The organism is Draconibacterium sp. IB214405 (genome assembly GCF_033963885.1).
Lineage (GTDB): Bacteria > Bacteroidota > Bacteroidia > Bacteroidales > Prolixibacteraceae > Draconibacterium.
Genome location: NZ_JAXBMA010000005.1, coordinates 288,358 through 346,028, shown reverse-complemented (window position 1 = coordinate 346,028; position 57,671 = coordinate 288,358). Strand labels below are relative to the sequence as shown.

47 protein-coding genes (2 of these 47 only partly in view) are annotated in these 57,671 nt (G+C 41.6%); 24 read left to right on the top strand and 23 right to left on the bottom strand.

Annotation, left to right across the window (positions count from 1 at the left end; translation table 11 throughout):
- From kduI to SLH46_RS18880, 3 genes are all read left to right on the top strand, one after another.
- Positions 1-190: the 3' portion of a 5-dehydro-4-deoxy-D-glucuronate isomerase gene (gene kduI / locus SLH46_RS18890; protein WP_320282782.1), read on the top strand. The gene continues 653 nt to the left of window position 1, outside the view; only the last 190 of its 843 coding nucleotides appear in the window; the start codon falls outside the window, past its left edge; it ends in the stop codon at positions 188-190.
- A 36-nt stretch (positions 191-226) separates the two neighbouring features.
- Positions 227-1,024, top strand: coding sequence for a gluconate 5-dehydrogenase (locus SLH46_RS18885; protein ID WP_320282781.1), 798 nt, complete (start codon positions 227-229; stop codon positions 1,022-1,024).
- A gap of 94 nt (positions 1,025-1,118) precedes the next feature.
- Entirely contained in the window at positions 1,119-2,384 is a 1,266-nt protein-coding gene (locus tag SLH46_RS18880) for a DUF4861 domain-containing protein (protein WP_320282780.1), read from the top strand.
- 191 nt (positions 2,385-2,575) lie between these two features.
- Here SLH46_RS18880 and SLH46_RS18875 read toward each other — a convergent pair whose 3' ends face one another.
- Together SLH46_RS18875 and SLH46_RS18870 are read right to left on the bottom strand one after the other, a co-directional pair.
- Positions 2,576-4,807, bottom strand: a complete 2,232-nt coding sequence (locus tag SLH46_RS18875) for a GH92 family glycosyl hydrolase (protein WP_320282779.1) — start codon at positions 4,805-4,807, stop codon at positions 2,576-2,578.
- A gap of 115 nt (positions 4,808-4,922) precedes the next feature.
- The gene (locus tag SLH46_RS18870) at positions 4,923-5,801 is read right to left on the bottom strand and encodes a hypothetical protein (RefSeq protein WP_320282778.1); all 879 of its coding nucleotides are present in this window, start codon (positions 5,799-5,801) and stop codon (positions 4,923-4,925) included.
- A gap of 509 nt (positions 5,802-6,310) precedes the next feature.
- Here SLH46_RS18870 and SLH46_RS18865 point away from each other — a divergent pair.
- From SLH46_RS18865 to SLH46_RS18850, 4 genes are all read left to right on the top strand, one after another.
- Positions 6,311-9,484, top strand: a complete 3,174-nt coding sequence (locus SLH46_RS18865) for a SusC/RagA family TonB-linked outer membrane protein (protein ID WP_320282777.1) — start codon at positions 6,311-6,313, stop codon at positions 9,482-9,484.
- A 38-nt stretch (positions 9,485-9,522) separates the two neighbouring features.
- A complete protein-coding gene (locus SLH46_RS18860; protein ID WP_320282776.1) occupies positions 9,523-11,361 on the top strand; it encodes a RagB/SusD family nutrient uptake outer membrane protein in 1,839 nt (612 codons plus the stop codon).
- Between the two features lie 96 nt (positions 11,362-11,457).
- Positions 11,458-13,278: a RagB/SusD family nutrient uptake outer membrane protein gene (locus SLH46_RS18855; protein ID WP_320282775.1), complete on the top strand. Its 1,821-nt coding sequence runs from the start codon at positions 11,458-11,460 to the stop codon at positions 13,276-13,278.
- A gap of 157 nt (positions 13,279-13,435) precedes the next feature.
- The gene (locus SLH46_RS18850; RefSeq protein WP_320282774.1) at positions 13,436-14,668 is read left to right on the top strand and encodes a nucleoside recognition domain-containing protein; all 1,233 of its coding nucleotides are present in this window, start codon (positions 13,436-13,438) and stop codon (positions 14,666-14,668) included.
- A gap of 9 nt (positions 14,669-14,677) precedes the next feature.
- Here SLH46_RS18850 and SLH46_RS18845 read toward each other — a convergent pair whose 3' ends face one another.
- The 10 genes from SLH46_RS18845 to SLH46_RS18800 all read right to left on the bottom strand — a co-directional run bounded on the left by SLH46_RS18845 (position 14,678) and on the right by SLH46_RS18800 (position 25,648).
- The gene (locus SLH46_RS18845; RefSeq protein ID WP_320282773.1) at positions 14,678-15,091 is read right to left on the bottom strand and encodes a Dabb family protein; all 414 of its coding nucleotides are present in this window, start codon (positions 15,089-15,091) and stop codon (positions 14,678-14,680) included.
- 1 nt (position 15,092) lies between these two features.
- The gene (locus SLH46_RS18840; protein WP_320282772.1) at positions 15,093-15,569 is read right to left on the bottom strand and encodes a hypothetical protein; all 477 of its coding nucleotides are present in this window, start codon (positions 15,567-15,569) and stop codon (positions 15,093-15,095) included.
- Positions 15,570-16,391, bottom strand: coding sequence for a 3-deoxy-8-phosphooctulonate synthase (kdsA, locus tag SLH46_RS18835; RefSeq protein ID WP_320282771.1), 822 nt, complete (start codon positions 16,389-16,391; stop codon positions 15,570-15,572).
- 176 nt (positions 16,392-16,567) lie between these two features.
- Positions 16,568-17,950, bottom strand: coding sequence for an efflux transporter outer membrane subunit (locus SLH46_RS18830; protein WP_320282770.1), 1,383 nt, complete (start codon positions 17,948-17,950; stop codon positions 16,568-16,570).
- A gap of 49 nt (positions 17,951-17,999) precedes the next feature.
- Positions 18,000-19,043: a hypothetical protein gene (locus SLH46_RS18825; RefSeq protein ID WP_320282769.1), complete on the bottom strand. Its 1,044-nt coding sequence runs from the start codon at positions 19,041-19,043 to the stop codon at positions 18,000-18,002.
- Positions 19,033-20,169, bottom strand: coding sequence for an HlyD family secretion protein (locus SLH46_RS18820; protein WP_320282768.1), 1,137 nt, complete (start codon positions 20,167-20,169; stop codon positions 19,033-19,035). The genes SLH46_RS18825 and SLH46_RS18820 overlap by 11 nt, the downstream gene beginning before the upstream one ends.
- On the bottom strand, positions 20,153-20,608 hold the full coding sequence (locus SLH46_RS18815) for a potassium channel family protein (protein WP_320282767.1): 456 nt from the start codon (positions 20,606-20,608) through the stop codon (positions 20,153-20,155). The genes SLH46_RS18820 and SLH46_RS18815 overlap by 17 nt, the downstream gene beginning before the upstream one ends.
- 815 nt (positions 20,609-21,423) lie before the next feature.
- Entirely contained in the window at positions 21,424-23,214 is a 1,791-nt protein-coding gene (locus SLH46_RS18810; RefSeq protein WP_320282766.1) for an alpha-L-fucosidase, read from the bottom strand.
- Positions 23,215-23,248: 34 nt separating this feature from the next.
- The gene (gene nspC, locus SLH46_RS18805; RefSeq protein ID WP_320282765.1) at positions 23,249-24,385 is read right to left on the bottom strand and encodes a carboxynorspermidine decarboxylase; all 1,137 of its coding nucleotides are present in this window, start codon (positions 24,383-24,385) and stop codon (positions 23,249-23,251) included.
- Between the two features lie 69 nt (positions 24,386-24,454).
- Complete coding sequence (locus tag SLH46_RS18800) at positions 24,455-25,648, bottom strand: saccharopine dehydrogenase family protein (RefSeq protein ID WP_320282764.1); 1,194 nt, start codon at positions 25,646-25,648, stop codon at positions 24,455-24,457.
- A gap of 359 nt (positions 25,649-26,007) precedes the next feature.
- Between SLH46_RS18800 and SLH46_RS18795 the strand changes: the two genes are divergently transcribed.
- The 3 genes from SLH46_RS18795 to SLH46_RS18785 all read left to right on the top strand — a co-directional run bounded on the left by SLH46_RS18795 (position 26,008) and on the right by SLH46_RS18785 (position 28,616).
- Positions 26,008-27,423, top strand: a complete 1,416-nt coding sequence (locus SLH46_RS18795) for an arginine decarboxylase (RefSeq protein ID WP_320282763.1) — start codon at positions 26,008-26,010, stop codon at positions 27,421-27,423.
- Between the two features lie 114 nt (positions 27,424-27,537).
- Positions 27,538-28,104, top strand: a complete 567-nt coding sequence (locus SLH46_RS18790) for a nitroreductase family protein (RefSeq protein ID WP_320282762.1) — start codon at positions 27,538-27,540, stop codon at positions 28,102-28,104.
- Positions 28,105-28,139: 35 nt separating this feature from the next.
- Positions 28,140-28,616 (top strand): hypothetical protein, encoded by a 477-nt coding sequence (locus SLH46_RS18785; protein WP_320282761.1) that lies wholly within the window; start codon positions 28,140-28,142, stop codon positions 28,614-28,616.
- 38 nt (positions 28,617-28,654) lie between these two features.
- Here the strand turns inward: SLH46_RS18785 and SLH46_RS18780 are convergent, their stop codons facing one another.
- The 5 genes from SLH46_RS18780 to SLH46_RS18760 form a co-directional block, all read right to left on the bottom strand.
- Positions 28,655-30,109 (bottom strand): aminoacyl-histidine dipeptidase, encoded by a 1,455-nt coding sequence (locus SLH46_RS18780; RefSeq protein WP_320282760.1) that lies wholly within the window; start codon positions 30,107-30,109, stop codon positions 28,655-28,657.
- Between the two features lie 77 nt (positions 30,110-30,186).
- The gene (locus tag SLH46_RS18775; protein WP_320282759.1) at positions 30,187-30,786 is read right to left on the bottom strand and encodes a carboxymuconolactone decarboxylase family protein; all 600 of its coding nucleotides are present in this window, start codon (positions 30,784-30,786) and stop codon (positions 30,187-30,189) included.
- A gap of 49 nt (positions 30,787-30,835) precedes the next feature.
- A complete protein-coding gene (locus SLH46_RS18770; protein WP_320282758.1) occupies positions 30,836-31,363 on the bottom strand; it encodes a hypothetical protein in 528 nt (175 codons plus the stop codon).
- Positions 31,363-32,964, bottom strand: coding sequence for a hypothetical protein (locus SLH46_RS18765; protein ID WP_320282757.1), 1,602 nt, complete (start codon positions 32,962-32,964; stop codon positions 31,363-31,365). Before SLH46_RS18765 ends, SLH46_RS18770 begins: the two co-directional genes overlap by 1 nt.
- A 93-nt stretch (positions 32,965-33,057) precedes the next feature.
- On the bottom strand, positions 33,058-34,098 hold the full coding sequence (locus tag SLH46_RS18760; RefSeq protein WP_320282756.1) for an AI-2E family transporter: 1,041 nt from the start codon (positions 34,096-34,098) through the stop codon (positions 33,058-33,060).
- Between the two features lie 98 nt (positions 34,099-34,196).
- On the opposite strand from SLH46_RS18760, the gene SLH46_RS18755 reads away from it, so the two are divergent.
- Entirely contained in the window at positions 34,197-36,146 is a 1,950-nt protein-coding gene (locus SLH46_RS18755; RefSeq protein ID WP_320282755.1) for a sialate O-acetylesterase, read from the top strand.
- 82 nt (positions 36,147-36,228) lie between these two features.
- A complete protein-coding gene (locus SLH46_RS18750; RefSeq protein ID WP_320282754.1) occupies positions 36,229-36,651 on the top strand; it encodes a cupin domain-containing protein in 423 nt (140 codons plus the stop codon).
- Positions 36,652-36,667: 16 nt separating this feature from the next.
- Here the strand turns inward: SLH46_RS18750 and amrB are convergent, their stop codons facing one another.
- Positions 36,668-37,765: an AmmeMemoRadiSam system protein B gene (gene amrB / locus SLH46_RS18745; RefSeq protein WP_320282753.1), complete on the bottom strand. Its 1,098-nt coding sequence runs from the start codon at positions 37,763-37,765 to the stop codon at positions 36,668-36,670.
- Positions 37,766-37,806: 41 nt separating this feature from the next.
- Complete coding sequence (locus tag SLH46_RS18740; RefSeq protein ID WP_320282752.1) at positions 37,807-39,180, bottom strand: saccharopine dehydrogenase C-terminal domain-containing protein; 1,374 nt, start codon at positions 39,178-39,180, stop codon at positions 37,807-37,809.
- A 589-nt stretch (positions 39,181-39,769) separates the two neighbouring features.
- Between SLH46_RS18740 and SLH46_RS18735 the strand changes: the two genes are divergently transcribed.
- The 7 genes from SLH46_RS18735 to SLH46_RS18705 all read left to right on the top strand — a co-directional run bounded on the left by SLH46_RS18735 (position 39,770) and on the right by SLH46_RS18705 (position 48,339).
- Positions 39,770-41,338 (top strand): hypothetical protein, encoded by a 1,569-nt coding sequence (locus tag SLH46_RS18735; protein ID WP_320282751.1) that lies wholly within the window; start codon positions 39,770-39,772, stop codon positions 41,336-41,338.
- Complete coding sequence (locus tag SLH46_RS18730) at positions 41,331-42,050, top strand: 3-oxoacid CoA-transferase subunit A (RefSeq protein ID WP_320282750.1); 720 nt, start codon at positions 41,331-41,333, stop codon at positions 42,048-42,050. The genes SLH46_RS18735 and SLH46_RS18730 overlap by 8 nt, the downstream gene beginning before the upstream one ends.
- The gene (locus SLH46_RS18725) at positions 42,037-42,693 is read left to right on the top strand and encodes a 3-oxoacid CoA-transferase subunit B (RefSeq protein ID WP_320282749.1); all 657 of its coding nucleotides are present in this window, start codon (positions 42,037-42,039) and stop codon (positions 42,691-42,693) included. The genes SLH46_RS18730 and SLH46_RS18725 overlap by 14 nt, the downstream gene beginning before the upstream one ends.
- Before the next feature lie 18 nt (positions 42,694-42,711).
- Positions 42,712-44,055: an aspartate aminotransferase family protein gene (locus tag SLH46_RS18720; protein ID WP_320282748.1), complete on the top strand. Its 1,344-nt coding sequence runs from the start codon at positions 42,712-42,714 to the stop codon at positions 44,053-44,055.
- A complete protein-coding gene (gene pcaF, locus SLH46_RS18715; protein WP_320282747.1) occupies positions 44,048-45,250 on the top strand; it encodes a 3-oxoadipyl-CoA thiolase in 1,203 nt (400 codons plus the stop codon). The genes SLH46_RS18720 and pcaF overlap by 8 nt, the downstream gene beginning before the upstream one ends.
- A gap of 159 nt (positions 45,251-45,409) precedes the next feature.
- A complete protein-coding gene (gene amaB / locus SLH46_RS18710) occupies positions 45,410-46,951 on the top strand; it encodes an L-piperidine-6-carboxylate dehydrogenase (RefSeq protein ID WP_320282746.1) in 1,542 nt (513 codons plus the stop codon).
- Positions 46,952-46,989: 38 nt separating this feature from the next.
- Positions 46,990-48,339, top strand: a complete 1,350-nt coding sequence (locus SLH46_RS18705) for a saccharopine dehydrogenase C-terminal domain-containing protein (RefSeq protein WP_320282745.1) — start codon at positions 46,990-46,992, stop codon at positions 48,337-48,339.
- Positions 48,340-48,355: 16 nt separating this feature from the next.
- Here the strand turns inward: SLH46_RS18705 and SLH46_RS18700 are convergent, their stop codons facing one another.
- Positions 48,356-49,150: an endonuclease/exonuclease/phosphatase family protein gene (locus SLH46_RS18700; RefSeq protein WP_320282744.1), complete on the bottom strand. Its 795-nt coding sequence runs from the start codon at positions 49,148-49,150 to the stop codon at positions 48,356-48,358.
- A 90-nt stretch (positions 49,151-49,240) separates the two neighbouring features.
- Between SLH46_RS18700 and SLH46_RS18695 the strand changes: the two genes are divergently transcribed.
- Entirely contained in the window at positions 49,241-50,515 is a 1,275-nt protein-coding gene (locus SLH46_RS18695) for an outer membrane protein assembly factor BamB family protein (protein ID WP_320282743.1), read from the top strand.
- Between the two features lie 80 nt (positions 50,516-50,595).
- Here the strand turns inward: SLH46_RS18695 and SLH46_RS18690 are convergent, their stop codons facing one another.
- From SLH46_RS18690 to SLH46_RS18680, 3 genes are read right to left on the bottom strand one after another with little or no spacing between them, the layout of a single operon-like run.
- Positions 50,596-51,087 (bottom strand): DUF4252 domain-containing protein, encoded by a 492-nt coding sequence (locus SLH46_RS18690; protein ID WP_320282742.1) that lies wholly within the window; start codon positions 51,085-51,087, stop codon positions 50,596-50,598.
- A gap of 2 nt (positions 51,088-51,089) precedes the next feature.
- Positions 51,090-51,578, bottom strand: coding sequence for a hypothetical protein (locus SLH46_RS18685; protein WP_320282741.1), 489 nt, complete (start codon positions 51,576-51,578; stop codon positions 51,090-51,092).
- On the bottom strand, positions 51,571-52,065 hold the full coding sequence (locus SLH46_RS18680) for an RNA polymerase sigma factor (RefSeq protein WP_320282740.1): 495 nt from the start codon (positions 52,063-52,065) through the stop codon (positions 51,571-51,573). Before SLH46_RS18680 ends, SLH46_RS18685 begins: the two co-directional genes overlap by 8 nt.
- A 302-nt stretch (positions 52,066-52,367) precedes the next feature.
- Between SLH46_RS18680 and typA the strand changes: the two genes are divergently transcribed.
- From typA to SLH46_RS18660, 4 genes are all read left to right on the top strand, one after another.
- The gene (gene typA / locus SLH46_RS18675) at positions 52,368-54,179 is read left to right on the top strand and encodes a translational GTPase TypA (RefSeq protein WP_320282739.1); all 1,812 of its coding nucleotides are present in this window, start codon (positions 52,368-52,370) and stop codon (positions 54,177-54,179) included.
- Positions 54,180-54,918: 739 nt separating this feature from the next.
- Positions 54,919-56,130 carry an outer membrane protein assembly factor BamB family protein gene (locus SLH46_RS18670; protein WP_320282738.1) on the top strand — a complete coding sequence of 404 codons (1,212 nt, stop codon included), beginning with the start codon at positions 54,919-54,921 and terminating at the stop codon, positions 56,128-56,130.
- A gap of 110 nt (positions 56,131-56,240) precedes the next feature.
- Positions 56,241-57,296: a sensor histidine kinase gene (locus SLH46_RS18665; RefSeq protein WP_320282737.1), complete on the top strand. Its 1,056-nt coding sequence runs from the start codon at positions 56,241-56,243 to the stop codon at positions 57,294-57,296.
- A protein-coding gene (locus SLH46_RS18660) for a LytR/AlgR family response regulator transcription factor (protein WP_320282736.1) crosses the window boundary here: on the top strand, positions 57,289-57,671 show its 5' portion. Its footprint extends 343 nt past the window's final position; the window shows 383 of its 726 coding nt (coding positions 1-383); the start codon lies at positions 57,289-57,291; its stop codon lies beyond the right edge, outside the window. Before SLH46_RS18665 ends, SLH46_RS18660 begins: the two co-directional genes overlap by 8 nt.

Sequence of the window (57,671 nt, the reverse complement as noted above, 5' to 3'; positions counted from 1 at the left end):
ATGTCATTTTATGGGCGAGCCACAGGAAACACGTCACCTTTGGATGAAGAACGAACAAGCTGTTATTTCACCTGAGTGGTCGATTCACTCTGCTGCAGGAACTTCAAACTATATTTTCATTTGGGGAATGGCAGGAGAAAACCTTGACTATACCGATATGGATGTGATTCAGCCTCGCGAATTGAGATAAAAAACGCTAAAAAATCAATTAACAATTCATAAAAAAATGATACAAGAATTATTTAACCTAAGCGGAAAAGTTGCACTGATTACTGGCGGAACCCATGGTATTGGAATGGCCATTGGAAAAACACTGGGTCAGGCCGGTGCAAAAATATGCGTTAACGATATTTCTGACGAAAAACTTGAAGAGTGTAAAGCCGAATATGCCGAGGCAGGTGTTGACGTTTACACGCTTAACTTCGACGTTACCAATGAAGAAGCTGTTGATAAAGGAATTTCACAGATTGAAGAAGAACTGGGCAATGTGGATATTCTGGTAAACAATGCCGGAATCATCAAACGTATCCCTATTCTGGAAATGCCGGTTGCCGATTACAAACAGGTAATTGATATCGATCTGGTTGCACCGCTAATTGTTGCAAAACGTGTTGCTCCGAAAATGATTGAAAACCGTTCGGGTAAAATCATAAATATGTGCTCGATGATGAGTGTTTACGGGCGTAATTCTGTTTCGGCTTATGCATCGGCAAAAGGTGGTTTAAAACTGTTAACAGCAAATATGTGTTGCGAGTGGGCGAAATACAATGTACAAATCAATGGTATTGGTCCGGGCTATATTGCAACTGCACAAACAGCGCCAATTCGCGAAGGCGGTCACCCGTTTAACGATTTGGTGATGATGCGTACTCCTGCCAATCGTTGGGGAGAACCTGAAGATATTGGTAATGCAGCCTTGTTCCTTGCATCGAAAGCTGCCGATTTTGTAAATGGTCAGGTGCTTTATGTTGATGGCGGTATTTTAGCCAACTTCGGTTACGTAAAAGGCGAAAACGATATTTAATAATTATCCGTGATAAAAAGTGTGTTGGGACAAGTGATCTGAAAACTCTCAGATTATTTCCTGACACACTTTTTTCGTATCAATTTTAAACATTATGAAAACTTCTATTTTACTTACATTTTTGATTTTGCTGGTTGTATCTTCCTGCACGCAGCAAGCTACAGTTTTGTTAAAAAATCCGCTGGCAGAAGAACGCACCGACGAGGTGGTTGTATTCACGCGAGAGGAAATTTTAAATAAAATTGCTCTTGAAGAAGGCAAACTGCCCGTTTTCAAATACAATGAAAAACTTCTTCCAAGCCAGGTTGATGATCTGGATGGCGATGGAAACTGGGATGAAGTTGCGTTGCTGGTCGATTTAAACGCGAATGAAAATATTGAAGCTAACATTGAGCTGGTTCCTGAAAATGATTATCCGAGTTTTGAGAAACGCACCAACCTACGTTTGGGAATTCATCAGGAAGATGGAAGTTACAAAGAGGTGGATAACTACAAAGCCATTCCTTATTCCGAGCCGTTTAAAATTATCGCACAGGGTGAAAGTGTGAGTTGGGAGAATGATAAAATCGCGTTTCGAGTGTATTTTGATTGCCGGAATGTAAAAGACCTTTTTGGCAAGCTAAAATCCCGAATGATTATCGATGATATCCATACGCCGGCCATTCGAGATTACCATTCATTAAACGATTGGGGAATGGACGTTTTACATTGTGGCAGTTCGCTGGGTTCAGGAGGAATTGCGTTGATGAAAAATGATTCGCTGTATCGACTGGGATCGACTGAAGTTTATGAGTACCAGAAAATCGTAGAAGGACCGATTCGTTCAGTATTCGATCTGAAATATTCGGGTTGGAATGTTGATGGCGAAGAAATGGAAGCTGTTGAGCGTATTACCATTTATCCGGGTAAATACTGGTTCGAGTCGGATGTAACAGTTTATGGTTGCGCTGAAGACGACCAAATTGTAACAGGAATTGTTACATCGCAGCTGAAAAATGAACCATTCAAGTTTGAGGTAGCTGATTTTACTTGTATCGGCACGCACGATGTACAATCGCTAAATAACGATGAGTTGGGAATGGCTGTGATCGTACCGAAATCGGAAACCGGAAAAATAGGTCGCACAAGCGATATTAACTGGTTTGAGAAAGGATTTGTGGCTGTGCAGGAAAAAGGTTTCAGTAACATTATTTCGGAGACGTATTACATCGGGCAGAAATGCGAAAATGCCGAACCTGCAAAACATTATTTCTTTTCGGTTTGGGGATTGGAGAAAGACCAGTGGAAAACAGAAGGTGGTTTCCGGAAATACATTTCTGAAGAAGCGGAAAAGCTCTCATCTCCAATTCAAAAACAGTAGGTATTTCAATTGGAATAATATTCTTTGCACCGTCTTTTAAGGCGGTGGTTTTAATATTGTCGAACCAAGCCGATTTAATAGGATTTTTGTAAAATTAAGTTTACAAAAATCCTATTAAATCAATAACCATTGAACCTTTTTTTATCACCGCTCTAAAGAACGGTGTAAAAGATAGTCACCTGCTGAATTTTTTATTTCACGAATTTCAGCGTTCCCCCTTTTTGTAAATCCTCGTGCTTTATTTTCGTAGCACTTTCCTTCCCGTTTAACTTAACGGATGTAAAAACGGATGAAGAAGTGGCTCCGTCGGCTTTTAAGACAAACTTACCGCCCGGATAATAATTTTCATCCAGATTGAGTGTAACTTGTTCAAATATTGGAGAAGATAACTGGTACTCATTGCTTCCCGGGCACACCGGGTAAAATCCCATGGCACCAAATACATACCAGGCTGAAAGCTGTCCTGCATCGTCGTTTCCTGATAAACCACCGGGGCCTAAATCATATTCAGTGCGCAGAATATATTTTACTGTTTTTTGTGTTTTATCCCATTCATCCACATAATTAAACAGAAATGGAATATGATGACTGGGTTCGTTTCCATGCCAGTACAATTGGTCGGCAATTAAATCGTTTAATTTTTTGCCAAAGATATCTTTTCCACCCATCAGGTCGATCAATCCATCAACATCCTGCGGAACAAACCAGGTATAATGTTTTGGAGTACCTTCGGTTATAAAATACATATTTGCTTCAGCGTCAAAATCAGTGTAAAAACTTCCGTCAGCGTATTTACCGTTTACCCAACCCTGATCTTCGTCGAATACATTGGAGTAATTATATGATCGGCTGATTAAGTCATTGTAATCGTCGGTTTTATCAAGTTTATTGGCAACTTGTGCTACACACCAGTCGTCGTAGGCATATTCCAGTGTTCGCGAAACCTGTTCGTTGGTGTGAAATGCATTGGCAACTTCATCTTCCAACGGAATGTAGCCAAGTTGTAAGTAGGTTGAAAGTGCCCGACGTCCTTTGCCATCAATATATTCGTTTTCCTCCGGCGAATCGTAGGCATTTTTTCGCATGTATTTGTAGGCCTTTTCCAGGTCAAAATCAAAACCTTTCATGGCAGCATCGCAAAGTATCGATGTGCTGTGGTCGCCAATCATTGCGGACGTATAATTGTTCCACATCGGAAAAATGGGGAGCCAGTTACCCTCTTCCGCTTTTGCCACCAGCGATTTTACCATGTCGTTATATTCCTGCGGTGCAATCAGGCTTAATAATGGCATTTGAGCACGGAAAATATCCCAATTCGAAAAATCCCCGTAATAGTCAAAATCATTGGTGTTTTTTATTTCATATTGTTTCGAGAATGCGGGATAGTCACCATTTACATCGCTCATTAAACGCGGTTGTTGCAAGGCGTGATACATCGCAGTATAAAACTTGGTCAGTTCAGCCTCGTTTTCCGATTCCACATCAATGCGTCCGAGATACTCATTCCAGGTGGCCTCCATTTTTGCTTTGGTTCCTTCAAAATCCCAGTCGGCAATTTCTTCTTCCAGGTTTTTACGTGCATTATCGATGCTGGTAAACGAAGTGCCAACTTTAAGTTTTACCGGACTGTCGCCAGCGGTTGCAAAGGTTACATAAGCACCTATTTTTTTCTGGTCTTTACGTTCGGTTGTTCCGTGCTCATATTCAAAATCGCCCCACGTTCCGTATTTTACAATCTCATGATCGAATTTGGCTACAAAATAGCCCGAAATACCTGCCGGTTCATCTTGACCGTTATAGATTCGGTAAGCCGGATTATAACCATAAACTTCCTGTTTCTCCAGGTCGATTTTTATGTATCCTTTTCCTTCGTCGCTGTTTACGTCGAACATGATGGTTGGTTCTTTTTCGTCCAGCCACGAGAAACGGAAAAAGCCACATCTTTTAGTAGATGTAATTTCTGTCATTATCGTTTTGGCCGGAAACAGGAAAGCCGAATAAGCAGGAGATGCATTTTCTGTTTTGATTAAACACATCGTTTGTCGTTGGATGGGCTGGAAACTAAAGTTGCTCTCCAATTGCGTGGGGAATATGGTAAATGAACCATAGTCCTGGGTACACGAACCACTCAGCCAGTGGCTGCCACGAAATCCTTCGAGCATGGTGCTTCCGGCATAAAACGGAGCTATACATTTTTCCTCGTGATCGTAAACCTGCGGAGTCCATTGTGTCATTCCAAAAGGAGCTGTTACTGCCGGAATTGTTTGTCCGTTGCTAACATGATCGCCGGGGTGTAACTGGGCAGCTTCGGTTGTTGCGGGCCCGGTTCCGATATGAGGATTTACATACGAAATATAATTCTTTTCGGTGTGTTGAGCGCAGGAAAACAGGAATACCAAAAGTAGCAGATATAAGATTTTCATCGTAGTTAGTTATGTTATAGCGAATCCAAAAATATAAATTTCAGGATTTTATAAAACTTATTTTTAAAATAAAAAAGGGATGTTGTTGCATCCCTTTTATTTTTTATTGATTGTGTTAAAATATAAACGATTGTATCCAGGCCTGTATAATTTCACCAGTTTCAGGGTCGAGTTGCGAACCATACATACTATGCGGAATAGAATATACAATTAGCATAACAATGGAAGCGATGATGGTAAAAATGGGACGTTCTTTTTTCCGGTTCATCACAAACGCTAATATCCAGAAAATAAAAGCCACCAATGTTTTGTTATCGGTTAAATCCCACGCAAAAGGTACACCGGCCCAGGCTTCGCCAAAAGCGTGCAGCTGAACAGCAGGACCCAAAATCATACCTCCAACCAACAGTGTAAATAAAGTTACTGTGGTGTAAAATTTATAGCGTTGATGTTTGAAAACGGCCATAATTCCGGCGAGGTTGCCCAGTAGCATGGCAAAAAACATAAAAAAGATATGCGGTGCCAAAATGGATGAAGGAACAGCACCTTTAAAACGGATAACCACCGGATTGGTTTTCATATACGTATTTGTTCCTTCGGAATTAGTGATCTCGAAATAATATTGAATTTTACCTGCCGCCGGCTGCTCGGGAACAGAAGCAAACCATCCTTTCTCTTCCGTAATATGGAATACATTGTTCATGATGTACGAGTCTACAGGTTTTACTTTGTACGAAAAATCAATCGATTGGTACTGATCATTCGTTTGAAACCTTTTGTAAAAAAGTTTCGCTCCGATATCCTGGTCGTCTATTGCAAGTTTAACCTCGGTGTTGCTGCCAATTTCAATACTACGTACCAACTTCACTTCGTAATCGGTGTTGTTAACTTTTACCAACATCTTTTTATCGTATGTTGGTCCGGTTTTTCGCTGATAAATAACGGCAGCGAGCGTAATAACAATTGCGAGTAGCCAGTAAAATACTTTTTTCATGCGGTTTATTGTGTTAATTTAATTAGCAATGTGCTGTTGTTCAGTAAACAAGCTCTGAAAACGAAATGCTAAATAATATCTTATTTATGTAACAGTTGCCCAAAGTCAGTCTGTTTTATCGCTGAATATAGGTAAAAAATGGAATTATTGTTAAAATATCAACAATGTTAAAAGTAGTGTTCGATTATGTACACGGTTAGTAATTAGAGCATTTGCAAATGCGCACAAAACGAAACATATTGTGTTTTATACAGATATATGTTTTCTAACACATGGGGACCTTTATCGATGTTTAAATGAAAAACATATTTTAGCAATCGAATCAAAAAAAATTAAAAAGTATTTTTGATTCAACGACTAAAACTAACGAGATTAATACGAACTAACTAACTAATAAAACTTATGGATGGACCACGTTGATCATTCTAAAGAATTGTAAGTTCATTACAATTTTATCCAGAATATTTTTTATTCAAATTTCTATTTATTAATACCAAAACTTAAAATCTATGGAAAAAAATCCTTTAAAAGGTTTTTTAACCTTGCTTATGATGTCTGTATTCATGGCATTTTCTCTAGGTTCTTTTGCGCAAACAGCTGTTACCGGTACTGTTACCGGTGAGGATGGCGTTGGGATACCCGGAGTGTCGATTGTGATTGTAGGAACTACTCAGGGAACAATCACCGACATTGATGGTAATTACACGTTAACAGTTCCGGCAGGTGCTGAGAAATTGACTTTCTCTTACATCGGTATGTTAACACAAGAGGTTGAGATTGCCGGGCAATCAACAATTAGTATCGTAATGAAAGCCGATGTTATCGGTGTTGACGAGGTAGTAGTTGTGGGTTACGGTACTCAGATGAAAGAGGAGTTAACAGGTGCTGTATCAACCGTTTCGGCTGAGAAACTGGAGTCTACATCAGAAACCAGTGTTGCAAGTCGTTTACAAGGACAGGTTGCCGGTGTTACTGTTACTTCAGCTAACCGTCCTGGTGCTGATGCTACTATCCGTATTCGTGGGGTAGGAACCATCAATGATCCTGATCCTTTGTACATTATCGACGGTGTACCTTCAGGACCAGGTAACAACATCCCTCCAGGGGATATCGAAAGTATTTCAGTATTGAAAGATGCTTCTTCTGCCGCTATTTATGGTACACGTGGTGCAAACGGTGTTGTAATTATTACTACCAAACGCGGACGTGCCAACCAGCAGCCTAACATTAGCTTCTCTGTACGTACAGGTGTTACAAAAGCAACAAACCAATACGATTTGTTGAATACCACTGAGTATGCCAATGCAGTTTGGTTAACAGCAGCTAACCAGGGTGTTGCTCCAAATCACGCACAGTATGGTTCTGGATCATCTCCTGTAATTCCTGACTATATTCTTCCTGCAGGTGCAATGGCCGGTGAGGTTGATGAGTCAACTTACAGCTATCCTGACAATGTTATCTTTAAAGCTAACAAACAAGGAACTGACTGGTACGATGAAATTTATCAAACCGGTATTATTCAAGAGTATGACCTTTCTGTAAGCGGTGGTGGTAAAAATTCTACCTATGCTTTTTCTGCTAATTATTTAGATGAAGAAGGTATTTTGAAATGGACAGAATTCAAACGTTATACTATGCGTATGAATTCGGATGCCAAATTTAACGACTGGTTAAAAGTTGGTGAATCTGTTCAGGTTGTATTCATCGACGAAAGTGGTAACTTCAGCGATAACGGTGAAGGTACAGCAGTTTCTCATGCTTACCGTTCGCAACCGATTATTCCGGTTTACGATATTAGTGGTGAAGAATTTGCAGGTTCGAAAGCTTCCGAAATGGGTAACGCCGCCAACCCTGTACAAATTCTTTGGGATGCACGTAATAACAAAGGTAAATGGATGCGTATATTAGGTAATGCGTTTGCCGAGGTTACTTTAGCCGAAGGTCTTACTGCTAAAACATTATTTGGAACAAACATGGGACAGTGGAACTACAAAGGTTATGTTCTTCCAACTTACGAACGTTCGGAGCCAAATACTGTAAATGGTGTTGATGTTAGTTCTAACTACACTATTCAGTGGAACTGGTCGAATACATTAAACTATAACAAAACTTTCAACGATGTTCATAAAATGAATTTATTGGTTGGAACAGAAGCTGTTGAAAATACTTATCAGTGGTTAACTGCCAGCCGCCGTGTTTATTTCTCAGAAGATCCTAATTATATGCAATTGGGCTCAGGAGAAAGTAACAAAGAAAACGATGGTAATGCATCATCATGGTCATTGTTCTCAGTATTTGGTCGTGCAAACTACAACTACATGGGTAAATATTATTTGGAAGGTACAGTACGTCGTGACGGTTCTTCTCGTTTCAGTGACGAAAACAAATACGCAGTTTTCCCAGCTGCTTCTGCTGCATGGGCAATTTCTGAGGAAAGTTTTATGCAAAGTACCCGCAGTTGGTTAGATATGTTAAAATTACGTTTAGGTTGGGGTATGTCGGGTAACGACCGTATTGGTAACTACAACTCGTATTCAACTTATGCAACAGATTCATATAAAGCATCGTATGCAATTGACGGATCGAACACAAGTGCTACTTCTGGTTTCAAACCTGCTACTTTAGGTAGTGAGGATGTAACCTGGGAAACAACTAAAACAATCAACATCGGTATTGATGCCAACATGCTAGACAATCACCTGGCTCTTGCTATCGATCTTTGGAAACGTAACACAGAAGATATGTTGTTCCGCGAGCCTATTCCACAGGTTATGGGTATTGCAACAGCTCCTTATGTAAACGTTGGTGAAATGGAAAACAAAGGTATCGACTTCGAAGTATCTTATAACAATACAGCTGTAGGTGGCGATCTTACTTATAATGTAAGTTTGAACCTGTCGCATTACAAAAATGAGATTCTGAGACTTTCAGGAGATCCTGATCGTTATATCGATGCAGCTTCTGAGCGTCAGAAAGTTTATACCCGTTACACTTCAGGAACTGCATTCCCTGAATTCTACGGATACATCGTTGATGGTATTTTCCAAACTCAGGCTGAAGCCGATGCTCATCCTCAGTATGGCGATACTGACTACAACCAACCAGGTCACTTCAAATACAGAGACGTGAACGGTGATGGTTCAATCACTGCTGACGACAGAACTTTTATCGGAAGTCCACACCCTGATTTAGTTGGTGGTTTGAACGTTAATTTAGGTTACAAAAACTTTGATTTAACAATGTTCTTCTACGGTAGTTTAGGTAACGAAATGGTTAACTATGTAACTCGCTGGATCGACTACGGTCAGTTCAATGGTGGTTTAAGTAAAGATGCATTATACAACTCTTGGGGAAGTCCATACCTGGATGATAACTCAAAAGCAAAATTACCTATGTTGGATTTGAGCGATATTTCGCAAGAACCATCTACTGCTTTCATCGAAGACGCATCGTACTTACGTTTGAAAAACTTACGTCTGGGTTACACCGTTCCTAAAACGTTGCTCGACAGAGCTGGAGTTAAGAGTTTAAGACTTTACGCACAGGTATCTAACGTATTTACACTTACCGGTTATAGCGGTCTGGATCCTGAAGTAAATGCTTCTGGTACTTATATGGGTATGGATATGGGTGCATGGCCTACACCTCGTCAGGTTATGTTCGGTGTTCAACTCGGTTTATAAAAGTTAACTTTATTTGAATATTAAAACAGATAAGTATTATGAAAAAACTATCAATATTAATGGTTGTAGTGTTCTTACTAACCATGTCATATTCATGTTCCGAAGACTTCCTGACCAAGGAGCCTCCTGGTTCCACTTCAGAGAACGTTTTCTACGATGCTACCGGTATTGATGCCTTGCTGATTGGAACCTACGCAATGGTAGGTGGTAGTTCTCTATGGGATATTAGCTGGGGAGCATCTATTCAAAACTGGACTTACGGATCAGTAGCGTCAGACGATGCCTATAAAGGATCGGAAATTACTGACCAGACACCTGTAAACGATATCGAACACTGGGTAGTACAATCTACCAACGGATATCCATCAAATAAATGGAAATGGGCTTTTGGTATGGGAGTTGACCGTGCCAACAAAACCATCAACGTAATCAACAAAACGGAAGAAGCCGGAACGATTACTGCTGACGAAGCAACACAATTCAGAGCTCAGGCTAAATTCTTACGCGCCTTGTTCTATTTTGAAGCACGTTTGGTATTTGGCGACTATATTCCAATTTTGGATGAGAATACTGAAGATCCAAGTCAGGTAACTAACGTTAATGCAGATGGTGCTGTTCTTAGTTTTATTACTGATGATTTAGCTTATGCTGCAAGCAACTTGCCAGCCACTCAGGCTCAGGTTGGTCGTGCAACTAAATATGCTGCAATGGCATTGGCTGCAAGAGCGTATTTGCAAGATCTGAAATATTCGGAAGCTGAAGCGTTATTGGATAAAATTATTGCCAGCGGACAATTTACATTGGCAGGCGATTTTATGGATAACTTCAATATTGAAACCAACAATAACGAAGAGTCAATTTTTGAAATTCAGGCAAACGTTAACGATATCAACGAATCGTTGAATGCTGAAATGGGTATTGGTTTGAACTGGCCTCACGGTGGTGACATCGGTATGTGCTGTGGATTCCATCAGCCTTCGCAAAACCTTTTCAATGCATACAAAGTAGACGGCGATGGTTTACCAATGTTCGATACTTTTAACGATACTGACTTGGCAAACGACCAGGGAATTGCATCTGCTGATGACTTTGTTCCTACCGACCATGCTTTGGATCCACGTGTTGATCATACATTGAGCCGTCGTGGTATACCTTACAAAGACTGGGGTATTAACCGCGGTTCTAACTGGAATCGTAAACAAGCTGACGGTGGTCCTTACCTGCCTGTATCAAAACCATTCTTTAAAAAGTCGGAGCGTTTTAGCTTGTCTACTACAACAGGATGGCAAACTGGTATCAATGCAAATAACTATCGTTACCTGCGTTACACTCACGTAATTCTTTGGAAAGCTGAGTGTGCTGCTTACCGTGGCGATCTGGCAACTGCACTTACATATGTAAATATGATTCGTCAGCGTGCTATGGATAGCGAGCCGGTTATGGGTAAAGTGTTGATTACAAAATTACCTACCTCGGTTTATCCTTGGGGTGAAGGTTCTTCTGATGCAGATTACCTAACTGGTGGATCTGTTGACTGGACACAACCAGCTGCTAACTATCAGATTGGATTGTACCCATCATTTGCCAGTGCAAACGATGCAATGGAAGCTGTACAATGGGAGCAACGTTTAGAGTTTGCAACTGAAGGTTTGCGTTTCTTCGACCTTCGTCGCTGGGATGACCTTCCAAATCAGATTGGTGGCATGAGTATGGCAGATGTTCTGAATGATTTTGCCAGAGGTGATGAAAGAATTCGTACTTCAGCAGCAGGAATGGCAGGTTTCACTTTTAGTGATAACGATAAGTATATGCCTATTCCTCAGGATCAGTTAGATCAACAAATCGGTATTCTGGAACAACGTCCGGAATATAAATAATAAATGGAGATTTGGTTTGAATGGAAGAGGGGCTGAAAAGTCCCTCTTTTTTTATACATTTAAACAACCAAAGTCGCAGCCACTAAACCATAAACGATGGACCTTTACAAACGACTGTTACTACTTCTGTTTATCATAGTCTTTAACTCATGTTCTGACGATTTTCTTACCAAAGTTCCCCCCGGAACCGATTCTGAAAACTACTTTATGGATGCAAAAGGAATTGATGCTCTGCTCATTGGTACTTATGCCATGGTTCAGGGCAGTTCTTTATGGGAGACAGCCTGGGGGGCATCTATCCAAAACTGGACCTTTGGTTCGGGGGCATCTGATGATGCTTATATTAAACCGGATTTCACATCAAGTGGAGACGTTAGTGATATAGAGATTTGGGATGTTAGGGAAACCAGTACCTATTGCGAGGATAAATGGAAGTGGGCATTTGGGCTGGGTATTTTTCGTGCAAACGATGTACTTCGGGTGTTGGCTAAAACTACAGATATTACACATGAAGAAGCAATAGAGTTTGAAGCTGAAGCACGTTTTCTGCGCGCATTATTCTATTTTGAAGCCTGGCTGGTGTTTGGTGATTATATTCCTCTACTTGATGAAAATGTAAAAGATCCATCAACTGTTTCAAATGTTAATGAGGAAGGTAAAGTATTAAGTTTTATTGTAAACGATCTGAAGTTTGCCTGGGAAAACCTTCCCGATTCGCAGGAAGAGGTTGGGCGTCCGACCAAATATGCGGCAATGGCACTTGCAGCCCGTGCTTATCTTGAGGAACTGGAGTATGCACAGGCAAAACCTTTGCTTGATGAAATAATTGCCAGCGGCAAGTATGCGTTAATGCCCAACTTCTTTGATAATTTCAGAATTGAGAAGAACAATAACATGGAATCGATTTTCGAGATTCAGGCAACTGTAAATGATGTTTATGAATCATTAAATGCCGAAATGGGAATTGGATTAAATTGGCCGCACGGAGGTGATATTGGAATGTGTTGCGGGTTTCATCAAACATCACAAAACCTTGCCAATGCTTATAAAGTTGACGAGAATGGATTACCGCTTTTTGACTCCTTTAATGATGTCGATCTGAAAAATGATCAGGGAATTCGCTCCAATGAACCTTTTACAATGGCAAGCGATTCGCTCGATCCGAGAATTGATTGGACAATCAGCCGCAGAGGAATTCCATTTCTGGATTGGGGTATTAACAGGGGATACGACTGGATAAGACACCAAAGAGATGGTGGCCCGTATTTACCGGCTATCAAAACTTTCTTCTACAAATATCAACGCTATACTTTATCAACAACTTCGGGTTGGATGACCGGTGTTAACGCCAATAATTACCGCTATTTAAGGTATGCACATGTGTTGTTATGGCGTGCCGAGGTGGCAGCAGCTGAAGGTGATCTGGCAACGGCTCTTGACCTCGTAAATCAGGTTAGGCAACGTGCCGGAAACGAGGTGGTAATGGGAAAGGTATTGATTGACTCGCTTCCCCAAACGGTTTATCCTTGGGGAGAAGGGACTACTGATGATGATTACCAGACAGGTGGCGATGTAGATTGGGATCAACCGGCTGCCAACTACAAAATTGGATTGTATACTTCGTTTGCGAATGCTGAGGAAGCCATGCGGGCAGTGCAATGGGAACAACGCCTGGAATTTGCTACTGAAGGTCGTCGATTTTTCGACTTAAGACGCTGGGATGATTTGCCCAATAGGATTGGTGGTAAAAGTATGGCAGAAGTTCTTAATGATTTTGCTACAGGTGATTTGCGTATCCGTTCATTTATGGGAGTTACATTTACGGATGATGACAAATATATGCCCGTTCCAAAAGATCAGATTGATATGCAGCCGGGAGTGTTGCAACAGCGGCCTGAATATATAGCCAAAGATTAGTAAACATAAATAAGAGTTTAATTCTTTCACAAAAATTCCGCTTTGGTCCGCATCTCTTTGCATATGGGCAATAGATTTATACTTTTACGGAGGTTTGCCTGTTGTTCCTTAATCAAGGTCCGCAGACTAATTTTAATTTTTTATCTCAACTTATAGAATGGCACTGAATTATCTTTTCATTTTTTTCTTTTTGGTTGCATTTGTAATCGCCCTGGCTAAACTTATATTTCTTGGCGACACGCAGGTTTTTACCGACATGGTGCAAGCCACTTTTGATATGGCTAAAACCGGTTTTGAAATTTCGCTGGGATTAACGGGGGTACTAACCCTGTGGATGGGGATTATGAAGATAGGAGAGAAGGGAGGAATCGTTCACGTTTTCTCGAAGGTAATCGGGCCGTTTTTTAATAAACTTTTTCCTGAGTTGGGAAAAGAACATCCGGCACACGGTTCTATTTTAATGAATATTGCGGCCAACATGCTTAACCTTGATAATGCGGCAACTCCTATGGGACTGCAGGCCATGAAAGAAATGCAGGAAACAAACCCGGATAAAAATACGGCGTCGAATGCGCAAATTATGTTTTTGGTGCTGAATACTTCGGGACTTACGCTGTTACCCATAAGTATTATGGTTTATCGTGCACAGCTGGGGGCAGTAAATCCTTCCGATATTTTTATCCCAATTTTGCTTGCCACCTATTTTTCTACTATTGCGGGGCTGATATCGGTTGCCTTTTATCAAAAAATAAACCTGCTCGATAAAACCATTTTAGCTTATCTCGGTGGTTTAACTGCCATAATTGTTGGGATTATCTGGTACTTCTCTACACTCGATAAAGATGCCATAACACAGGTTTCGAATGTGGCCAGTAACTTTATTCTGTTTACGGTAATCGTGGCCTTTATTCTAATGGCTTTATTCAGAAAAGTGAACGTTTACGAGGCTTTTATCGAAGGTGCGAAAGATGGATTTAAAACAGCAATTAAGATTATTCCATATTTGGTTGCAATTTTGGTTGCCATTGGTGTATTCCGTGCATCGGGTGCGATGGATTGGGTGGTTGCCGCTGTAACCTGGGGCTTTGAGCAAATGGGTATTAATGCCGATTTTACCCCAGCCTTGCCAACAGCTTTAATGAAACCGCTTAGTGGAAGTGGTGCACGTGGAATGATGGTGGATGCCATGACAACTTATGGTGCCGACTCGTTTGTGGGCCGCGTAGCAAGTACAGTGCAGGGAGCTACCGATACTACATTTTATATCTTGGCCGTATACTTCGGTGCTGTAGGAATAAAAAATACACGCTATGCCGTTGTGTGCGGACTAATTGCCGACTTTGTGGGGATTATCGCTTCGATATTGCTGGCGTACCTTTTCTTTTATTAATACAATCAATTAAATATCAGTAGAGTCATAAACCACAACCTTGTTCCAGAGGTGTTGGTTTTCTTCTACGAATTTCAGGTGAATCGGATCAACCTGGTACGAATCCTGATCGGCCTGGCTATCGAACATTGCCATATACGATACCGAATAGGAATGATCTACCACATCGCGGTCCTCTGTTGACGCCGGAAAACCAATGTGACTGAGTTTTATAGTTTTTACCTTCGTGAGTTGGTTCAAAGCTTTAACCAGTTGTTTTTTATGTTGCTCGTTCTTTGGTTCTTTAAGCCAGAAAAACACATGGTGTATCAGCGCATCCTTAATTTTTACCTCGCCGGCGGTGGCGCTTTTAGTAAAAGGAAGTAGTGCCGACAAGGTAACTCCCGCTATGGCTTTCTTTATAAACGATCTTCTTTTTTGCATCTTATTGTTGGTTTAATAGTTCTTCAATTTCTGCAATATGCAGTTTAAAATGACGCGGAAAATCCTCAACCATTTCTTTCAGCGACACAAACTGGTTGGTGTCTGCATGCCATTGTTGATCAAGTTGCTCCAAATTGATATTTTGGATAAGATGACAAAAATGCAAATGCGCATATTTCCAGTAATTTATCAGCAACTGCCAGTCTTCTTCCTGGTAATTCTGAATGGCAATCCACTTGTCGTTGTTCCCGTAAGTGGAATAGTTGGGGAATTCAACCGGCGATTCCCGGTATTGCAGATGAACAACACGATGGGTGTTGTTCGAGGCCGAATCAACCATGTGTCCAACGATTTGCCGAATCGAACGATCCTGACCGTTTCTACGGTCAGCAATGGTTTGCGGTGGCAAACTTTCCAGAGTTTCTGTCCAGTCTGCTACCAGTTTTTGTAATTCCGCTGCAATTGTTTGAAATGCCATTTAACCCAGTTGATTGACAGTTTGTTTTAGTAAAACCAGCTTGGTTAGCAATTGCTCCAACAAATCGAGTCGTAACATATTTGCACCATCCGATTTTGCTTCAGCCGGGTTTGGATGCGTTTCGATAAAAATTCCATCGGCACCAACTGCTATTCCAGCACGAGCAACAGTTTCTATCAACTCAGGTTTGCCTCCGGTTACTCCGCTTGATTGGTTGGGTTGCTGCAGCGAATGCGTAATATCCAGAACAACCGGAACTTTCATTTCTTTCATTACCGGAATTCCGCGGTAATCCACCACCAAATCCTGGTAGCCAAATGTTGTTCCTCTTTCGGTAAGGGCGATGTTGTTGTTACCGCTTTCGCGTACTTTGTTTACCGCAAACTGCATGGCTTCGGCCGACAAGAACTGTCCTTTTTTAATGTTTACCACTTTGCCTGTATTGGCAGCAGCCACTAAAATATCGGTTTGGCGGCACAAAAATGCAGGTATCTGAAGTACATCAACGTATTCGGCGGCCATGGCGGCTTCCTCGGCCGTGTGAATATCGGTAACCACCGGAATATCGAAAGTTTCGCTGACTTTTTTCAGGATTTTTAATGCTTTTTCGTCGCCAATTCCTGCAAACGAATCAAGTCGTGAGCGGTTGGCTTTTCGGTACGAACCTTTGAAAATATACGGGATCTTGAGTTTCTCGGTAATAGCAACAACTTTTTCAGCAATTTCCATTGCCATGGTTTCGCTTTCAATGGCACACGGGCCGGCCATCAGGAAAAAGTTGCCCGCATCGGTATGTTTTAGATTTTTAATCGTAGGAATCATGTTCTGAATTTTAGTTGGTAAAGGTAGTAAAAGAATAATTTGTTACTGCATTCTAAAATCATGTCAATTGTACTTAGTCAGCCCGTCATGCTGAATTTATTTCAGCATCTCCGGAAAGACGGGATTCCGAAACAAGTTCGGAATGACGTACCCGAAATGTGAGAATTGATTTGACTCTAATCGGCGTCAACATATGCCTCGTATTCCCAGCCACCACCAAGTGCCAGATAGAGTTTTACCACCGATTGCAGGTAATCCATATATGATTCTGACGCCTGCAATTGCGCACTAAACAACGAACTCTGCAAATTGATAAATTCGAGAAAAGTAGTAACTCCTTCTTCGTAGCGTACCCAGGCCAGGTCGAGTGCCTCCTGCGAAAGCTCAAGTTTTTGCTTTTTGATCTCAAATTCTTTTTGGTACGAATTAATAGCAATTACTGCATCCTGTACTTCCTGCAGAGCCACATAATACGACTGAATGTAGTCGTTTACCAAAATGTTGTATTCTTCCTGTTGAACGGAAATCGATTTATTGATTCTTCCGGCATTGAATATCGGGCCCAGTAAATCGGCTGCCAACTCGGTAAATATCATAGAAGGATCGGTAATTTGTGCCCCCACATCAAGCGATAAGGTAAGATTTGGATAACGTAATGCCTGAGTAGCATCGATTACGCGCAGTTGTGCCTTTAATTTCTTTTCGTTGATAAGGATATCGGGACGGCGCTGAAGCAAATAAACTGGTACGCCCAGCGGCATTTCGGATGTAATAATTTGTTGCTCGAGCGGCAGTCCGCGCGGAATCAATTTTGGTGCTGAGCCCAAAACAATACTGATAGAATTTTCCAATTGTCCGCGGGCACGAAGTAAAGACTCCAGTGTTACCTCTGCATCTTTCACTGCAATTTCCGATTGGTTAACGTCTACTTTCGAAACAAATCCGCCCCGGTAGCGCGCACCGATAATGTCGTGAAAGTTGTTCATGTTCACGATCATATTTTCTGCCACAATAATTTTATTGTCGATATCTCGAAGAGTAAAATACAAACTTGCAATTTGTGTTACCAGTGTTGCTTTCACTTGCTGATAGCCAATTTCGGTAGCAAGGTACGCTTCCAGAGCGGCATCGCGCTGATTGGTGAGCTGCCCCCAAAAATCGAGTGTATACGAAACATTGGCGAGTGCTGCCACGCTGCCTTTAAAAGTGCCCGAGGATAAGGAGTTTGCTGAAGTGGACGCACTTCCTCCGTAGTTCACTGCCGGAAGCAACATGGTTTTAGCAATCTCGTACTGCAACTCCGACTGTTTAATCGCGGTTGCTATATTTTGCACCTGCAGATTGTTTTCCAGTCCTTCGCGAATGAGTGAAATTAATGTGCTGTCGTTAAAGATTTGCCACCAGTCAACATCGGAAAAACTGCTACTGTCGGCCACCTGGTCGGTATACGTTTCCTGAATTTCAATCTCAGGTTGAGTAAATTTCTCGTGTACGTTGCACGAAAAAACAAACATTCCGAGTAAACAGGTAATTAGCGAATATGTAATTTTATTTTTCATCTTATTAAAATTGTTTGTCTTCTACGGTATAAGATGTAACTCGTCCCGATTATTCGGGACTCGTTTCAATTGCTGAGATTTTAGGATTATTAAAAGCTGTTACCACAAGGTAGGCCAAAGTGGTGTAAACAATAGCAATTCCGATCTGGAACAAACGATTCCAGAGTTCACTTCCTGCTCCACTGGTTGAGGTTGAAATTATTCCCATAATCACAATAAATGTATTAAAACTTGTTGCGAAAACGGGCGCTATTTTTTTGGTAGAAAACAGGTTGATTATAAAAAAGAAAGCTACCGACAAAACCAGAAAAATATAGAACAGGTAAGCGGGTACAATAATTAACAGTTGATAGGCCAGCACACCAAAGAGTCCTCCCAGAATGTTGGCTGCAATTATTACCAAGCCTTTTTTTGACTGGTAAACAAATGGATCGAATCCAAGAATGATCGTAAAAACAAGCGTAAGCGTTCCAACAGTGGCATTAAATAAATAGAACATAATTACCAATGGAAAAATAACCAGCACGCCGTTTAATGCAACTTTGTTCATGTCGAGCGGATTGGGTGGTGCTGCACTTTTCTTTTTTGCATCGCTGGCGCTTATCGGTTTGTCGGGGAATAATGCGAACGCGATCTTTACAATTATCAGTGCAATGATCAGGTTCAGCAATAAAACCTGTAGAATCAATCCGCCAATTGCGTTGGCTGTAATGCTGTTAAACGGAATGAGAACAACCAGCATTAGAAATACCAAACGGATGGGTGCAGGTATTTTTACCAGCTTGAAACTCCAGAAAATGGCCAGGGCCAGTAAAGGCAAAATTACAAGCGGGTAGTCGATAAGACTGTTACCCAAAAAAACGCCAATAGATCCCAGAACATAAATCAAAAACGGGACAATTATTTCCTTTTTTAAACCCAGTGCTTGTTTGCCCGGGCCGATAAACATCATGGTTAAAATGGCCGTTAAGTGAGGAGCCGGATAAGCCACAGTGGTGGCAAAAACCAGCGCAAGCGAAACGGCAAATACAGCACGTAAAACCGGGTATTCGTTTCTTAAGTCAGCAAAATATGTTTTGATTTTATCGGACATACGAAAGTTTCGACATGATTCTGATGCGTAACCGGGCAATCATATTCAGTAGTGGTTTTGTACCGGTATAAACTACAATTTCGGCCTGGCTGCCCTGGCGCAGTTTGCTCACAATTTCTTTGTCTTCCAACTCAATCATAACCGGAAAACGTTGCGGATCGCGTAACCAACCTTGTGCCGACGAAACTTTTGGTAAGCCATTCGGATTGGTATTGTCAACCGATACACCGTAGGCTATACTGGTAAGTTTACCTTCGAAAACTTTTCCGGGTTCAATATCAAAAATCAGTTCCACTTTATCGCCGAGTTCCACTTTTGCAAGGTTGTTTTCTTTTAGATTCGCCTGAATCCACATTTCGCTATTTGATACCAGCGATATGAGTGATCGACCCGCCGCTGCAAAATAACCCTGTTCAATGTTAAAGCTTTCCACAATTCCGTCGGATGGTGCAATTATAGCAGTGTAGCCCAAATTTATTTGTGCATTCTCGAGGTTGTTTAAGGCCGATTTTATTGTTGGATTGTTTTCGTTTAGCGGGCCCAAAGCTTCGGTTTGCCGCTCCAGATCTGCCTGCGATGATTTTACCGATTCGATAGCCTCGAGATACGAAGCCTCCGACCGGTCGATGTCAGCCTCCGAAAGGGCGCCTTCGTTTTCTGCCAAAACACGCTGGGTACGTTCCCAGTTTTTGGTCGAACGCTCAAGTTTTACTTTTGCACGGCTCAAACGTGCCTGTGCCGATTTTAACGAAGACTCACCGGCATCAATTGATTGAACTGCTTTTTCAAGATTCGATTCGGCAACTTTAACCGCAATTTCGTACGATGTTGGATCGATGATAAACAATGTGTCGCCAGCTTTTACACGTGAGTGCTGGGTGACATTTGTTTTTATAATATAGCCACTAACCATCGGAGCTACCGGCAATACGAACCCTTTTACCCGCGCCTGATCGGTATGTGGAGTGTGGCGATCGGAAAGGACATTAATTATAAAAATAAATATCGTGATGATGAGCACGATAAGACTTATTTTCTTTACCGGACTTTTTTTCGCCGGTGTTTCCTGTTGATTGTTTTCAACCGGATTTTGTTCTTTTGGTTCAGTTTTATCGTTGCTTGCCATTTTGTTCCTGTATAGTTTTATAAATAATTTGAATCAACGAATACATCAGTGCTGTTGACCATCCAATGAGCATGATTCCATTTATTGCTTCAATTCCTGAAAATATTTTCCACTCCGAACTGATCGTCATGTCGCCATAACCAAGCGTTGTAAACGTAACTATCGAATAATAGAAAATGTCATGAAAACTGGCAAAGTCGGGTTGTATTGCAGGGATTAGATAGAGGCAAAAGGCCCAAACCAGTGAGTGGATTGCATGCAACAATGTCAGAAATAGAAAGGAGTAAACAAGCAAGCGCAATATTCGCAAATTGTTTAGCTTTTTCTTCCACTCGTCGATAACACTCACCGTTTTTCGCGTTAGGTAAATATTTGCCAATGCCTGAAGGACAACATTGAAGGCAATTATGGCAAATCCAATAATTAGAATTTTTAGCATTTTAGTTAAGAATTTAGAATAACAGTATAATCGCCAGACAGAAAGGTCGGGAATTAAACCTGCGTTTTGTTAAAAATACGCAATACTAAAACGTAAGTCAAGAGCTGGAATGAAATTCTGTGGATTGTGGATGGAAATATGGGGGTGAATGATTGGTTTCTATAAAACACAAATGGGAACTATTTTGTTACAAATAGCTCCCATTCACTTTCAAGTAACCGAAGTTACTATTGGTGCCAGGTTACGGTTATTACGACCGGCAATTGCTTTTTCTTTCGAATAGGCTTTTGCCCCTTACTTTCCGGATTTGCTTTCTACGGCTAAACCTTTCAGTTGTCCTTTCGGTAATCGCGAGTACCTTCCTGAACGAAGTGTCTTTCAGTGTATTAAGCTAATCCCGAAGGATTTCCCCTTTCCAATCAACGGTTCCGGGTTGCCCTTTTGCCGTTGTGCAGTTTCGCAGTAGAAACCTTGGTTTCTTAACTTCCTGCCTGATGACCCAATCTTGAAAGAACTTCTGGATTTTCTTCCAGATGATTGCCTGAACTTTGATACTCCAGAATATCGCGTTCAAACTTCGGCTTTTTCATTGCGCCGTCCCGAGGGGCGGGTTGAAATGGTTCCGGTTTCAGCTAAGAAACTTTCCCCGTTTCCACAATTTCGAAGCAGCCTTTTATCGCTCACCTGATAGATCAAATATACAGCGAAAAATGAAAAATGCAAGTGATATTCAGTCGTTTATATCCACCGATAATTAACCGGCGTTATCAACAATTGTTAATAAGGTCGTTTAGTCTTTTATCTGCGGTTTCTATTTATTTAATCCACAACCACTGGAATTTGATCGGATCTGATTCAGTTGGGCGAATACTGAGCTCGATAGTGTAAAAACCAGGCTTAGGAAACTCGATCGTACCTATTTTGTTTGATTCGAAATTATCGATATGCCAATCCTGATTGGGCTCTCCAACTGTCTGCTCGGTTGGGTTCACCGAATGATATAAGGAATGCCTTGCAGCTTTTAATACAATCTGGCTATTGTTTCTGTTGCCCTGAAAACTATACGATACATCCACTCTTTTGGGCCCCGGTTTGTCAACATAGATTTTCCAGCTAAAGTTGGTAACGCCATCAGCTGCCACAAAAGCAGGAACCGTTCCGTATTTTGCGGAAGGTGTTATTTCCATTGATTCGGACTGTGGATTTTGATTTCCGGGTAGCAACGAATAACCATCGTCGGATGTTTTGGCAACCAACCCGTCTGTTATTTCCGGTTTCGATTTGTATTCAACAACTACCACCGACACATACGGATCAGGTTGGTCTGCAGGTAAATCAATCTGTGTAAAAGCACCTGAGTGCGAAAAGGAGAGTGGTGATTCCTGTGTATCGGCCAAAAGGTAGATTTTTTCAGGATCAGCTGTAATGCCGGTAAGATTTAGCCGCTTGTTCAACGGCCAGTTGTATACATGCAGGAATAACTTAAATATGTTTCCGTCTTGTTTGCAGGTAATTTTTCCCCAATCATGCAAGTCTTTGTTCAGATCGAAAGCTTCCGCGCCATAAATCGATTCTCCATTCACCTCCAGCCATTTTCCCATTTCAAGCATGCGTTGCGAAATTTCGTAAGGTACATCGCCGTTGGCACGTGGTCCGATATTCAGCATAAAATTACCATTCAAACTAACGTTTCCGATCAAGGATTTTAGTAGAGTTGTTGTCGATTTCCATTGCGAATCGGATGAGTGAAAACCCCACGAGTGAGCTACCGTTGCCGGCGATTGCCAAGGAAAATCTTCCTTTTTATCACCAAGTTGGTTGTCGCCCAGTGTTTTGTAATCAATGTCGGGATCTTCTTCAATTGATAAACCTAAACGGGAATTAACCAGACAGTTGGGTTGCAATTCGCGTATCAATGATTTTAACTGAAGTAATTGTTCTTTGGTAACAATACTTTCAGAGTGGTGGATCCACATATCGAACCAAAGCATCGAAATCTCTCCGTAATTGGTGAGCAACTCGGTTATTTGAGGTATCACTTTTTGTTGCCAGTAACGGTCGTAATCACTTTCTGATATTTTGTAAATCTCGCGTGTGTGGTCCCAACCCAGCGGGTGTTCCCAGTCAACCCAGTGCGAATAATAAAGACAAAGTTTGATGCCGTGTTTTTTGCAGGCTTCAGCCATTTCTGCAATTATATCGCGTTTGGGATTGGTGTAATCACCAAGATCATAATGGCTTACCTGGCTGTCCCACAAACCAAAACCGTCATGGTGTTTGGCTGTAATCGTGATGTATTTCATCCCGGAATTTTTGGCCAGAATTACCCATTCTTCCGGATCAATTTCGTCCCATTGAAAGCGGTCGAGAAGCGTGACATATTCATCGCGATCAATTCGGTTTCGGTATAAAATCCATTCGGCGTAGTCGTTGTCGTTACGGAGTTTTTCGCCCTTCCAGTAACCTTCGGCTCCACTGTAAACACCCCAGTGAATAAACATTCCAAAACGAGAGTCGGTGAACCATTGGGCACGTTCATTCGTATTTTTCTGGCCAAACGAGGTTAAACTGCAAAGCAGGCAAAGGATGACAATCAGGTTTTTCATAGTCGGTTTATGTATTGTCGTATTTAGTTTTTTGCTACGATAAACGGTTTTTAAAATCTTCGTATTTAAATTTTCGAACGATGTTTAGTTTGTCGTCCTTTGTCCAGATGGCGATTGCCGGATGATTAACACCATTAAACATGGAGGTTTTAACCATGGTGTAATGAATCATATCGAGGAAAATAATCTGTTCGCCAATTTGCAATTCACGTCCAAAATCGTAGGCTTCCATAAAATCACCGGCCAGGCAGCTTCCGCCTCCCAAACGATACAGGTGTTGACTTTCTTCAGATGGATCTTGTGCACCAATAATTTTTGGACGGTACGGCATTTCAAGCGTGTCGGGCATGTGCGCTGTAAACGAAACATCCAAAATAGCTGTTTTTACGCCTTTATGCTCCACAATATCCTGAACGGTTGATACCAAAACACCAGTTTCCCAGGCAATGGCACTACCCGGTTCAAGAATCACCTTTACATCGTATTTTTTTCGGAATGCAGTGAGCAACTTGATTAAATGCTGGTGATCGTAACCTTTGCGTGTCATGAGATGGCCACCACCCATGTTCACCCATTTTACCTGGTGCAGGTATTTGCCGTATTTGCTTTCCAGGTTTTCCAGTACTTTTTCAAGACTATAGGAATCGGATTCACACAAAACATGAAAATGAATTCCTTCAACACCTTCCGGCAATTCATTGGGCAGTTCATCGCTGCCAACTCCCAAACGGGATCCGGGAGCACTTGGATTATAAAGATCGGTACCAACATCAGAATATTCAGGATTTACACGAATTCCGCATGATATTTTATGATTGGCAGTTTGCGTGCGCTGGTAATATTTCTCGAACTGTTTGACCGAATTAAAAACAATGTGGCTGCTGTAGCTCATCAGCTCGTCAAATTCATGTTCAAGGTAAACCGGCGAATACAAATGTGCGCGGGTTTTCATTTCTTCGAAACACAAACGTGCTTCGTACAACGAGCTGGCTGTTGCACCTTTTAAATATTCGCGAACAATAGGGAAGGCGCTCCACATGGCAAATCCTTTAAAGGCAAGGATAATCTCAATTCCGGCTTCCTGCTGAACGCTGTTAATCAGCTCCAGGTTTTTACGAAGCAGTTTTTCGTCGAGTACAAAAGCCGGTGATGGTATTTCTTTATAATTCAAAGTCGTTATTTTTTGCAGTTAAATAAAAAGCCCCAAGTTATTAACCCGGGGCTCGAAGTAAGTATGTTGTTACACTTCAAGATCGCCATTAATCTCTTCATTCCACGGCAAACCGTGTTCTCCGATTTTTTCCATAAACGGATCCGGATCAAATTCCTCAACGTTAAACACGCCTTTGCCCTGCCATTTTCCCGTAAGTACCATCATGGCACCCAACATTGCAGGAACGCCGGTTGTGTACGATACGCCTTGTGTACCGGTTTCTTCAAATGCTTTTTGGTGACTGCAGTTGTTCCAAACGTAGTACGATTTTTCTTCGCCGTCTTTTACACCTTTTATGCGGCATCCGATCGACGTTTCGCCGGTGTAGTTATCGCCAAGATCTCCCGGATTTGGAAGTACCTCTTTCAGGAACTCCAACGGAATAATGTCAATACCTTTATATTTAACCGGATCGATGCGGCTCATACCAATATTTTGGATCACACGAAGGTGAGTCAGGTATTCCTGGCCAAAAGTCATCCAAAAACGCGCACGTTTTAAACTTGGGAAGTTTTTAGTCAACGATTCCAGCTCTTCATGATAAAGAACGTATGAGTCTCTGACACCGATATTCGGGTAATTTAATGCCTGTTTAATTTCGAAAGGTTTGGTTTCAACCCACTGGCCATTTTCCCAGTAACGTCCGTTTTGAGTGATCTCGCGAATGTTAATTTCAGGGTTAAAATTAGTAGCAAATGCTTTTCCGTGGTCGCCACCGTTGCAATCTACGATATCGAGGTAGTGCATTTCATCGAAATGATGTTTGGCTGCATACGCCGTATAAATGCTGGTTACGCCCGGATCGAATCCACAACCCAACACCGCCATAATACCTTTTTCTTTAAAACGATCGTGGTAAGCCCACTGCCAGCTGTATTCAAATTTAGCTTCGTCTTTAGGCTCATAATTGGCTGTGTCGAGGTAATTTACGCCGGTTTCCAAACAGGCATCCATAATCGGAAGATCCTGGTAAGGAAGCGCCACATTGATAACCAACTCCGGCTGAAATTCCTTGATCAGTGCGACTGTATCAGCAACATTATCAGCATTTAGTGAGGCCGTTTTGATTCTGCCTTTGCCAACTTCTTTTGCAATTACATCGCATTTGGAAACGGTACGACTGGCCAACAGAATTTCTGAAAAAACTTCCGGATTATCTGCACACTTGCTGGCAACAACACGGCCAACACCACCTGCACCAATTATTAAAACTTTACTCATTTTCTTGTTTAATCATTTTAAATTCAATAACATAAAATATTTTCAAACGAATATTGTAATTTCGTATGAAGGATATAAAATTCCGAGACAAATTAAGCATTTTTTTTGATGAGTGAAAGTTTCGAAATTAAAGATTTTACTGCAAAAGTTATTTGGTTTTTGCGAAAACGGAACATAAAACGCAGAAGAAGGTGGCCAACTTTCCTGCCTGCATTTCTTACCCGCTTTTTGCTGAAACGGAAAAAAATGAAGCTTTTGCCTCGTTTTTACTTTCGGTACGGAAATTATCGAAAAAAATTAAGTTTATTTGCGGTTTGAAACTTGAGCAAAAACACTAATAATTTTTTATGGTTACGTAGATGAAGAATACTTATTTTGATTTGATTGAACAAAGCTACTATTTCCCACAGGAAGGCTTTGACTTACGAGGTGATTCGCTAACTTTTCACGGAATCTCTTTAAAATATCTGATTAAAAAATATGGTACCCCGTTTAGGTTTATATACCTACCAAAAATTGGGGAACAAATAAAAAAATCGCGTAACCTGTTTAACAAGGCCATTAAAAAGAGTAACTATAATGGCAAATATTATTACTGTTATTGTACAAAGTGTAACCACTTTTCGCATGTGGTTAACGAGGCTTTAAAACACAATGTAAACCTCGAAACATCTTCATCCTACGATATCGACCTGATTTTGCACCTTTTTAAAGATAAAAAGATTGACAAAAACAGGAAGATCATTCACAACGGATACAAAACGCAGGAATACCTGAAGAAGATTATCGATCTGCAACGGCTTGGTTTTAAGAATAATATTATCGTGCTCGATAGTATTAATGAGTTACAACGTATTGAAGAGCTTGCAAATGGCGAGACCGTAAAAGTGGGTATTCGTATGGCGATCAATGAAGAATCGCAATCGGCGTATTATACCTCTCGTTTGGGTATAAGGCATACAAAAATACCGGAGTTTTTTGAGCAACATATAAAAGGCAAGAAAAACATCGAATTAAAAATGCTTCACTTTTTTGTTGATTCTGGAATCAAAGACAGTCTTTATTTCTGGGGCGAATTCCAGAAAGCGATGAAACTGTATGTTGAGCTTAAGAAGCAGTGCGATTCGCTGGATTCGTTTAATCTTGGCGGAGGTTTCCCAATTCGTAACCACCTTGGTTTTGAATACGACTATGAGTACATGATCAAAGAGATCGTTTCGAACATAAAATCAGCATGTACTGCAGAGAATCTGCCCGATCCGGATATCTACACCGAATTCGGAAAATATACGGTTGGCGAGAGTGGGGCAATCATTTTCGAAGTGCTGGAACAAAAGCAACAAAACGATACCGAAAGCTGGTACATCATCAACAATAGTTTGATGAATACCATTCCGGATTCATGGTCGATTTTTGAGAAATTTATTCTACTGCCAATTAACAAATGGAACAACGAATACAAGCGCGCTAATATTGGAGGTATCAGTTGCGATCATTCCGACTATTACAACTCGGAAGACTTCAACCAGGAAGTGCTACTGCCTTCGTATTCTGATGATGATAAGGAACCGCTGTATCTGGGATTTTTCCATACCGGAGCATATCAGGATGCAATTAGTGGTTACGGCGGCATAAAACACTGTTTAATTCCGGCGCCAAAACACGTAATTATCGATCGCGACGAGAAAGGTAATTTCTTCGATTATGTATATCGTAATGAGCAGTCTGCAGAGGACATGTTTAAAATTTTAGGTTATACAAAGGACGAGGATTAGTTGTTATAGCGTTTCCACGTCCCTAATTTTGTAAGCTAAAACTTTATTCAAATCCATTCAACTTTTTGTGTGATGTTGTGTTTTTCTAAAAAACTAATCTTTTAGAAAAATACAATGTCAGTCACAGAATTTATAAAAAACCGAAGAGCGACACCTCCCCGTTTATTTGCCAAAAAGGATATTTCAAAAGGTGCAATAGAAGAATTACTCCAAAGTGCAAATTGGGCACCAAACCATAAAAAAACAGAACCCTGGCGTTTTAAAGTTTATCGTGGTGAAGCCAAAAGTAAACTGGCTGCTGACGCCAAGGCAATTTTAGTGAAGAAACAACAGGAAGGATATCCGATTGCTTCCGAAAAAATTGAAAAGTTTGCATCAACAATCGAACGGGTTCCGGTGGCGATCGCCGTTATTTTGCAGCTTGATTCCGGCGGTCAATTACCCGAGTGGGAAGAAGTTGCTGCGGTATCGATGGCAGTGCAAAATATGTGGCTAACCGCTACCGAGTTGGAATTGGCTGCTTTTTGGGCCACACCGGGTTTTATTGAGTTGTTCGATGAATTGCTAGAACTGGACGACAATCAAAAAAGTCTTGGATTTTTTTACGTTGGTCAGGTAATGATGGATTTTCCTTCGCCGGGACGCCGCGACTGGAAGGAAAAAGTTGAATGGAAGGATTGAAATTCTTACCTTCAGCTTTTCAAAAAATCTGAATCATGCGAATTGCAGGAATGTTTTTATTGCTGACAATGTGCCTGACTACACTGGCACAAACCGACCAGTATGTAACAACTTTGGTTGACGGGAAGGATTTTCCAAATCCGGTTTTTATTTCGCCCGATCCGTCGAAGCCAATAAAAGGGTGGGAGATGAAAAGCGTTTCGGAAGAAAAGGTGCTGCAAGGGGAATTTCCTGGCGAAATCATAAAATTTAGATTTAAAGGAACTGCAATTGGAATATTGGTTTATTCCGATAACAATTCGGGAATTATTGAATATAGCTTGGATGGACAGCCCTGGTTTGAGATGGATGTTTTTTCTAAAAATGCAGAAGCAACATTAAAAGGTTTTACACTGGATAAAAATTTGAAGAACAGAAAACACACGCTGCAAATCCGGATTGTGGAGCGGAATAATCCTGAAAGCTCAGGAACCAAAATTGCATTACGGTCATTTTATTTTAACAAAGAATAAAAAAGGAGCTTCAATTTGAAGCTCCTTTTTCGTGCATTCTATTTTATATTTTCAAGCACATCAACCAGGTGTTGCCAGAATTTTTCGGTTGCCGAAATATCAAGCCGCTCATCGGGTGAATGTGCCCCACGAATAGTTGGACCGAAAGAAACCATATCCAGTTGCGGGTATTTTTCTAGAAACAAACCACACTCCAATCCTGCATGAATAGAGCGAACAATCGGTTCAATTCCAAACAATTTTTTGTAGGAATCAAAGGTAGTTTTCAAAATGTCGGAATCCGGATTTGGTGTCCAACCCAGATAACCGTCGGTATGTTTTATTGCTGCTCCGGCAAGATTAAAAACGGAGGCTACTGTTTCGGCGGCGTAATATTTTCGTCCTTCAATTTCGCTGCGCTGACTGGTGGTAACAACAATTTTATTGTCGTCGGTAAATTTAACCGAAGCAAGATTTGTTGATGTTTCTACCATGCCTTCCATGCGCGAACTCATTTCCAGAACACCATGCGGACAGGCATAAACAGCATTTAATAGTTTATTTTGAGATGTTGTGTCAACAACATATGCCGGAAGTTCAGTTTCAATACAAGTAATCTCCAATTTTGGCTCTGCATACTGGAACTCATCTTTTATAGATGCAGCCATTTTCTCGAAAGAAGCCAACACTTCATTTTTTTGTCCGGCAGGAATGGTAATAATCCCAAATGCTTCGCGTGCAATGGCATTGCGTAAATTACCTCCATTAAAATCGGCAAGTCGGATTTCAAGGTCCTGGTTCCAGTTCCATAAAAATCGGTTGAGGATTTTATTGGCATTTCCTCTGTTTTTATGAATGTCGTCGCCAGAGTGTCCGCCCAATAATCCGCTAATCGAAACTTTTAAGCTAATTGAATTTTCAGGTACTTCTTCCGGTTGATAATCAAAAGTAGCCAGCGTGTCAATTCCGCCGGCACAACCGATAAACAACTCTCCTTCGTCTTCCGAGTCGAGGTTAAGTAAAACCGAACCTGCTAAAAAGCCGGGTTGCAGGTTAAAAGCGCCCGTTAATCCGGTTTCTTCGTCAACAGTTATCAGGCACTCAATTGGGCCGTGTTTTAGCTCGTTTGAAGTCAGCACTGCCAACTGAGCTGCAATGCCAATTCCGCAATCGGCACCCAATGTTGTACCGTTAGCTTTTACCCAACCATCAACAATCATTGGCTCAATGGCGTCGTTATCGAAATCAAATTCTTTGTCCGAGTTTTTCTCGCAAACCATGTCCATGTGGGTTTGCAGAATAACGGTTGGAGCCTGTTCCATTCCACTACTGGCAGGCTTTTTTATTACAACATTTCCAATTTTATCGGTGTTTGCTTCCAGTTTATTTTTCTGCGCAAAATCAAGTAAATATTGTCTGATTTTTTCCTCTTTTTTCGATGGCCGCGGTACCTGGCAAATTTCTTCAAAATAATTAAAAAGTGGTTGTGGTTTTAAGCCTTCCAGTGTTTTCATGTTCTTAAAATTTAAAGTACAAAGTTGATAAAATGAACGGAAAAATAAGTTGATGGATGACAGGTCTGGATACTTCTTTAGTAGGAGTGTTTTCCTGTATTCCAGCCTTTTGCACCTAATAATTTTTCGCCCGATTCAATTGCTCCGTTTTCAATTTCTGTACCCATCGAGTCGTTCCACCGGTTGAGGTAGCCAAACAAAGCAACCACTCCGGTAATTTCCACAATTTCGCCTTCATCCCAGTACGTTCGCAAATTATCTGCTATTTGATCATCCACACTATTCGGAATAATCGATGCTGCATATGCAAAATCAAGGACGGCACGTTCTGCTTCCGAAAATGCCGGATGTGTTTTATACTCCCAAATATTGTCCAGCTGTTCTTGTTCTGCGCCATAACGTTCGGCAGCACGTATGGCGTGTGCCTGGCAATAACGACAACCCGCTGCATTACTGCTGATGTAGGCAATCATTCGCTTCAGTGCACTGGTAACACGTCCTTTATTTTCCATAACCGCCTTGTTCATTTCAATAAAAGCATAAGCAATTTGCGGGCGGTGATGCATGGTTTTTACGCTGTTGGGACAAAATCCCAGTGTCTCTTCGTAAAACTCTATCAGTTGTTGTAATTCAGGATCAGAGGCTCCCTTTTTTGGAGCTACAAGTGGTTGTTTCATGTTTTATTAATTTCCTGCAAGAAAATAAAAATGCATGTGAAACTGAAATTTAGTAATTGCCGGTTCTCAGTTGCGTATAATCAATTCCTTCAGGAACTCCCTGCGGGAACCGGGCAAACTTTGAAATTTCGCCCCAGCTAATTTTCGCAGGATATTCAACCGCATACGATCCCCTTCGGTGTGTGCTGACAGTTGGAACAACAATCATCAGGTTTATAGGTAGCGTAATTACCATAAAAACACCATGACTGATCGCCAAAACAGGGATAAAATCTGCAGCTTGTAACTTTTCGGGATAGTTGGTGGTTAGTGAAAAATCTATTCGTGCTTTGGTTATCACATTTTTATTTACAGTTTTTGTTAAGCCGTACGATGTAAGTAACAAAACCTGCTTGTCATCAATTACAAGAATTTCTCCTTCGGCTTTTGAGCCGTCAGTAATTTCGCATTCCATCCACATTCCTTTGGTATATTCTTGCAGATTGGCAGGTTTGGGTAGATTTGTACTAATCGTTTTACACGTGCTTGTTAGAAGGCATAAAACGATAAGCGAAATTTTAATGTAATTACGTTTCATCACTGGTTGTTTTCGTATTTCGAATTCCAGAATAACTCTTCCATTTGGCTCTCGTAGGTTTTGTACTCGATAGCGAGTTCGCGCCAGGTAGCTTTGTCGTTCAACAGCATATTTTTTAAACGCTCAGGATCCTTCTCTTCCAACCAATCGTTTCTTATCCATTCGAGGTAATAACCTTTCGCCGACAGAAACAGTTGGTAGCGGTTGTTTTCATCATTTGGTTGGGGAAGGTCGAAATGCAGGTGCCACTCGTCACCGGGCATCGAAATCAGATAATCTTCATCGTCGCAGCTGATTTCTGTTAAAGCTTCCGGATCGGGCAGGTTGTCTTTGAGTATCTCAGATGGATAAATAAAAGCAGGATTTATTTCTTTGTCGATATCGGCCAATCCGGCGTAATCGAGTCGCCACATTCCTTTTGTCATCTCAAGTTTTACACGAATTGGATCACCATTGTCATTCGTTTCAGAAAACGGCACCACAAAATGGTTGGGAGCGATTGGCCCGGTTTCGTAAATTTCGGTTATAAAATCCCATTTCTCCTTTTTCGAATCAAATGCAAAAACCTTAATTCCGCCGAGTGTGCTAAACGGATTTTTTAGCTTTTTCCGAACCATGTCGCTGGTTTCGATCTTTGCAAAATAATCACCAATCTCGTCGCCCATGTACGACATTCCGTTGTATAAAAGAAATGTAGTCAATAGCGTTTGACGGAAATTCAGAATAATGCCGGGAGTATTTTTAATGTTGTTATTAAACTCCAACAGGATTTCTTCTTTCGCACCCAAATCAAGCGAATCGGATAACGAAAAATATTCATTTCCATCAACAGCGTTTAAAAAAGGTGCGATGTTTTCTCCATCAGTTAAGGCAGAAATGCAGTTTGTAATATTTTTGGTGTGAAAGAACTTATCGCCAACGCCGTGAAGTATTTCTGCGTCTTTTTCAACCTCTGCTGCAACAATCTGTACTTCATTAACAACATGTGTTTCAAGTGCCTCGTTTTTCATTATCAGGCGAAAATCTCCCGACCCGACTTTTACCCGAAGAGCATCAATGTCGGGTTGTTCCATCGAAGGTGCAATGGAACTGGAAAAAGCCTCGGCATTGGCCCAATGTACATTGTTGGTTTCGGTGAGATAGAAAGTAGGGCAGGAACCAAAGCAAGCTTTTGGAACTGTGATGCAGACAACACCGATTACGGCATCGATACCGGCCAGAATCGATAATGCGGCTATTCGCTCATTGGTTTTATCCTTAAGTGCGGTAAGTTGATTGGTTTCGATAATTGCAATTTGGTCGGTTCCGGTTGAAACCAAACCGTCGCTGATGATATTTCGTTTGAGGTCGAAAAGTTTGCCGTTGCCAATTAAACTGTCTTGCCCGGACGAAAGTTTCCACGAATCGAAAACAACTACCTTTCCGTCTTTGTAATGAACCTTTAAGTAGCCCGGTTCAACAGGGCTTTCATGAACGAATGTGTTATAATCGGTGTACTGTTTACGGAAAGTGGGATCGATAAAAATATGGCAGGCGGCGATAAAACCAAAAAGGACACTGCAAATAAGTATTACAACAGTTAAGCGAGGTCGGGTTTTCATAGTACAGACTTTTGGTTCCTTACTACAATTTACGCACAAAATGTGGTAAAGTCAATAACCCTTGATATATGTCAATAGCTATGCCGGGAAGTCTTACTCCTTGGTTTCGTTTAAGTTACCGCGTTGACTTAGTAGGATAGCAAAAGGTCGGGTACCCGGGAATTCCGACATTATTATAATGAGTATAACAGTGATGGGCACACTTAACAACATTCCTGATATTCCCCAGATCACTCCCCAAATTGCCAGTGTTAGAAATACTACCAACGGGCTTATGTTTAATGAATTTCCCATTAATCGCGGCTCAATAAAGTTCCCAACAACCAGTTGAATGGCACCAACAATTGAGAGTACCAAAATCCCGGGAGTTAATTCGCCAAACTGCAAAACAGCGAAGATGGTTGGGAAAGCGGTTGCGATTAATGATCCGATAGTTGGAATAAAATTGAGAACAAAGATCAGAAAGGCCCAAAAAATAGGGGCATCGATACCAATAAAAAGCAAGGCAAAATAACTCAGAAAACCGGTTAAAAGGCTGGTTACTGTTTTTAATGCAACATAGCTTCCAATGGAATGGTCGATTTTGTCCACCAGTTTTTTTACCTGCTCATGACGCTTTTTATCAGGGTACATTGCTTTTAGTTTTTTTGGAAATAAGGGCTCTTCCAATAGCAAGAACAGCAGATAAAGCAACACGGTAAAGGCATTGCCGAACAGCCCGGTTAATGTGCTAAAAAGCGACGAAAGAATACTGCCAAAGTTCAGGTCTTTTGCAAAATTCCCGGCCATACTCATCAAGTCGATATCAAATTGCTGGTTGATCTGTTGGGCAATTTTATTCACATTGGCTTCGTAAACCGGTAAAGTGGTCGACAGTGTTTTTATGTTTTTCGAGATCATGGTAACGGCCAATGTTAAAAAGCCTACCAATACCAGTGCAGAAAACAGGGTAATTATCCATTTAGGCATACGGCCAATAAATTTGACTTTCACCAGCAACTTCTTTATTACCCTTATGAGGAACCAAAACAGAATGGCCAGAATAAACGGGATAATAATTGACTGGGCGTAAATACACACCACTACAATGGTGATAAGAATTAAGAAGATGTAGATTTTTTTGCTTGTTTCCATGATCAGCGATTATTGGGGGAAATTACAAAAAACTTCGTTCCCTGTCGGCTATTGGCTAAATTTTGTATGTTTGTTGTAATATTTACAATAAGTATACAATGACCTTAAAAATCAAACAACTTACCGGACTAATAATCGTACTCTTACTCACAATTTCAGTACAAGCACAAGTATCACTTCCTTACGTTTTTAGCGACCACATGATTCTGCAACGCGAAAGCTGGATTCCTGTTTGGGGATCGGCAGAACCCGGAGCGGAAGTAACTTTAACCTTTGCTGATCAGGAAGTATCAACAACCGTCGATGAGAGTGGGCAGTGGAAAATACACTTTGCCGAAATAGAGGCTGGAGGTCCATACGAAATGAAAATTTATGAAGGAGAAAACACCGATGCTTCAATAACTTTTCAGGATGTACTGATTGGTGATGTGTGGTTTGCATCGGGGCAATCGAATATGGAATGGCAGGTGCAACAAGCCGATGGTGCAGATGAGGAAATTCCAAATGCTTTCAATTCGCAAATTCGTTTATTCAACGTGCCGCACGATATAAGTATCACACCGTTGGAAAATACATTGAAAACTGAATGGAAAGTTTGTGACTCAACCAGTGTAAAAGAAGCTTCGGCAGTGGCTTACTATTTTGCCAAAAAACTGCAGACCACAGCGAATATTCCTATCGGTATTTTACAAAGCAGTTGGGGCGGAACACCGGTTGAAGCATGGACAAGTCGTGAGATGTTGCTTTCGGAAGATGTAATGCGAAACAAAGTATTGGAGAATGATACGGTTACCGAAGATCACTTTGTAAAAGACAGCCTTGATCTGATTAAGTTTTGGGATATCGTTTATAATCCAAAAAATGGAATGGACACCATAATTCCAAAGCCTAATTTTAAGGATAAAGAATGGAAGACAGTAACTGTACCGGGCAATGCTAGCGAATGGGAACCCGAATTTTACGAGGGAATGATTTGGTTGCGAAAAACAATCGAATTGGATGCACAGTTTGTTGGCAAAGAGTTGACTTTGAATCTTGGACATCCTGAAATGAATTACTCGCTGTATTTCAACGGAGCTGAAATCTGTAAAACACAGTGGAATGCCAACCTAACTCACGATTACAAAATCCCGGCAGAACTGGTGCGTAAAGGAGAAAACACAATTGCATATAGAATGGCTGCTTTGTGGGGCGGTGGTGGAATTAATCCTCCGGCAGAAGAGATTTATCTGAGCAACGGATCTCAAAAATTAAGTTTGACAGGGGAATGGAAATACAAAAAAGATCTGGAACCTGCGATACCGACGATTCATAATTTTCAGTACTATCCGACATACTTGTACAACGCGATGATCAATCCGGTTGTGCCTTATGGATTAGCAGGATTTATCTGGTATCAGGGTGAGGCAAACGATTCTATTGCCTATGATTACAGAACACTTTTGCCGTTGATGATTAACGACTGGCGGATACGATGGCAGCAAGGATTTTTGCCGTTTTTGTGGGTGCAGCTGCCCAATTATATGGATAAAGACGACGAGCCGGCTGACGGTAAATGGGCCGTAATGCGCGAATCACAAACCAAATCGTTGGAGTTGCCAAATACCGGAATGGCTTGTATTATTGAATTGGGAGAAACCAATAATATTCACCCAACAAATAAAACCGATGTTGGAAACCGTTTGGCAGCCGTGGCTCAAAAGCTGGTTTATAATATGGATGTTCAATCCTCGGGGCCGGTGTTGAAAGATTATTCGATAATTGGAAACGAAATCAGAATTCAGTTTGACAAAGTTGCAGAGGGTTTGTCAACTTCAGATGGTGAGCCAGTGATTGGTTTTGCGATAGCCGGTGAAGACCAAAAGTTTTATTGGGCTGTTGCCAAAATTGTTGGTGATGAAATTGTTGTAAGTGCCAAAGAAGTTGTTAATCCGGTTGCCGTGCGTTATGCCTGGGCGAATAATCCCGATTGTAACCTGGTAAACAGCGCAGGTTTGCCTGCTCTCCCGTTTCGTACCGACAGCTGGAAGGTCATCACTCAAAAATAATAGGATCAGATTTTACATAATTCTATATGATCATTATATTTGGAGTTGGACGTTTAAATTAATTATCTAACTCACAAATAGTATGAAACGAACACTAATCATTCTTTCCTTGTTGGCGATTCTTCTTTCCTGCATGAGTGTGGAATCTGAAACCGATGGGCCGAAAGTGGAAACTTTATTGCAAGCTACGCAAAGCTGGGATGGTAGCGAACTTCCTTCTTATCCCGAAGGAAAACCCGAGATTTCAATTTTGAAAGTGAGTATTCCACCTCATTCTCAACTTGATTTGCATAAACATGAGGTGATTAATGCCGGGATCTTGCTTTCCGGGAACCTGACTGTGATAACAGAAAACAGCGATACCTTAAAAATGAAAACCGGTGATGTGCTATCAGAAGTAGTTGGTACCTGGCACTATGGTGTAAATGAAGGCGACGACATTGCCGAAATTGTTGTGTTTTATGCCGGAACTGTTGGTACTCCTTTGTCCATTCACGCTGAATAATCAGAATAAATATTCACTATTTAAAACCGATGGCAGCCAGACCGACCCAGTGTTTTGTGGTGGCAATGGCAGTTTTTCCCATTCTCAAATCCTGAACCGGTATTTCCGGGTGACTGATTGTGGTTTCATAAGCCAGTGGAATTCCTTCTAACGGGCTCGCATTGGTAAGTTGCTGAAAACGATCGGCCACTTTTAATCCCATCGGAACCGAATACCGGCCACACCAGGTCCATTTGTATTCTTTGAAATTATCTTCCTGAACAGTGAAGTTTATGAACTGATCAGTTTTATCGTTATCGAGTTCTCCGGTAAAACAGCTAGAAATAATTTCCTGTTCGTAGTTCATCGCTTTTTCATAGCCAATGCTATCGCAGCCAAAACGCGCGTAATTGTTACCTCCCCATTCTTCGCAGCCGTAATGAACCGCGTCAGTTGTAATCAGCAGTGCAATGTCTTTTCCCCATTCCAGTTGCTGAGCGGTAGTAATATCTTTTAATGCCGCAGCAAACGAATTTGCAATGTTGTTCATACGTTCTCTTTCCATGTAAGGAACAAGAATACTAACTATCTCGGTAGTTTTGTTTTGATGCTGAAGAAACGGAATCATCGACTCCACTGATTGTTCAATAAGTTGCATGCTGTCGTGAACCACATAAAATTCCTCCGGCAATGCATCCATTAACTGTTCGCGAATTGGAGAAACTTTAACTGTTCCGTATGGTCCTTGCCAGGCATCGAAACTATCAAAAACAAGCTGGTTTTCCAGTTGAAAATTGCGGGCTTTGTGTGCAACACCAAAAATGATCAGCGTTTTTGCTTTCAGATTTTTCAGCACAGCCGGGAACAACCATCCGGCGTAGGCATAATCGTCGTGCGGACAAATTGCAGTGCGCCAAACCGTATTTTCAGGTTGGGCAGATTCTGCTAATTCTTCGCCAAATTGCGTTGATATTCTCGAAACGATAGAATCCATCTGCCAGTCGAGGTGTGCAAATCCAACGGTATCGACTACAGGGCGAATATTTTCGGAAGCTTGTTGAGTTTGTGTTTTGGAGTTGCAGCTATAAATCGCGAGCAATGCAAATATGCTGAAAAATAAATGGGTAATTCTCATAAAATATGTTTTGTGCTAAAGTAAAAAAATCATGGAAAGAATCAGACGTTGATTTTTGCTGATTCTTTTAATCCCCATTCTTCTTTCATGGCAATTCCGAGTTTCGCGAGTTCGGTTAAAATAGGCTCGTAAATACTTTTCGAAATCGGAATATGAACACCTTTGTCGGTAATCTTTCCATTAAGGATCATTTTTACTCCAATTCCGGCAGGTAGTCCAACCGTTCTGGCAATCGAAGTATCCTCTTTAGTGGCAAAATCCAGCAGATGCGACTTCACAACCTCTGTACTTCCATCAGCATTTTCTACTAAAAAGGAGTGAAGCATGATCACCATATCGCGGGCGCCTTCGGGCAACATCATCTTTTTTAGCATTAGGTCGGTAACCATATCAAAGTTTGAGCCTTCGTCGAACGCAACCATGTATTCACTAAAAAGTCCCAGCCATTCCATCGCTACAATTGCCGGGCTGTCGATTGGTAGTCGAAGCCGCTCAGCAACCTTCTCTTTTATATTGGCCGGATACACGCCCAGTTGTCGCGCCATTATCTTTTTATAAGTCTTGCCGGCAAAACTTTGCTGATCGTAAGTTACCAGACCAAGTGTTTTTATGGCGTCCATAATTTCGCACCAATCCGGGTAGCGGAAAGTTCCGCGGTACATTGTAGCAATATCTTTTAATCCGTACAAATCAATGTAGGCCAGCGAGTCGCGATTCGGATAAACCTCCATTTCTCCAACTTCCGGGAAATCGAGTTTTAATGGATTTTTAAAAAGGTTCTCGGTTGGCAGTTCCACAATTTCTCCGTCTTTTAAATATTTGGCACCGTTGTTTCCGGCCATAATAACACCTTTTGGCGACCATGAAAACTTGTACTTAAACGGATTGTTTGCTTCTTCGGGCGCTGCCAGTGCGCCACATAACGAGTAAAATTCTTTAACCTTTCCACCTTTGTCCTTCACCTTGTCAATAATCCGCATGGCGGTCATGTGATCGAATCCCGGATCAACACCAATCTCGTTCAGAATAATAATTCCCGCTTCTTTTGCCTCTGCATCCAAAGCTTTCATTTCATCTGAAACATACGATGTAGTTACCATGTTTTTTTTGTGATTAATACACAATTTGGCAACGGTAACATGGTGCGTGTAAGGTAGCAGGCTCACGGTTAAATCGTGAGACGCAATTAACTTATCGAGCTGATCTGTATCGTCGATGGTCCATTGTATTGCTATACCGTTTCGGTTACCAAGAAGTTTTTCGGCTTTGCTAAGTGTACGGCTGGCGATGGTTAATTCTATCTGGTTTTTGAGAATATAATCGGCAAGTGGTTTGGCTACCATCCCGGCGCCAAGTAATAATACTTTCATCTTATTAAAATTGTTTGTTTTTAAGGCATAAGATGGAACTCGCATGATAACAATAATGCCTATGTGCGAAACACTTTCTCATGCTCGTTTCATCTTTTCTGTTTTCTGTTTGTTCCCAACTTTTCAAACGAAAATTTTGAGATTTCGTTCGTTATTTTTTACTCCGGTTTTCAGGTCTGAAATGTTTTTCAGTACACAAAAAAAGCAAAGTAACGGTTGAATTAATAAATTGCTTTTTTTCAGCCCCTTAAGTTGCTAAAAATTTATTTAACAAAAGATGACATCTGCCATTTTTATAAAATATCTCAAAATTCATGGACTTTTGACATAAAATTTTATAAATTGTGCACATGGTACAATCGTATTCATGTCCGGTTTTTTTCTATCAAGGCATGCCGGAATGCCTCGATGAAGATTCGGTTTCACATTAGCTGCAACCGCAGCAATTTTATTCCACAACTCTTATTTGACGCTTGTCAATACTTATTTACTGTATAAATTCTTTTCTAATCGGTGTCGGTAAGACGGATTCGGAATGAAGCGCAACAGCCTTAAACTTAGCTCGTATAAAGTTATGTATTGGCGTTGACGTGTTTATGAAATTTTCAATGTGAACTTTTAATATTAAAACAAAATGAACAGTACGAAAGAGTCATTAAATGTTACTGAAATGATGCGTGCTTACGATTTTACGCCCGAAACAATTCAAACCATTAATAACGAGGAGCTTTTGCCTGCCGGATTGATTCGCCGACTGCAAAAATGTTATCCTCAGTATTCCGGATTATCAAAGCAAGAAGAACCACTTTTTAAAGAAAAAACACATTATTCTGGATTGATCGGTTTTCGCGAAATTTTGCATGAGTTAAAAGCTAATGGAGTGGAGCTTGACCGCATAAAAGAACGTGAGTTTTTTCTTGAAGTTTACCGGTTTATGGCAACCAAACACATCCTGAATACCATCGATTGGAGTAACTATAAAAATGATCCGAATTATTACCTGGTATTTCCGCAGCCCGATATGATTAACAAAGTGGATGTACAAAAATACCTGGATGCCGAAAGCGATGAGGAACGACAAAAAGTTGTTGAAGCTTATCAATTAAAAACAAATCCGCACGACGGGAAACAAAAACTGAACAAACCTTTCTTTTATAATGATGAGGGCCAGATAGAGATTTTGGAAGGAAGCCAGCACAAGTACCCGCCAATTAAATTGATTCTGGATGCCGGAACCCAAAACTGTTTTGCTTTTTGTACCTACTGTTTTCGGCATGCGCAGGTTCGTGGCGATGAAGATATGTTTGTACAACGCGATATCAGTCAGGTGCATAACTACCTGAAAAAGCACAAAGAAGTTACCGACATATTAATTACCGGTGGAGATGCCGGTTATATTTCGTACAGACGTTTGAAAGAATACCTCACTCCAATTCTGGAAGATGAGGAGCTTTTGCACATTCGCACGATGCGGATCGGTTCGCGCGCTATCACTTTTCATCCTGAACATCTACTCACGGATCAGTTTAAGGAAATACTGGAACTACTTAAAATGAGCGTTGAAAATGGCGTTCAGGTGGTTTGGATGACGCACACATCAACACCGCGGGAACTACTTAACCCGGGGGCAATTGCAGCCATTCAGCGACTGAAAAAATATGGTATTAAAGTGAAGAGCCAGAGTCCGATTATGAACACCATTAGTTTGTATAAGGATGAGAAGGGGAAGGTGGATGTTGATCGTTCAGCACAGAATTGGATCGATTTGGGCAATATTTTGGCCATGCTTGGAGTCGGTTTTCACTCGATGTATTGCGCACGGCCAACAGGCGAGCATCATCATTTTACTGCTCCTCTGGCAGACATCACGAAAGTGTTCAGTAAGATATACAGAAGCCTTGCATCGATAAATCGTCCGTCGCGTTACATCACCATGACTTCCTCTGCCGGAAAAACTTCATTAATGGGAACAACTGAGATTGATGGGAAGAAAGTGTTTGTGCTTAAATTCAACGAAGCCAGGAACATGGAGTGGATGGACCGCGTATATTTTGCCGAGTACGACGAGCAGGAAAATACAATAGAAAAGTTAAAGCCTTACAAAGCTGACAAATATTTCTACGAAGATGAATTGGAAGAAATTGAGGGAAGACTGGAAGAGGCGTTAAAAAAAGAATCGTTAAAAATGGCAAGCCATGATTAACAAAATCGTGAATTCGGCAAAAGAAGCGGTTGCCGGAATTTTCGACGGAGCAACCGTAATGATCAGTGGTTTTGGTGAAGCCGGCAGCCCGGTGGAATTGATTCACGCACTGGTCGATCATAGGGCAAAAGACCTCACAGTTGTGAGTAACAACGCCGGAAGTGGTCATGTTGGTTTGGCAGCACTTATCGAAAACCGACAGGTTAAAAAGATACTCTGTTCGTTCCCACGTACCGCTATTTCTATTGTATTTCCGGAGTTGTATCGGGCCGGCGAAATCGAGTTGGAACTGGTGCCGCAAGGGACATTGGCCGAACGAATTCGTGCCGGCGGTGCAGGAGTTCCTGCATTTTATACGCCCACAACCGTAAATACCCCTTTGGCAGAAGGCAAAGAAATACGTGAGTTTAATGGCAGAAAATACGTAATGGAAACAGCCATTCAGGCCGATTTTGCTTTGATAAAATGTGCTGCCGCCGATAAATACGGCAATCTTATTTACAACAAAACAGCCCGCAATTTTGGGCCGGTCATGTGTATGGCTGCCAAATCAACGATTGTGCAGGCCAAACAAGTGGTTGAACTTGGAAGTATTGATCCGGAACATGTTGTTACACCGGGAATTTTTGTTCATCGGGTAGTGGAAATTTCCAGTCCTGCCGATGAATCGAAATTGGTTGCCGAAAATGTAAAGTACCATGGAATCAGATAATAAAAATATAGGCTGGAGCACGAGTGAGATGGCGCAAAAAGTTGCCATGGATATTCATGATGGTGCATATGTAAATTTGGGGATCGGCATTCCTGAAATGGTTGCCGGTTTCATCCCTGAAGGTCGTGAGGTAATCTATCATACCGAAAATGGTTTGCTGGGAATGGGAACGGTTGCAGAGATTGGCAGTGAAGATCCTGAATTGGTGAATGCAGGAAAAAAATATATCACGGCCGTTCCCGGAGCGGCTTATTTTCATCATGCCGACAGTTTTGCCATGATACGTGGCGGCCATATCGATATTTGTGTTCTGGGTGCTTACCAGGTTTCGGAAGAAGGCGATCTGGCCAACTGGTCTACCGGAAATCCTAATGATATTCCTGCTGTGGGTGGTGCCATGGATTTGGTGGCCGGGGTAAAAACCATTTTTGTAATTACAAAACACACCACCAAAACCGGTGAATCGAAAATTGTAAAACAGTGCACTTATCCTTTAACGGGGAAAAATGTGGTGAGTCGCATTTATACCAATTACGCGATAATCGATGTCAGAGATAAACAGCTTTACGTGAGAGAACTGGCTCCCGGAGTGAGTTTTGAGTTTTTGCAAAAACATACTGAGGCAACATTGCATCAGAATTAAATCAGTAAAAACAGAAAGATGGCTAAAAAAGAAAATAGCGAAGAAATCTATAATAAGGCGCGCCAGGTAATTAGTGGTGGTGTAAGCCGGAATACGGTTTTTCGCATGCCTTATCCGAATTATGCCAACAGTGCTTCGGGTTGTTACATCACCGATATCGACGGCACAGTGCGCACTGATTTTGCCAATAACATGGCTGCACTTATTCATGGTCATTCATTTCCTCCAATTATCGATGCGGTTATCGAGCAGCTAAAAAAAGGAACAGCATACACACTTGCTTCCGAGATTGAAGTGGCGTTTGCCACTCACCTGATCGAACGCGTCGAAAGTTTCGAGCGTATTCGTTTTACAAATTCGGGTACCGAAGCTGTTATGGCGATGATAAAAGCATCGAGGGCGTTTACTGGCCGGCCAAAAATTGCCAAAGCCGAAGGTGCTTATCATGGTACTTACGATTTTGCTGAAGTCAGTCAAATGGCAGATCCGTCGAACTGGGGAAAGGAAGATCAGCCCAGCAGTGTTGCGCTTGCTCATGGAACACCTCCGTGTGTAACCAAAGACGTGGTCATCTATCCGTACAACAACATTGAACGCACGCTGAATATTCTGGATAAACATGCTGAAGATATTGCCTGTGTTATCGTTGATCCGGTCCCGCACCGTGTAGGTTTGGTTCCCGGAAACGATGATTTTATAGAGGCGCTTTACAGCTGGACCCGTAAAAATGAGGCTTTACTGGTTTTTGATGAGGTGGTAACTTTCCGTGTGAATTATGGCGGAGCACAGGAAAATTATTCGGTAAAACCGGATCTTACATCGCTTGGAAAGATAATCGGCGGCGGATTTCCGGTTGGTGCTGTTGCCGGAAGAGCCGATGTGATGCAGGTTTTTGATCCACACGAAAAGAATCTTCTGTTGCCTTACTCCGGAACGTTCTCGGCTAATCCGATAACCATGACAGCCGGTTACCAGGCGATGAAATATTATGATGCGGAAGCGGTGAAGCAGCTAAATCTACTGGCTGATGTAACAGTTAAACAGATTCGAGAAGTAATAAAACTTACAGATGTTCCGGTTTCGGTTACAGGCGCCGGTTCCATGTTTCGGATGCATCTTCGTCCTAATCCACCAACAACTTACCGCGAGGCTTATCTGGATAAAGAAGGCAAAAAGCTGGTTAATGAATTGCTGGATTACATGTATTACAAAGAAAATACCTTGATGATCAATACTTTCTCTTGCATGCTTTCAACGGTAATGACACAAAAGGAAATTGATCAACTTACAGAAGGATTACACAGAGCTTTTACGGCATTTAAACCAAGGATTCAAAAACTAAACAAAGATAACTATGAATGACGTTTTTATTTGCGATGCAATTCGCACACCGGTTGGAAAATATGGAGGTTCGCTGTCCGCGATCCGGGCAGATGATCTGGCGGCCATTCCACTAAAGATTTTGTTGGAGCGCAACGATCAGATCGATCCGTCAGCTTTCGACGATGTGATAATGGGATGTGCTAACCAGGCTGGAGAAGACAACCGAAATATTGCACGGATGGCTTTACTTTTGGCAGGAATGCCGGAGTCAGTTCCGGGAGTGACTATAAATCGTTTGTGTTCTTCAGGAATGGAAGCTATTGGATTGGCAGCGCGGGCCATAAAAGCAGGCGAGGCTGAGCTGATGATCGCCGGCGGAGCAGAAAATATGTCGCGGTCGCCATTGGTAATGCCAAAAGCTACACAGGCTTTTTCCCGAAATACTGAAATCTATGACTCAACAATTGGCTGGCGTTTTGTAAATGATAAGTTTCAGAAAAAATATGGAACAGATCCGCTGATTTGCACGGCAGAAAATCTGGCCACAGAATTCAGAATCAGTCGCGAAGATCAGGATCGTTTTGCACACAACAGTCAGTTGAAAACCGCTGAAGCACAGCAAAACGGGGCACTGGCGAGGGAAATTATACCGGTTTCGATTCCACAACCAAAAGGAGATCCGGTCATCTTTGAAAAGGATGAACATCCGAGACTGACTTCCCTTGAAAAACTGGCATCGTTGAATCCGGTTTATGGACCGGGAACCACTGTTACTGCCGGAAATGCTTCGGGTATTAACGATGGTGCAGCTGCTGTTATTGTCGCTTCGGAAGCCGCCATTAAGAAGTTCAATCTAACACCGAAAGCAAGAATTCTGGGAACTCAGGCAGCCGGTGTGCCACCAAGAACCATGGGAATTGGACCGGTTCCGGCCACTTACAAGCTTTTAAAACGATTGGGAATGACTTTGGATCAGATGGGCATCATCGAATTAAATGAAGCATTTGCCGCTCAATCGCTGGCTTGCATCCGCGAGTTTGGAATGGCAGACGATGATCCGCGGTTGAATCCACTTGGAGGAGCAATCGCACTCGGACATCCGCTGGGAATGTCGGGAGCGCGTTTGGTTACAACTGCAATTTATCAGCTGCAAAATTCAAACTCAAAATACGCGCTTTGTACCATGTGTGTTGGCGTTGGTCAGGGCGTTTCAATGATTTTGGAAAAGGTGTAAACGTTAACTATACCCCTTTGCCTTACGGCATTTCCCCTTAAAAAGGGGAAAACTGCTTAGGGTTACTGAAAAAGTTGATTTGAAAATGCTCCCCTCTGGACGGGAACTCCCGAAGGGTGAGGGGTAAAATGAAATTAAGAACAACTAAAAATAAAGACAATGAAAATTGATATCTCAAAAGAATTAAAAGAGTTAGGAATTAGTGAAGTTAATAATGGTGTTTGCACCGGAACCAAATGGAAAACAACCTCCGGTGCAGTTGTTGAATCGTTTTCGCCTTCGGACGGAGAATTAATTGCAACTGTGAATCAGGCAACTACTGCCGACTACCACGAGGTGGTGGAAAAAGCGAAAGGCGCTTTTAAAGTTTGGCGAATGGTGCCGGCTCCAAAACGTGGCGAGATTGTGCGCCAGATTGGTTTGGAACTTCGCAAATTTAAGGAGCCGCTCGGAAAACTTGTATCGTACGAAATGGGTAAAATTTACCAGGAAGGTCTTGGTGAGGTGCAGGAAATGATCGATATCTGCGATTTTGCCGTTGGTCAGTCGCGCCAGTTATACGGTTTTACCATGCACTCTGAACGGGAAAAACACCGCATGTACGACCAGTATCATCCACTGGGAATTGTAGGTGTTGTTTCGGCGTTTAACTTTCCGGTTGCCGTTTGGGCATGGAATGCGATGATCGCGCTGGTGGCAGGAGATGTAGTTATCTGGAAACCGTCATCAAAAGTATTTTTATGTGCTATCGCTGTACATAACATCGTTGCGAAAGTATTAAAAGATAACGATGTCCCTGAAGGTGTTTTGAATCTGGTAGCAGCAGGTTCACGCGAATTGGGTGACGAGTTTTTCAGTGACAAAAATATTCCGCTGGTATCATTTACCGGCTCAACAAAAATTGGTAAGAAAGTTGGTGGTCTTGTCGGTCAGCGTTTGGGAAAAACCATCCTTGAACTTGGCGGAAACAATGCCATTATAATTACTCCTGAGGCCGATCTTGAAATGGCGCTTCGTGCGGTTGTTTTTGGTGCAGTAGGTACTTGCGGACAGCGATGTACTTCTACCCGCCGCATTATCGTTCACGATTCGGTTTACGAAGATTTTAAAAACCGTTTGATTGCTATTTACGAGCAATTGCCAATTGGTCATGCCCTGGATGAAAAAACACTGGTTGGGCCACTGGTTGATCGTTGGGCTGTGGATACTTACCTCGCCGCCATCGAGAAAGTAAAAGCTGAAGGTGGAAATCTGCTGATTGGTGGAGAAGTGCTTTCAGGAGAAGGCTATGAATCAGGATGTTTTGTAACGCCGAGTATCGCCGAGGTGGAAAATCATTACGAAATCGTTCAGGACGAAACTTTTGCTCCGTTGCTGTATATGATTCGTTATACCGATCTGGATGAGGCCATTCGTTTGCACAACGATGTGCCACAGGGATTGTCGTCGGCAATTTTCTCAACGCATATGCTGGAAACCGAGAAATTCCTGTCGCACGAAGGATCGGATTGCGGAATTGCCAATGTAAATATTGGAACGTCGGGTGCCGAAATTGGTGGCGCTTTTGGTGGCGAGAAAGAAACTGGTGGTGGTCGCGAGTCGGGTTCCGATGCATGGAAAGCTTATATGCGACGTCAAACCAATACAATAAATTACAGCACAGAGCTTCCATTGGCTCAGGGAATTGAGTTTAATGTCTAGAATTCAATTTCAATACTCATAGCTAAAGAACTGAATAAATGAAGAACATACTAATATTTGGGGCCGGTAGGTCGAGTGTATTTTTGCTCACCTACCTGGCCGAACGTGCATCAAAATATCACTGGCATATAAAAGTTGTTGACGCCGAAGAAAGTGCTCTGGCAAAATCGCTAAAACTGTCCTTTTCCATTTTAAATGTGCGCGATGAATTTGCCCGCGACCAGGAAGTTCGTGAAGCGGATCTGGTAATTTCCATGTTGCCCGCACGCTTTCATAAACTGGTGATGCAATCGTGTCTGAAATTTTCGAAAAGTTTGTTTACGGCTTCGTACGAAAGTAAGGAAACACTGCAAGTTGAAGAGGAAGCAAGAAGTAAAGGCCTGCTGTTTTTAAACGAATGCGGTTTAGATCCTGGCCTCGATCATATGTCGGCGATGCGCGTGATCAATGAAATTAAAAACGAAGGCCATCAGTTGGAGGCTTTTGAATCTTTTACCGGTGGTTTGGTGGCACCAGAATCAGATGATAATCCGTGGCATTACAAGTTTAGCTGGAATCCGAGAAATGTGGTGTTGGCCGGACAAGGCGGACCTGCAAAATTTATCCAGAAAGGAAAGGTAAAATACATTCCTTACAACCGCTTATTTCGCAGAACTGAGTTGATTGAGATTGATGATTACGGTTGGTTTGAAGGTTATGCCAACCGCGATTCGTTGAGCTACATAGAGAAATATGGATTACAGGAAGTACCCACTATTTTTCGGGGGACTTTGCGGCGTCCGGGTTTTTGTAAGGCGTGGAATGTGTTTGTGCAGTTGGGCGCCACCAGCGATGAGCATTATATTGACAATGTAGAAGACATGACTTATCGTGACTTTATTAATTCGTTTCTGTATTATCATCCTGCTACTGTTGATCTGAAACTGTATCATTCGATGCAAATTCCGATGGATTCGGAGATCATTCCAAAACTGGAATGGCTGGGAATCTTTGATGATCGAAAAATTGGATTGAAACGTGCAACGCCTGCCCAGGTAATGGAAAAGTTGCTTTCGGAAAAATGGCAGTTGATGCCCGAAGATAAAGATATGATCGTGATGTGGCATAAGTTTGAATACCTCGATCGCGACAGTAAAGAAAAAGTGGAGAAGAACAGTTCGTTGGTGGTAATTGGCGAATCGGGAGAGAAAACAGCCATGGCAAAAACGGTGGGTTTACCACTTGCGGTTGCTGCAAAATTGTTTCTAACCGACAAACTGAACCATCGCGGAATTTATATTCCAACGCACCCCGATATTTACGAACCGATTTTGGATGAATTGGAAGAATTTGGAATCAAGTTCGCCGAAATGGAGAAAAGACTGGTTGGTCAGGGAAATGTGGTTTAAAAGGAGAGACTCCTCCTTATTTTACCAATTTTAACACGGATAAAAAGGCACAGTGGTCGGAAGCAATTTCATCGCAAATGACTTCTGTTTCTACCACTTGCCACCTTTCGGCAGGCCTGAAAAATATGTAATCAATCTTTATCTCAGGGGCGTCTGATGGATAAGTTAAAGCTCCTTCTTGGTCGCTTGCCATCCAGTATTTTTTCAGAATTGAGATGGGCTCGCTGTCGGGTGTAGCATTTAAATCGCCGGCTAAAATTGAGGGGTATTTACATGAGGTGAAAACCTCGTTGATCGTTTCTACCTGATCTATTCTATCCATGCTTCTTTCCTGGTGCTCCAAATGAGTTCCGATAAAGCTGATTGTATCTCCCGATTCCAGTTGTACCAGAACTTGAAGTGCTGCGCGTGGTTCATTTTCGGGTGAGTGGGGAAGCGGTACATTTTTGCTCGAAAGAATGGGCATTTTTGTCAATATTCCTTCCCCGTATCCGCCACCGTCATAAGGCATGGCAATTCCAAATAACGGAGCCATCTTAGTTCGCGAGCCGAGTTCGGTAACGAGATCGTAGTTGCGGGCGCGATTGGTTTTGAAATCAACCTCCTGCATGGCTACCAGGTCAGGATTTGTATTCTGAATAACCGATGCGATCTTGTCCAAATCAAAATCGCCTTTGGTTGTTGCGCCGTGCAAAATATTAAAAGTTAAAACGCGAACTGTAATTTCTTTATCAGAAGTGTTTTGCGCGGGAATTGTATGGAAAGTTAATACAAGGGTGAGTATAGCAAGTAACTGTTTCGTCATTTTCATTGATCATAAATTAGCGGGGTGAAGGTAGAGATTAAATTTTTGAAATTCCATATTTAGTATAACTTTGATTTCAAACAAACTTTACCTGAAATGATGACCAAAAAAATCAACTTCACCGTGTTTATTTTTTTCCTCTTTGTATTGGTTTCGTGCCAGAGTGAGCAACAAAACTGGACTCATTTTCGTGGATCGAATATGGACGGACATGCCAATGTGGAAACAGCTCCGCTGCACTGGAGCGATACTGAAAATGTTGTTTGGAAAGTGCCCGTAAAAGGATTGGGCTGGTCATCGCCGGTGGTTTATAATGGACAGGTTTGGGTGACTTCGGCTGAAAAAGAAGGACACGAATTTTACCTGTTTTGTTTCGATCTGGAAACCGGCAAACTGTTAAGCGAGCAAACATTGTTTACTGCAGAAGATCCGCAGCGCATACACGGAACCAATTCGTATGCCACGCCTACTCCGTGCATTGAGGAAGGACGTGTTTATGTGCATTATGGAAGTTTTGGAACGGCCTGTGTCGATACTGAAAATTTCGAGGTGATCTGGAAACGAAATGATTTGCCGTGCGATCACATGCAGGGACCGGCATCATCGCCAATAATTTACAAGGATAAACTGATTGTGCATTTGGAGGGAACCGAAGATCCATACGTGGTTGCTCTAGATAAAAAGACAGGAGATATAATTTGGAAAAGTGTCCGCCCAAAAGAAATATACGATCCGCTGGAACCGGTTTATCGGAAATCGTACCAAACACCAATTGTAATAACTGTCGGAGACCGGGATTTGCTGATCAGCAACTCTGCTTTCATGTGTTTTGCACACGATGTAAATACCGGAGAGGTGGTCTGGTCGTTTAAATATGGTTACGACTCCACAGTAAGTCAGCCTTTGTTTTACAACGGACTTGTATTTGTAAATTCCGGCTGGATATTTTTGGATGGTAAGCCAAATTTTACCCGGCAGTTTGCTATCGATCCAACAGGAACGGGTGATGTAACAGAAACACATCAGGTTTGGATGTACGAAGATGAGGTGCCGCAAATTCCAACGCCCGTAATTGTTGACGGAAAAATGTATATGGTACACGCCCGGGGCACGGTAACTTGTTTGGATGCGATGACAGGAAAAGTGATCTGGAAAGAAAAACTGAAGGGTAACTTTAATTCGTCGCCGATTTATGCCGGTGGAAATATTTACTTTATCAATGTAAAAGGATTTTGTACGATTTTAAAACCAGGCGATTCGTTTGAGAAAGTTGCTGAAAACGATATTAGTGAAACAGTAAAAGCAGTACCTGTTTTTGTTGGCGATAAAATGCTTTTGCGAAGCGAGAAGAATTTGTATTTGATTAAGTAGCAATCTGCGATTATAATAAAAATGAGCTCATCTGTATTTTCACTGATGAGCTCATTTCGTTTCCAAATATATCTGGTTCGCTACATTCCCAAAGCATTTCCGGCGATGTCGATTATTTGTTCAAATTGATGCATATTCTGCAAATCGAGCGTTCCTGTAATGTAAATAATCATATTATTACTCACCAGGAGAAATTCATTCTCGTTGTTACCATCTTTTTTATAAAACGATATTTTTGAGCGTTCGTCTCTTTGCGTCATTAAACGTGTATAATCCTTTAGATTCGCGTTCTCCATGAATGTTTTATATAATTCTTCGCCAAGCTCTGTGCGGTGTGCTCCTCCGGGCTGAATCATTTTTAATTGATGAAGTTTGCTGATGTATTCTTTAAATTCAGGACTGATCTCTCTTGATTCCGACAGCATTTTGAACATGTCTTTTGTGACTTCAAAATAAGATACACCTTCACGACTGTCGATTTGTTTAAAGGCCTGATCGATACTTTTATTTCCATCTTGCGCCAGACTACAGACACTGATGAATAGAAAGAATAAGATGAATTTTGTTCTCATGATTAATTGATTTTAAGATCTTTAATTGGATTGTCAAATTGGATATTTAAATTTTTCAACGATTGTACACCGCTTAACGGAGTGTTAATTTGTTTTGCGTTTTCAAGTTTAGCAAGGCAGGCATTCATTTCTTTCGAAAACTGATACAATGCCAGTTTGGTATTTTCCTCGAGCTCTGCCAGCTCATTTTCTGTTAAAGTAATTTGTTGTTCTTGTTGATGGCGATTTAAGCCAACAAAAATGAGGCTCACCACCAGCAAAACCGAAGCCGCATACGCGAACAATCTTTTTGGTTGCAGAAAACGTTGCTTTTTATGTTGTTCTATTTTTTCGAACGGATTAAAGTCCGGCACCTCTGCACTTATGCGGTCGTTCAGTTGTTGGTACGATTGGATAAATTCCTGTTCCAACGAATTTTCCTTTTCGGTTGCTCCTAAATCTTTCAGATCGAAATCTTCTTCAAGAAAGTGTTTTGATTTATTGCTACACATTTGCTAACTCCTCCTTAAAAATTTCAAATAATTTTTTTCTTCCTCTCGAAACATGCACGCGTATTGTATTTGTGCTTTGTTCCATAATTTCGCTCACCTCTTCGTATTCCAGTCCCTGGAAATCTTTTAATTCTATTGCCATTCTTTGCTGGTCGGGTAATTGGTGCAGTTCCTGTTTTAACTTATCCACCAGGTCAATAGCATCAAATCGCGTTTCTTCCTGTGCTTCGTGAACGTTTGCCAACAGGTAATTTTGGTGGTGTTTTTGTTTTCGCAACACATCGAAACAATGGTTTTTAACTGCATTTAAACAATAGCTTTCAAGGTTTTTTGCATCATCCAACAAACGTTTGTTTTTCCACAACTTTAGCACCACCTCCTGAACTGCATCCTGTGCATCGTTGCTGTCTTTTAGTATGCTAAAGGCAAACCTGAATAGTTTATCTTTTAGTTGTATAATTAGTTTTTCAAATTTGCTGTTTGTCATCTAAACGGGCTATTGCTTTTAATGAATTACGTTCGAGTGCCGATTTCATAACACGCTAAGGTAAAAAAATGAAATTATTGTTTGTGAAATTCAATATGGATGGCTGACTTTTAGAGCCTTGTGTAGCCCGATATTAAATTTAAAGGTAAGAATGACTTTATTCATAGGGTTACGCGCATTACACTGCAAAACTTTCTTACATTTGCGCGCCGATTCCAAAGGCCGGTTATAATCTTATAACACATTGAGTGAAAACAAATAATACGTTTTGGTGTTGGTAAATTGGATTAGAAAAAAGTAAAATGACAGAAATCAGAAACATTGCAATTATTGCACACGTTGACCACGGTAAAACTACTTTGGTTGACCGAATACTTCACCAGGTAAAATTGTTCCGCGAAAACCAGGAGGTTCAGGAGCTTTTACTGGATAACAACGACCTGGAACGTGAGCGTGGAATTACCATTCTTTCGAAAAACGTTTCGGTACGCTACAAAGACACCAAAATTAACATTATCGATACACCTGGGCACAGCGACTTTGGTGGCGAGGTGGAGCGTGTATTGAATATGGCAGATGGTGTTTTATTAATTGTTGATGCTTTTGAAGGGCCAATGCCGCAAACTCGTTTTGTGTTGCAAAAAGCCATCGAATTGGGATTAAAACCAATGGTGGTGGTTAACAAAGTCGACAAAGAAAACTGTACTCCGGAAATTGCCCAGGAGAAAGTTTTCGATTTGATGTTTAGCCTTGATGCAACCGAAGAGCAGTTGGATTTTCCAACAGTTTACGGATCGGCAAAAGCTGGCTGGATGGGACCGGACTGGCAAACTCCAACTGAAGATGTTGTTTATTTGCTCGACCAGATTCTGGAACATATTCCGGCATCGACACCCAAAGAAGGAACCGTGCAAATGCGTATTACTTCGCTTGATTATTCATCGTACACCGGGCGTATTGCGGTAGGAAAAGTTACTCGTGGAGAGTTGGTTCCGGGGGCAAAAGTATCGCTGGTAAAACGCGATGGAACAATTATAAAATCGGTTGCTAAAGAGTGTTACTTGTTTGAAGGTCTGGGAAAAGAAAAGACAAAAGATGCGGTACCATGTGGAGAGATTTGTGCTGTGCTTGGACTGGAAGGATTTGATATTGGCGACACCATCGCAGATTTTGAAGAACCGGAAGGTTTAACACCGATTCAGGTGGACGAGCCAACCATGAGCATGTTATTTGTGTCGAATAACTCGCCATTTTTCGGACGCGATGGTAAGTTCGTAACTTCTCGTCAGGTACGCGACCGCCTGTTCAAAGAAACCGAAAAGAACCTGGCTTTACGTGTTGAGGAAACCAATTCAGCCGATTCATTTCTGGTTTACGGACGTGGAATTCTTCACTTGTCGATTCTGATTGAAACCATGCGACGTGAGGGCTACGAAATTCAGGTAGGTCAGCCACAGGTACTTGTTAAAGAAATTGATGGTAAAAAATGCGAGCCGATCGAGGCCTTAACTGTTCAGGTTCCTGATGAATTTTCAGGTAAAGTAATTGAACTGGTTACTGCCCGTAAAGGCGATATTGCAAATATTGAAGTAGTTGACGAACGTGCCCATTTGGAATTTCATATTCCTTCGCGCGGTTTAATCGGTTTACGTAACCAAATGCTTACGGCAACCGAAGGTGAGGCCATTATGGCGCACCGCTTGAAAGGTTACGAGCCTTGGAAAGGGGAGCTGGGAGTTAAACGTAACGGAGCATTGATTTCGCTGGAAACAGGAACTTCAATTGCTTATTCGATTGATAAAATGCAGGATCGCGGACGTTTCTTTGTTGAGCCGGGCGAGGAAGTTTACGCCGGCATGGTAATTGGAGAAAACACCCGTCAGGATGATTTGACGATTAATATTATTCGTACCAAAAAAATGTCGAACATGCGTTCTTCGGGTGCTGATGAAAAAACATCGATTGCACCTGCGATTAAATTTTCGCTGGAAGAAGCAATGGAGTACATTCGTAACGATGAGTACATCGAAGTTACTCCGAACTTTATGCGTATCCGTAAAATCTACCTGGATGAACACGAGCGTAAACGCCGTGCAAAAATGTTAAGCGAATAAAATAGATCGAAAAATATACGAAGGCAGGTTGATTATCAATCTGCCTTTTTTTGTGCAGAAAATTGGCCGTTTGAGGTGTTTTTGCGATACTCTTGCTCCACTCCTTCCGGCTCGCAATTCCCTCCAGGAACAAATGTTTTACACTCAATCTCTGAAAAAAGGCTGGTGTATGAGGCGCAAACAGGGACACTTTTTCAATATAATAATACAATTGCGCCTATTTAAATCTCATCATTTAACCCCGGGCGACACTCTCCGCCAGATGGCGGTTCGTTTTCCCGGGGCTAAATTAATACGGACTTTCAGCCCTCTAACATCTTTTCTGTTGGGTTTAAGTATAGAAAATAAGCGCTGAAAGTGCTTAGTATTATAACCCAGGGCAAAGTAATTCAACGAATTACGTCGCCCTGGGGCATGACGAAACGATTAGAATCGTCCGGCGAAGGAAAATGATCGAAGCCATTTGGTTCTTCCGGACGAAATCCAACGGCGTTACTCATTCAAAGGAGGTGCCTGAAAGTTAGTTGTTGAGAGAGAGTAATTAAGACATTAATATTCCCTCCTGTTTTTTCAGTTCGGGCATAAGTTTTAATTCCACTTTTCAGCTACCGGGTTATTAAGAATTGCTCAACCAATCTTAAACATATCTTACTATTTAGATAGCTGATAAATTGCTGGCGAGCATTGCTAATGTGGGGTTTTGGTTCTATTTTTAGGAGCAAAACTTAACTGTAAAGTCATGATCAGAAAATGTTTATTTCTTGCTTTGGCAATGCTTTTTTCAATAACCAGTTTATTCGCCCAGGAACCAACTGTTTGGCGGGGGCACAACAATGGCGTTTATCCCGAAACAGGTTTGCTAAAAAATTGGCCGGCCAACGGTCCCGAAATTTTATGGTCTGTTGAAGGGCTGGGAGAAGGACACTCATCGCCGGTTTTTGCCAACGATAAAATTTACCTGTCAACAATGATTGATGGTGAAGGTTTTATATTCATTTTCTCTCAAAACGGAGAACAACTAAAGAAGATTTCGTACGGAAAAGAATTTACTGAAAGTTACCCGGGAGCTCGTTCTTCGGTTGTAGTTGACGGTGAGTTGATGTATATCTACAGTGGTTACGGAGTGTTAACTTGTATGGATTCGGAAAGTGGCGAAGTAAAATGGCGTAAAAATTCTTTTGAAGATTTTGATGGAAAAAATATTCGCTGGGGAGTTACAGAAACCGTTCTTATTGATGGCGATGTTTTGTATTTAACTCCGGGCGGAAAGATAAATAATATGGTGGCCTTAAATCGTTTTAACGGCGACTTGATCTGGACTTCAGCCGGGAAAGGTGATTTGTCTGCTTATTGTACTCCATTGATGGTTGAACTTCCGGCACGGAAATTACTGGTTACACACACTGCCGATCATATTATCGGTGTTGATGCTAAAACCGGACAGTTGTTATGGGATTACCCACATAAAAACCAGTGGAGCGTTCATCCGAATACACCGCTGTTCTACAATGGCGATCTATTCTGTTTTAGCGGTTATGGAACTGGAGGTGTAAAACTCGACCTTAGCGATGATGGCAGCAGCGTTACCAAACAGTGGGATAATGTGAAGCTCGACAGCCGCATGGGAGGAATGGTTGTGGTTGACGGTTATATGTACGGATCGGGCGATAAAGGCCGCGAATGGCGTTGTGTGAACTGGGAAACCGGCGAGGAAAAATATGCCTCGAAAGATCTTGCAAAAGGTGTTACCATTTATGCCGACGGTATGTTGTATTGTTACAGCGAACGTGGCGAACTGGCATTGGTAAAAGCTACGCCGGATGGATTTAATATAGTAAGTCAAACAAAAGTTGAATTGGGTACTGCGCAACATTGGGCACACCCGGTAATCAATAACGGCCGCTTGTTTGTTCGACACGGCGATGTGTTGATAGCTTATAAAATAAAATAGTGGCGGATGACCAAAAAAGGATGTTTGCGAGGTAAACATCCTTTTTTAGCCTTTATCTGTCGCATGTTTTTGATGACCAAAAGCTCAAAAGCTATATTTGAAAAAAAATCATGAACGAAAACCAACTACCCATATTTTTCCGCTATCGCTTTCTATGGCACTTGCTGTTTTGGGTGGTTGTTTTTATTGGCTACTGGGTAACATACGGCGGCTATCTCGAGCATTACCGCGAAGAATTTTTCCTTGGATTAACGGTGTTGCCGGCAAGAATAATTGGTACTTACACACTTGTTTATGGTATTCTGCCTTTTGCCATCGAAAAGAAAAAGTTCGTGACTTTTGGACTTCTTACAGTTATTCATGCACCACTTTTTGGGTTCCTGATTTACATATCGTACAAGATCCCAAACTTGTATCCCGATTTTTTTGACTATTCAAAACTACCGTTTTTTTATGTTCCGAAAATCTTTAACAAGATTATTTCCAACTATGGAATCCCGATTTTGGCGGCTTCAATAATCGTATTTAAAAAATGGTACATCGACGAGTTAAAAAATAAAAAGCTGGCTGAAGAAAAACTGGCGGCTGAATTGAATTTCCTAAAATCGCAGGTGCACCCGCATTTTCTTTTTAATACACTGAATAACCTGTATGCTTTAACGCTGATAAAGTCGGATAAAACACCCGATATTGTTTTGAAATTGTCGGGATTACTCGATTATATGATCTACAAAAGCAACGACGATTTTGTTCCGCTGCAAGAGGAGATTAAGATTCTCGAAAGCTACGTAGAGTTGGAAAGAATGCGCTACAACGAGCGTCTCGACCTGCAATATAATATTGAAGGAGAAGTCGACCATCACCGGATAGCGCCGTTGATTTTGTTGCCATTTATTGAAAATGCCTTTAAACACGGTGCCAGCAAAGACCGTAAAAATCCAAAGGTAGAAATAAGTATAAAAATCGATGAAAAATGCCTGGCTTTGCAGGTTAAAAATTCGACTCATGGGGAGCCTGAAAAGGATGAGAAACTGAAGGAGGGAATCGGATTAAAAAATGTCCAGCGACGTTTGGAACTGATTTATCCGAAGTCGCATAAACTGACGATTGATAAGCAGGATACAACATTTGAAGTTAACCTAAGAGTTTGCTGGAAAAATGAGTAGAACGAAGTGTTTAATAGTAGATGACGAACCGCTTGCGATTGAAGTGTTGAAATCGCATATCCAAAAGCTGGATTCGTTGGAAATTGTAGGTACCTGTGCCGATGCCATTGAGGCTTTCGATTTTTTAAAGTCGCACGAAGTTGACCTGGTTTTTCTTGATATTAACATGCCGGAAATGAAAGGGACTGATCTGGTTAAAACCCTGAAAAATCCACCGGCAATCGTTTTTACAACCGCTTACCGCGAATACGCCATCGAAAGTTACGACCTGAATGTGCTGGACTACCTGCTAAAACCCATTTCGTTTGAGCGTTTTTTGCAGGCCGTTGAAAAATACAATCAGCAGAATGTGTTGATAGAAGAAGTTACACTTCA

What these genes read in the sequence shown, in the direction of transcription:
- SLH46_RS18725 (WP_320282749.1), top strand. Translation starts at nt 42,037, where the DNA reads ATGGAATCAGATAATAAAAATATAGGCTGGAGCACGAGTGAGATGGCG.
- SLH46_RS18855 (WP_320282775.1), top strand. Translation starts at nt 11,458, where the DNA reads ATGGACCTTTACAAACGACTGTTACTACTTCTGTTTATCATAGTCTTT.
- SLH46_RS18820 (WP_320282768.1), bottom strand. Translation starts at nt 20,169, where the DNA reads ATGGCAAGCAACGATAAAACTGAACCAAAAGAACAAAATCCGGTTGAA.
- SLH46_RS18845 (WP_320282773.1), bottom strand. Translation starts at nt 15,091, where the DNA reads ATGCAAAAAAGAAGATCGTTTATAAAGAAAGCCATAGCGGGAGTTACC.
- SLH46_RS18695 (WP_320282743.1), top strand. Translation starts at nt 49,241, where the DNA reads ATGATGACCAAAAAAATCAACTTCACCGTGTTTATTTTTTTCCTCTTT.
- SLH46_RS18705 (WP_320282745.1), top strand. Translation starts at nt 46,990, where the DNA reads ATGAAGAACATACTAATATTTGGGGCCGGTAGGTCGAGTGTATTTTTG.
- SLH46_RS18665 (WP_320282737.1), top strand. Translation starts at nt 56,241, where the DNA reads ATGAACGAAAACCAACTACCCATATTTTTCCGCTATCGCTTTCTATGG.
- SLH46_RS18755 (WP_320282755.1), top strand. Translation starts at nt 34,197, where the DNA reads ATGACCTTAAAAATCAAACAACTTACCGGACTAATAATCGTACTCTTA.
- SLH46_RS18795 (WP_320282763.1), top strand. Translation starts at nt 26,008, where the DNA reads ATGAAGAATACTTATTTTGATTTGATTGAACAAAGCTACTATTTCCCA.
- SLH46_RS18690 (WP_320282742.1), bottom strand. Translation starts at nt 51,087, where the DNA reads ATGAGAACAAAATTCATCTTATTCTTTCTATTCATCAGTGTCTGTAGT.
- SLH46_RS18770 (WP_320282758.1), bottom strand. Translation starts at nt 31,363, where the DNA reads ATGAAACGTAATTACATTAAAATTTCGCTTATCGTTTTATGCCTTCTA.
- SLH46_RS18735 (WP_320282751.1), top strand. Translation starts at nt 39,770, where the DNA reads ATGAACAGTACGAAAGAGTCATTAAATGTTACTGAAATGATGCGTGCT.
- SLH46_RS18885 (WP_320282781.1), top strand. Translation starts at nt 227, where the DNA reads ATGATACAAGAATTATTTAACCTAAGCGGAAAAGTTGCACTGATTACT.
- SLH46_RS18875 (WP_320282779.1), bottom strand. Translation starts at nt 4,807, where the DNA reads ATGAAAATCTTATATCTGCTACTTTTGGTATTCCTGTTTTCCTGCGCT.
- SLH46_RS18870 (WP_320282778.1), bottom strand. Translation starts at nt 5,801, where the DNA reads ATGAAAAAAGTATTTTACTGGCTACTCGCAATTGTTATTACGCTCGCT.
- SLH46_RS18850 (WP_320282774.1), top strand. Translation starts at nt 13,436, where the DNA reads ATGGCACTGAATTATCTTTTCATTTTTTTCTTTTTGGTTGCATTTGTA.
- SLH46_RS18865 (WP_320282777.1), top strand. Translation starts at nt 6,311, where the DNA reads ATGGAAAAAAATCCTTTAAAAGGTTTTTTAACCTTGCTTATGATGTCT.
- amrB (WP_320282753.1), bottom strand. Translation starts at nt 37,765, where the DNA reads ATGAGAATTACCCATTTATTTTTCAGCATATTTGCATTGCTCGCGATT.
- SLH46_RS18775 (WP_320282759.1), bottom strand. Translation starts at nt 30,786, where the DNA reads ATGAAACAACCACTTGTAGCTCCAAAAAAGGGAGCCTCTGATCCTGAA.
- SLH46_RS18840 (WP_320282772.1), bottom strand. Translation starts at nt 15,569, where the DNA reads ATGGCATTTCAAACAATTGCAGCGGAATTACAAAAACTGGTAGCAGAC.
- SLH46_RS18780 (WP_320282760.1), bottom strand. Translation starts at nt 30,109, where the DNA reads ATGAAAACACTGGAAGGCTTAAAACCACAACCACTTTTTAATTATTTT.
- SLH46_RS18830 (WP_320282770.1), bottom strand. Translation starts at nt 17,950, where the DNA reads ATGAAAAATAAAATTACATATTCGCTAATTACCTGTTTACTCGGAATG.
- SLH46_RS18790 (WP_320282762.1), top strand. Translation starts at nt 27,538, where the DNA reads ATGTCAGTCACAGAATTTATAAAAAACCGAAGAGCGACACCTCCCCGT.
- SLH46_RS18760 (WP_320282756.1), bottom strand. Translation starts at nt 34,098, where the DNA reads ATGGAAACAAGCAAAAAAATCTACATCTTCTTAATTCTTATCACCATT.
- SLH46_RS18785 (WP_320282761.1), top strand. Translation starts at nt 28,140, where the DNA reads ATGCGAATTGCAGGAATGTTTTTATTGCTGACAATGTGCCTGACTACA.
- pcaF (WP_320282747.1), top strand. Translation starts at nt 44,048, where the DNA reads ATGAATGACGTTTTTATTTGCGATGCAATTCGCACACCGGTTGGAAAA.
- SLH46_RS18765 (WP_320282757.1), bottom strand. Translation starts at nt 32,964, where the DNA reads ATGAAAACCCGACCTCGCTTAACTGTTGTAATACTTATTTGCAGTGTC.
- SLH46_RS18730 (WP_320282750.1), top strand. Translation starts at nt 41,331, where the DNA reads ATGATTAACAAAATCGTGAATTCGGCAAAAGAAGCGGTTGCCGGAATT.
- typA (WP_320282739.1), top strand. Translation starts at nt 52,368, where the DNA reads ATGACAGAAATCAGAAACATTGCAATTATTGCACACGTTGACCACGGT.
- SLH46_RS18740 (WP_320282752.1), bottom strand. Translation starts at nt 39,180, where the DNA reads ATGCGAGTTCCATCTTATGCCTTAAAAACAAACAATTTTAATAAGATG.
- SLH46_RS18750 (WP_320282754.1), top strand. Translation starts at nt 36,229, where the DNA reads ATGAAACGAACACTAATCATTCTTTCCTTGTTGGCGATTCTTCTTTCC.
- kdsA (WP_320282771.1), bottom strand. Translation starts at nt 16,391, where the DNA reads ATGATTCCTACGATTAAAAATCTAAAACATACCGATGCGGGCAACTTT.
- SLH46_RS18700 (WP_320282744.1), bottom strand. Translation starts at nt 49,150, where the DNA reads ATGAAAATGACGAAACAGTTACTTGCTATACTCACCCTTGTATTAACT.
- SLH46_RS18720 (WP_320282748.1), top strand. Translation starts at nt 42,712, where the DNA reads ATGGCTAAAAAAGAAAATAGCGAAGAAATCTATAATAAGGCGCGCCAG.
- SLH46_RS18825 (WP_320282769.1), bottom strand. Translation starts at nt 19,043, where the DNA reads ATGTCCGATAAAATCAAAACATATTTTGCTGACTTAAGAAACGAATAC.
- SLH46_RS18880 (WP_320282780.1), top strand. Translation starts at nt 1,119, where the DNA reads ATGAAAACTTCTATTTTACTTACATTTTTGATTTTGCTGGTTGTATCT.
- SLH46_RS18815 (WP_320282767.1), bottom strand. Translation starts at nt 20,608, where the DNA reads ATGCTAAAAATTCTAATTATTGGATTTGCCATAATTGCCTTCAATGTT.
- SLH46_RS18680 (WP_320282740.1), bottom strand. Translation starts at nt 52,065, where the DNA reads ATGACAAACAGCAAATTTGAAAAACTAATTATACAACTAAAAGATAAA.
- SLH46_RS18860 (WP_320282776.1), top strand. Translation starts at nt 9,523, where the DNA reads ATGAAAAAACTATCAATATTAATGGTTGTAGTGTTCTTACTAACCATG.
- SLH46_RS18685 (WP_320282741.1), bottom strand. Translation starts at nt 51,578, where the DNA reads ATGTGTAGCAATAAATCAAAACACTTTCTTGAAGAAGATTTCGATCTG.
- SLH46_RS18810 (WP_320282766.1), bottom strand. Translation starts at nt 23,214, where the DNA reads ATGAAAAACCTGATTGTCATCCTTTGCCTGCTTTGCAGTTTAACCTCG.
- amaB (WP_320282746.1), top strand. Translation starts at nt 45,410, where the DNA reads ATGAAAATTGATATCTCAAAAGAATTAAAAGAGTTAGGAATTAGTGAA.
- SLH46_RS18800 (WP_320282764.1), bottom strand. Translation starts at nt 25,648, where the DNA reads ATGAGTAAAGTTTTAATAATTGGTGCAGGTGGTGTTGGCCGTGTTGTT.
- SLH46_RS18670 (WP_320282738.1), top strand. Translation starts at nt 54,919, where the DNA reads ATGATCAGAAAATGTTTATTTCTTGCTTTGGCAATGCTTTTTTCAATA.